This window comes from Bacillus inaquosorum KCTC 13429, assembly GCF_000332645.1.
Classification (GTDB): domain Bacteria; phylum Bacillota; class Bacilli; order Bacillales; family Bacillaceae; genus Bacillus; species Bacillus inaquosorum.
In genome coordinates this window covers 461,372-519,042 of sequence record NZ_AMXN01000003.1, presented here as the reverse complement: position 1 = coordinate 519,042, position 57,671 = coordinate 461,372, and the positions used below count along the sequence as shown (strand labels likewise).

Here is a 57,671-nt window from a genome sequence, read left to right as displayed (position 1 = left end):
TCAAACTGAACATAAGGCTCAACTGCCATTACATCACGCTTTAGGCGCCTTTGTTAAAACGGTTCATCAGGAGTATCCAAATTTTCACTATCAGATCATCAATGTCAATCATGCACAGGATATGGGTGTCGACAATTATTCAGAGATTGCGGATATTTACCGAAAAGAATGTGAAGGCGATCAAACTTCGCAATTCGAAGTGCGCTACGAAAATGGTAGCCGATTCACGAAACGTTATAAAAGCGCAAACATTGACGGGTTATCTCAGCCGCTTAAACGTAAGGGATGTTATCTGATTACAGGCGGATTAGGCGGGCTCGGCTATATTATTGCGAAATATTTGACGGAAAAATGGAAGGCTAACCTCATTTTGACCGGACGTTCTTCTTTAACTGCTGAGCAGTCTCGGAAGATTAATGATTTGAGAAGCTCAGGTTCTCACATCGAGTATATACAATCAGATATTTCAAAAAAAGATGAGACAGAGCGGGTATTTACTTTTGTAAAAGATCAATTTGGTCATTTAAACGGTGTTTTTCACATTGCCGGAGTGCTCCGCGATTCGTTTATTTTAAGAAAAACAAAAGAAGAAATCGATCAGGTAACAGCAGCGAAAGTTTACGGAACGGTATGGCTGGCGAATGAAATAAAAAAATTAAATCTTGATTTGTTTGTATTGTTTTCTTCAACATCATCTATTTTCGGTTCAATCGGCCAAGGTGATTATGCCTTTGCCAATGCTTTTCTAGATCAGTATGCAGCAGTTATTTCTGCAAAAGGATACGCCCAAAAAACAGTTTCCGTCAATTGGCCGCTGTGGGCAGCCGGCGGGATGAATATTGACTATGAAGGAATACAATTAATGAGAAGGGAACTCGGCCTTGAACCTTTAGATGAAAGTACTGGGCTGCGCGCCTTAGAAGATAGCTTGTGCCAGACATCTGAGCAGCTGATTGCAGTAAAAGGTCAAAAAGAAAAAATTGAAAACGCGTTGAACCGTGCTGATACAATCAATAGCCTTCTTGAACAGCGAGATGAAAAAAATGAACGCAACGATGAATTAAAACAAGAAATTATTCATTATTTGAAAAAACTGCTGTCTGAAGAATTAAAATTATCGGCTTCATTCATTGATGAAAAACAATATCTTGAGAAATACGGTATTGATTCAATTATGATTATGCGTCTAACCAAAAAGTTAGAGCAAAATATCGGCAAACTATCAAAAACCTTATTTTTCGAATATCACTCGATTACTGAATTGGCGGATTATTTTCTGAACCACCATAGTGAGCGTATGCTGAAACTGTTGAATCCTATTGCTGCAAAACCCCAACATGAATTGCGTCAGAAAAGAATAACATCAGTAAAAACCGATGCTCCAAACTCTATAAAAGAGAACGTACAAAAGAAAGTTTCGAGGCGCTCAATTTCTGCTGATATTGCCATTATTGGAGTAAGCGGCAGATATCCTGGCGCAGAAAGTATTAGGGATTTTCAAAATGTGCTGCTGAATGGACGGGATTGCATTAGTAAAATTCCCGATGATCGAAAGGAAATGTTGGAAGGGAGCTGTTATAACTGGGGGGGATTTCTTAAAAATGTAGATCGATTTGATCCTTTGTTTTTTCGGATATCACCGAAAGAAGCAGCTTATCTTGATCCCCAGGAACGGCTTTTCTTAGAAACAGTCTGGAACACTATAGAGGATGCGGGGTATACAAAGTCAGATTTGGCTCAGAAAAAAGTCGGGGTATTTGCAGGAGTCACATACGGGAGTTATCAATTTTTCGGCGTTGAAGAATCTATGAATGGAAATGAATTAGCCGTAGGTTCGCCTTTTTCTGCAATTGCAAACAGAGTCTCGTACTATTTCAATTTTACGGGACCTAGTATGGCGGTTGATACAATGTGTTCATCCTCTCTCAATGCTATTCATTTAGCCTGTGAAAGTATTCTGCGGGGAGAAAGCAGCATTGCTGTTGCAGGCGGTGTCAATCTTACGCTTCATCCAAATAAGTATACTTTATTGAAACAAAGTCGCTTTTTTGCGAGTGATGGGCGGTGCCGTACATTTGGTGCAGGCGGCGACGGTTATGTACCGGGCGAAGGAGTAGGCTCTGTTCTATTAAAGCCGGTCGCAGATGCAATAAATGACGGAGATCATATTTATGCGGTGATAAAAGCAACGGCAGTAAACCATGGAGGCAAAACAAACGGATTTACTGTTCCTAATCCTAATGCTCAATCTGAACTGATAGGAGCGGCACTGAAAAAAGCTGATATTGATCCTCGAACGATCAGCTATATTGAAGCACACGGAACAGGTACTTCTCTTGGAGATCCAATTGAAATAACCGGATTGACGAAAGCGTTCCGCCAATATACGGACCAGACTCAATATTGTTCGATCGGTTCTGTTAAATCGAATATCGGACATCTTGAGGCTGCTGCAGGTATTGCAGGTCTGACAAAGGTTCTAATACAAATGAAGCTTAAAAAGCTTTTCCCCTCTATTCATGCAGAGACATTAAATCCGAATATCGATTTTGGAGCATCGCCTTTTTATGTACAACGGTCACTGCAAGATTGGGAGAAACCAAATCTGAAAGAAAGCGGAAAAGAGGTTTCGGTTCCGAGAAGAGCGGGGATCAGTTCATTTGGGGCGGGAGGAACAAACGTTCATGTGATTCTTGAAGAATATGAAGAAGCTAACAAATCGGCAGAACAATTTGAAAAAGAGCCGCACGTCGTTCTGTTATCGGCAAAAAATAACGAAAGGCTTCTCGAGTATGCAGATAAAATGAAAGAGTATATCAAAAACTCTCTAAAACCCACAATGCGAAGCGGACAGCCGGATATGGTTGAAAAGGTGAATGAAATACTGAAACCATTTGTTTCAAAATTGATTCATGTCAATCCGAAAGAAATCGATCCGATAGAGAATCTGGCGGAATTTGGATTTGGGCCTGTAGAGTTAAGCAGTATCACAGGTTTTATTAACGAAACGTTTCAAATAGAGCTTTCTATGCATCATTTAACAGATTTTCGTTCAATACAATCTATAACGGAATACTTATTGAAAGAGTATACTGGGCAGGTTAGCAGACTCTTTCCGAAGGAAGGCTATGGAGAAGAACAAACGGACGAAATAGTTTTACGAGATCTGGCTTACACAACACAAGTCGGCAGGGAAGCCATGGAATCCAGATTAGCAATTGTCGGTTCAACACTGAAAGAGATACAGGATAAATTAAACGATGTTTGTCTAGAAGTTCAACGTATTCCTGGCGTATATTTAAATCAGCATGCTCTACAGCAAGTTGAACAAATGAAGGCATTGATAGAAGGTAAAGCAGGTGAGCAGTTTGTAAAAAGTGTGATTGAGTACGGTGAAATGGAAAAGCTCGCTCAATTGTGGGCATGGGGCGCGGATATCGACTGGAAAATAGTCCAAAAGTATTCGCAGCAAACAGGCAAACGTATTTCCATCCCTACATATCCGTTTGCAAAAGAATCCTATTGGGTTCCTGGTCTAATTGAGAAGAACTCAGAGGTGAAAGCTTCAGCTCCGAAAATCCATTTGCAAAAAAAATGGAGAGAGTTTAATATTGCAAAAAACTCAGAAAAACCGGTTTTGGGGCTAACAATAGCATTGGTGCATCATGATACCGAATTAATTGCTCGTTCTGTATGCTCAGAGATAGAGGAGAAAAATCTTATTATTATAAGACATAATTCTTCTTTTATAAGACAATCAGATTATTTGTATGAATGTTCTTTTTTAGATGAAAAACAAGCATACACCGCTGTCAATGAAATTTTGATGAGCCGGAAGCAGCAGATCGAGAACCTATTCGATTTTTCTGACATCAGCAATCTTAACGATAGTCAAAATCTTATACCGTATGGGAAAATTGTTATTATTCAAGAGCTTATTAAACGGAGCAAAAAGGAATCTCCGTTATCGGTTCTTCAATTGACAAATGGCCTTCAAATTTTTAAAACAGAGAAGCCGAGAATGAGAGGAGCAGAATTAGCCGGTCTTTTAAAAGCTGTTTCTTCAGAATACACTTATGTTAATGGTAAAACAATTGATACAGACAGTGTGCAGAATCCGTATGAGCTGAAGCAAATGATAGAAAATGAACAAGAAAATCATGCTGGAGAGGTTGAAGTATGCTATCGCCACGGTATCAGGTATATTCCGTTTTTTGAAGAAGATAGGGTTCAACCGAGTGAGTCTTTTTCATTTCGTTTAGATAAAACCATAGTAATAACTGGCGGAACAGGTGGCATTGGCAGGGAAATAATAGATGAACTGGTAAAACGGGGAGTAACAAAACTAGTGCTTACGGGCACGCGCCCATTACCTTTGCGAAGTGAATGGGCGGGTTTGTTGGAGGATGCAAGTATAGATCAGAAGATCATCGACAATATTAAACTATTTATGAATCTTGAAGAGAGAGGCATTAGCTATCAGTATTACAGCGGCTCTCTTACAGATAAAGAGAAACTGCGTTCGTTTTTTCTTGAAGCCAGAAAAGACCTCGGAGATATATGCGGAGTGATTCATTGTGCCGGCCAGCACAGCAACGGAAATCCAGCATTTATTCATAAAGGCATTGAAGATTTCAAAACAGTTTACGGACCAAAGATCGTCGGTCTGCAAAATCTGCATCAGATTTTTGAAGATGATCCGTTGGATTTCTTTATTCTATTTTCATCAATTGCAGCTCAAGTCCCGCAACTATCTAAAGGGATGTCTGATTATGCATCAGCCAATGCGTATATGGACTATTTTGCGGCTTATCATTTTCAAATGGGAAAATCCTATTTTACATCTATCAATTGGCCAAGCTGGAAAGAGGTGGGGATGGGAAGGGTAACGAGTCCTTCATATAATGATTTAGGATTGGGTTCACTATCGACGCAAGAAGGAATGGCAACTTTACGCAATGCACTAAGCAAAAAAACAGCTGCTATGATGCCTATTGTGAAAAATAGTGCAGTCTTTAAGGCAGACACGCTTCTGAAAGTTTATAAGAGTGATCTGAGTGCGGTTTCAAGCAGCAAAGCAGAGGTTTCAGATATTTCTAACAACCGTACTGATGCTCTTGTTGGAGAGCTGTCAGGCATTTTTGCCGAAGAATTAAGCATCCCGGTTGAAAAGCTAGACCCGTTTGTTGCCTTTCAAGAATATGGCGTAGATTCTATACTTCTTGTAAGTATTATCCATCGTATAGAAGCTATTATTCAGAAGAACTTAGATCCTACTATACTTTTCGAACACAACACTATTCATAAACTTGCAGAATATGTAAAGGGAACAGGGTTTCAATTGAAGGAACAAACGGCACAACTTGACTCTTTTTCTGTTCATAATGTCTTTGAAAAAGTACCCGAATCAAGAAAACACATGGAAAAACATGAAAAACTGCAAACGTCATCTGCGAAAATAGCCGTTATTGGAATCGGATGCAAATTTCCAGGCGCAGCGAATAAAGAAGAGTTTTGGCGCAACTTAAAAAAAGGAAGAAAGCATATAAAGGAAGTTCCAGAATCCCGCTGGAGCATTGAAAAATACTATTCCCCTGTAAAGAAAAAGGGAAAAAGCATTAGTAAATGGGGAGGCTTTATTGATGAGATTGGAAGTTTTGATCCAGTTTTTTTCCGGATGCATGAGGAAACAGCCGTCCAAACTGACCCATTAATCAGACACTTTTTAGAAACTAGTGTACAGGCTGTCAGGGATGCGGGTTATGAAGAAACAGAATTATCCGGAAAGAAAATCGGTGTGTTTGTCGGTTCAAGAATGGGGGGGTACGGTCATAAATTACGAGAAGAAAACACTCATAATATAGTTGGTCTCAGCCAGAACTTTATTGCCGCACATGTATCGCATTTCTTTAATTTTCACGGCCCAAGCATCGTATCGGATACAGCTTGCTCTTCTTCGTTAGTGAGTATTCATTTGGCTTGCCAAAGTTTAATAGAAGGTGATTCAGAGATGGCAATTGCAGGCGGGGCAGACCTGCTGCTGGATGAAGTTCCTTACTTGATGCTAAGCGAAGGCGGGGCCCTTTCTCCGGACGGTCAGTGTTTTACCTTTGACGAAAGGGCAAACGGTTTTGTACCTGGTGAGGGTTTTGGAGCTGTATTATTAAAGCCGCTGGAAAAAGCGAAATCTGACGGTGATCAGATATACGGTATAATTGATGCATCCGCTATTAATAATGACGGTGCAACGATGGGCATTACAACTCCTAACCCAAAACTGCAGGAGCAAGTGATTCAGGATGCCTTTGAAAAAGCAAAAATAGAGCCTGACTCAGTCAGCTACATTGAGACACATGGAACCGGTACTATGATTGGAGACCCGATTGAACTTCAGGCGTTAACAAAAGTATTTCAAAAAAATACAAGGCGAACTCAATATTGCGGAGTCGGCAGTGTGAAAACAAATGTGGGACACTTATTAAGCGCAGCCGGAGCGGCTAGTTTTATTAAAGTGATTTTGTCACTATGGCATAAAAAAATCCCGCCTACATTGAATTGCGAAACGCCAAACCCTCGCTTTGAATTCGGGCAGTCGCCTTTTTATCCAAATACAAGGCTGAAAGAATGGAAAGAAGAAAAAAGGAGAGCAGGCATCAGTGCTTTCGGTTTTGGCGGAACAAACGCCCACATTTTGGTCAGTGGGTATGATGAATTGCACAATATTGTTCGAAAACCGCTGACACCGGCCGTATTCAATAAAAGAGAGTTTTGGCCTAAAGCTTATTCGCATAAACAAAAGAAACATTATAAAAAGCAGTTTCTTGAGATTATTGATGAAACAGAGTGACACTCACTCTGTTTCTTTAAATTGCAAAAGAAGAAAGGTTGTCGAATTACATGAGGTTCAGCGTGTTAGTCAAAAATGACGATTATATAGTCACAGACCATGTCCTTCATCAAGTGCACACCGTTCCCGGCGTTACATATTTAGATTTAATTACAAGATTTTTATCTGCAAAAGGGATTAACACTAGAAGCTTTGAAATCAAACATGTATTATTTCAGGAACCGGTTGCAACTTCTGCCCAATTTGATAAAAAAGTTACCTTTCAGTTTACGGAACAAAAGAATGGATGGCTAGTTGAAACAGTTAGCAGAAAATGGATCGATAGAAATGTTGCAGATCATGAAGTGTCAGTCAATTTGCAGGCGGAAATCACCAGCGGAGCGCAACAGGGAAGCGAAAAAAAAATCCGGCCTGAGGATTTAAAGAAAGGGGCACTCCGAACAACAGATGCTGAAACCGCTTATAGTAATTTGCGGAAAGGCGGCTTAATCCATAAAGAGTTTATGAAACTAGAAGGGACAGTGTATGAAGGGAAAGATTATATCCTGGGAGAGGTCAGTTTAAGCGGACTTGCAAAAGAGTATATTGATGATTTTTATTTGCATCCCGCTTTTCTGGATGGCTCTTTAAGCCTTCTGGGAGTGCTTGCGTCTGCTGAATCCGATGCATTAAACGATGCGTTTATTCCGATTTATATTGAAACTTTTCGTTCTCTGAATAAAACGGGTGAGACTTGTTTTGTTTATATTGATAAAAATAATATCACGCAGCCGTCTTCTAAAGATATTTTATATGCGGATATACAAGTATACAACTCGGATGGTGAACTTTCTTTTTATTATGAACGGTTCGGTGTGAAAAGAGTTAGGAACGAGGAGTCAATACAAAGGCTGGAATACAAGGGAATAAAAGATGCAGAGGATAGAGACATTAAAATTGCGGATGATTCTCTCGACAAGAGTCTTATTAAACAGGTAGCGGCCATGATTCAAAAGCCCGAAGAATCTGTCAAAACTGATATCACATTTTATGAACTTGGATTAGACTCTAAACAGTTATTAAACTTGTCTAAAACATTAGAACAACTTTTGCAGACCAAGCTGTATCCAACATTATTATTTGATTACTCTACAATTGGAGAATTAACTGAATACCTGTGTGGGAAATATGGTGACAAAATCATGCCGCTTGCAGCATCTGTTACGAAAACAGATTTCAAAGAAACTTTATCCAATGAGTTGGCGTTTATTATTGGTGGTTTAACAAGGACCTCAGCATATGAAGTGAACCAATATCGGTCGTTTTATGAATTGGGTCTTGATTCAAGACAGCTATTGCAGATATCTAAAATGATAGAAGAAAAAATTGGTGCTTCGTTATACCCGACTTTATTATTTGATTATAACAATATTCATGATTTGGCAAGTTATTTAGAAGAAAAATATGAGATGGTAACACAAACGGAATCAGAAGAAGATAAAAAACAAAGCAAGGAAGCACCTGATGCAGGGCATTTGGAAAATATATATATGCAAAAAGAGTGGATCGAGTCGCCTTTATTATCTGAAGGTGTTCCTAAAGGTAATATCTTAATTTTAGATTTTGAACGATCTATGAGTGATGATATTCAAAAGTATGCAGGCAGTAAAACTGTTATTTATGCACAAGCCGATTCCGAGTATCTTAAAATAAGTGATAGGCATTACAAATTCCATCCTGAAAATCCTGAGCATTACATGAGAATATTAAATGATGTAAAGTTATCAGGACTATTTCCCGAGACAATTATTCACTTTTTGTCAAAAGAAACCCAGGATAACAGATTAGATCCGGATTTAACACACAGTTTTTATTCTGTTCTTTATGTAAGTAAAGCTTTACTGAGTCAAAAATTAACCAGCAGATTAAAATTTCTGTACATGTATACCAAATATCAATATACGAATCCGTCTTATGCGGCTGTCTCAGGCTTTTTTAAAACTTTGCAAGCAGAGCAGCCGAATATTGAATGCAAAACAATAGAGTTTACAACAAATCAAACCATCCAAATAGCACCTGTATTACTCGATGAAATAAATGGAGATTTTAATCAAACCGTTAAGTATGAAAACAATAGAAGATTTGTCTCAAAATATAGAGAAGTCCCGTCAGTAACAATGCATAAGACAGAAGCAACATTAATAAAAAACGGGGTCTACCTTGTAATTGGCGGATTAAGCGGCATTGGCTGGATATTTTCAAAATTTATTTATTCAGATATTCGCGCCAATGTTGTTATTGCTGGCCGGTCAGAACTGACTCCAAAGATGGAAGAAAAATTAGAAAAGATTCGTTCCCGCGGTATAAAAATCACCTATATTCAAGCTGACATGACAGTTAAAAAACAAGTAACCCAATTACTCGAAAAAGTCTATTCAGACTTTGCGAAAATTAATGGCGTTTTTTATAGTGCCGGTGTAATCAGAGATTCTTTTATTATGAATAAAACGGACGATGATGTACATTCGGTGCTTCAATCTAAAATAAGCGGAGTCATTCATTTGGACGAGGCACTCGCCGATATGCCTTTAGACTTTTTTGTTTTATTTTCCTCTATTTCCGCGGAAATAGGAAGCTTGGGGCAAGCAGATTACGCGTATGCCAATAGTTTTTTAGACAATTTTGCAGAATGGAGAGAATGTATAAGAAAGACAGCAGGAAGACAAGGTAAAACAATCTCTGTAAATTGGCCTTTTTGGAAAAACGGAGGTATGTCAATAGATAATGAAGTACAGAAAATTATGAAAACCCATCTCGGTCTGCACCCGCTAGAAACTTTTTACGGAATAGAAGCTATAAAAAGGTCGCTTGCTCAGACCGGCCATCAAATGATTGTGTTATATGGACAAAAAGAAAAAGTAATAACATACTTTCAACCGTTACCTTCCAGTTCAGGGGTAGTGCTTGTAAGAGACTCATCGATAGCAGCAGATATAGATGCTTCATCGTACATTCCCGAAAAAACAGGCTCTGCCGTTCAGTTACTGGGCACAGCAGACAACAGCGATCTTGATGATTATTTAAACTTTTGGAGCAGAATAAAAAAAGGTGTTCCTTCGCAAAATCATCATATAGATGCCGCTAAAAAACTGATCTCATTTTATCAGAACAGGAAAATGGAGACAGTTCATTTTCTGATAAACACTGCAAATGTGCGTAATATGGAAATAGTGATGAGCGGAAAAGGAGAAACAATTTTACTTATTTGCGGTTTTGCAACGACGGCTTATATGTGGAAAGAGCAAATAAAGGAGTGGGCGAATCATTTTAATGTAATCGTCATCCACACCCCAGGTTATGGATTGAGTAAAGGAAGTGATGATTTTACATTGAGTGGTTTAAGTAGTGCTTTTATTGAGGTGTTAGAAGATATAGGAGTAACATGGCCAATTCACATTGCAGCAGCTTCTTGGGGAGGAATGGTAGGGCAAAGAATAGCCTATGAATATCCTGAAAAAGTGAAAACACTGACTCTATCAGGCGGTTACACCACCTATAAAGAAGATCCTGACCATAGTGTGGAGGAAAAGCTTAAGGAGGATTTTGCAAACATCGGTAGATTGAATGAATATGAAATGTTATATAGCAATCAATTTTTAAATGCATCTATTGAGCACTTCATGGAGATTCATAATAGAGAAGGTTATTCTACTATAAGTTTTTTAAAGGAGATTAAAACAAGAACGCTTATACTTACAGGTGAGAATGAAGCGGTTGTTGACATAGAGGAGACAAACTTGCTTCAGAAATATCTTACAAATGCCGTTTCAAAGGAAATCGAAGGAGCGGGACATCTTCCTAATGTTACACATCCAAGAGAATTTAATAAGACTGTCATTGATTTTATAAAGAATTGAACATATTTATTTAGAAAGTCTAAAACGATAATTCTATAAGGGGAGAAACAACTGTGAAACATACATTGAGTAATCCAGCTTTTGATACCAAGCAAATTGACGCGCTTCGCCGTCACTATCAGACTATGATAGATGATGGAGACTTACAATGTGCAAGTTACATTATGTCAAGGGGCGGAGAAATCTTTGCAGCCGATTCGCTTGGAGAGTTTCTGGGTAAAGAGAATGAGACGAAAAAATTCAAACTTGATTCAATCAGAGAAATTGGTTCTCTAACAAAAGTCTTTACCGCAATTGCTGTTATGCAGCTGGTGGAAAAGGGACTGCTCGACTTAAAAATGCCTATTAAACTATTTCTCTCTGCATTTGATAAACCTGGATTTAACGAAATTAAAATACTTCATCTGCTTACTCATACGGCAGGATTGGCTTTTGATCTGGATCTTCAAAAGGCAAATGGCATTGACTTAACAAATGAGGATGAATGGGTCGCTTATCTGGTCAATACGCCTCTAGAGTACAAAGTTGATGAGGCCTGGAATTATTCCAGAACTGGATTTGTTATTTTAGGAATAATCATTTCAAAAGTAACCGGTATGTCTTACGAAGAGTATGTGACAAAGCATATTATTAAAGCGCTTGGTATGGATAGAACATTTTTTTATGTCCCTAATGCTTTAAAATCTGAAGTTTGTATTATCAATAATAACGAGAGTGAGCAGCTGGTTGAAGAACGACACCCCTACTTTCCGAATAAAGCGACTACAGGGCTGTATTCGACATTGAAAGACATTTGGAAGCTGGCAGAAATGTTTAGAAATAAAGGCCGGTTTGAAGAGAAGAAACTACTTGGTAAAAAAACAGTCGAGTCTATGTTGCGAAATCAAATAAAGGAGGGACTTCCCTTTTACTTCTTCGGAGCTCCGAGAGAAAAAGGGGATTTTGGTTTAGGAATCAATCTATGGCCTGCCGGGGAACATTATTTTATGAGTGAAGGAACCTTTTCGCATCTCGGAATGGGGTGGTGCGGTCTTTTTTCAGATCCGGCAGAAGAGTTTACGTATGTGTTTTTCACGCCGATTTCAGAGTTTAATCCTCATGCTGTTTTAACTCCGCTGAACATTGTGTGGGCTGGCATTGAATAAACGGATAACAGATTAAAATTAGTAAAAGTATTTTTGGGTTCCGCCTGCCAAGCAGGCGGAACCCAAAAATACCTCCTCTTTATTCACACTGCGTTTACTTCCCCGACACTTTACGGTTCGTAACAGCTCATTAAAAAACTTATTTTATTTTTTTCACTTTTTTAACTGTATTACAACATTCCGTTTTTATAATACAGTTTCGCATCTTTTATAGTACAGTTTTTTTCGTGCTCTCCCTATTTTCAAAGCGGTTTCAATTTTAGTTTATAAATAATTGACGGCTCTGTGGAATTGCTGTAAACTATGTTTGTTGATTATTGTACTAATAAAAAAGTTATTTTTATTAGTACAGTTTAAACGTCATTATCTTTGCTTATTTTTTGTGATTTTCTGAATGATTAATTTTAGAATTGCAGAGCATGATAAGACTGTTTTTAATACGGATTATGAACGGTATCAAACCCCGTTTAAACAAAAGAAGAGGTGGTTTAAAAGATGGCTGCAAAGACAAAAACTTCAATTGTTGATAGCAAAAAACAATTTGACGCTATTAATAAGCAGTTTGAAACGTTTCGAATTTTAAATGCTGAAGGAGAAGTCGTAAATAAAGAGGCAATGCCCGATCTTTCAGACGATCAACTAAAAGAATTAATGAGAAGAATGGTATACATCCGCATTTTAGACCAGCGTTCGATTTCTCTATCACGTCAAGGACGTTTAGGTTTCTACGCGCCTACAGCAGGTCAAGAGGCTTCTCAAATTGCATCACACTTTGCCCTTGAGCAGGATGACTTTATTCTTCCTGGTTATCGTGATGTCCCTCAGCTGATTTGGCACGGACTTCCTTTATACCAAGCGTTCCTATTCTCAAGAGGTCATTTTAAAGGCAACCAAATGCCTGAGGGAGTAAATGCGTTATCACCTCAAATTATCATCGGCGCACAAATCATTCAAACAGCAGGTGTAGCTTTAGGACTTAAAAAGCGAGGTAAAAAATCGGTAGCGATCACTTATACAGGAGACGGCGGAGCTTCACAAGGTGACTTTTATGAAGGGATGAACTTTGCCGGAGCATTTAAAGCGCCAGCGATTTTCGTCGTGCAAAACAACCGATATGCGATTTCAACGCCTGTAGAAAAGCAATCATCAGCACAGACAATTGCCCAAAAAGCAGTTGCAGCCGGTATTACAGGTGTTCAAGTTGATGGAATGGATGCCCTGGCTGTTTACGCTGCAACAGCAGAAGCACGCCAACGTGCAATTAACGGTGAAGGTCCGACCTTGATTGAAACTCTTACATTCCGTTACGGACCACATACAATGTCTGGAGACGATCCGACTAAGTACCGTACAAAAGAAATAGAAAACGAATGGGAACTTAAAGACCCGCTCGTACGCTTCCGCAAGTTCCTAGAGAATAAAGGGCTATGGTCTGAAGAAGAAGAGAATAAAGTCATCGAACAGGCTAAAGAAGAAATCAAACAGGCCATCAAAAAAGCTGACAGCGAACCAAAACCAAAAGTAACAGAGTTAATTGAGAATATGTTCGAAGAGCCGACATTTAACTTAAAAGAACAATTTGAAATTTACAAAGAGAAGGAGTCGAAATAAGCCATGGCGCAAATGACAATGATTCAAGCGATCACTGATGCGTTACGCACAGAACTGAAGAACAATGAAAACGTTCTGCTTTTTGGAGAGGATGTAGGCGTTGCAGGGGGCGTTTTCCGGGCAACTGAAGGCCTTCAAAAAGAATTCGGTGAGGATCGCGTATTTGATACGCCGCTTGCAGAGTCTGGAATTGGCGGGCTTGCTCTCGGCTTAGGTTTGCAGGATTACCGTCCTGTTATGGAAATCCAATTCTTTGGATTCGTTTATGAGGTAATGGATTCTATTTCTGGACAAATGGCCCGTCTTCGTTACCGTTCTGGCGGACGCTGGACTTCACCTGTAACAATTCGTTCTCCGTTCGGCGGCGGTGTTCATACTCCTGAGCTTCATGCTGATAGCTTAGAAGGTCTTATTGCACAGCAGCCTGGTATCAAAGTTGTCATTCCGTCAACTCCTTACGATGCCAAAGGACTTTTAATTTCTGCAATCAGAGACAATGATCCTGTTGTTTTCTTAGAGCACATGAAGCTTTACCGTTCTTTCCGTCAGGAAGTTCCTGAAGAAGAATACACAATTGAGCTTGGCAAAGCTGACGTGAAACGTGAAGGTACTGACCTTTCAATCATCACTTACGGCGCAATGGTTCATGAATCATTAAAAGCTGCTGAGGAGCTTGAGAAAGACGGCGTTTCTGCTGAGGTAATTGATCTTCGTACTGTCAGTCCACTTGATATCGATACAATCATCGCATCTGTAGAAAAAACAGGCCGCGCGATTGTAGTTCAAGAGGCGCAAAAACAGGCCGGTGTTGCTGCTAATGTGGTAGCAGAAATTAATGACCGTGCGATCTTGAGCTTGGAAGCACCTGTACTTCGAGTGGCTGCGCCTGATACAGTATTTCCTTTCTCCCAAGCAGAGAGCGTATGGCTTCCAAACTATAAAGACGTTCTTGAAACAGCAAGAAAAGTACTTGAATTTTAATCAAATTGCATAATTCAGAGGGAAGATGGACGTTTTCCCTCCATTGTATATCTGTTTTCAATGCTTACGATGTAAACTTTAAAATTGCTTAATCAAACTAGGAGGTCGAAAACTGTGGCATTTGAATTTAAACTTCCAGATATCGGGGAAGGTATCCACGAAGGCGAAATCGTAAAATGGTTTGTCAAGCCTAACGATGAGGTAGACGAAGATGATGTACTGGCGGAAGTCCAAAATGATAAAGCAGTAGTAGAAATTCCTTCACCTGTTAAAGGAAAAGTATTAGAATTAAAAGTTGAAGAGGGAACGGTTGCAACTGTTGGACAAACGATTATTACGTTTGATGCACCTGGGTACGAAGATCTTCAATTTAAAGGAAGCCATGATTCAGGGGAGGCAAAAACTGAGGCACAAGTTCAATCAACTGCCGAAGCGGGACAAGATATCTCTAAAGAAGAGCGTCCGAAAGAACCTGCAAAAGCAACTGGCGCAGGACAGCAGGATCAAGCTGAAGTTGACCCGAACAAACGCGTGATCGCTATGCCTTCTGTGCGTAAATATGCTCGTGAAAAAGGCGTAGACATCCGTAAAGTAACTGGTTCAGGCAACAACGGACGTGTTGTAAAAGAAGATATTGACAGCTTTGTAAACGGAGGAGCGCAGGATGCGCCGCAAGAAACAGCTGCACCGCAAGAAACAGCTGCTAAACCGGCTGCTGCACCAGCTCCAGAGGGCGAATTCCCAGAAACACGCGAAAAAATGAGCGGTATCCGTAAAGCAATTGCGAAAGCGATGGTTAACTCTAAACACACTGCTCCTCACGTAACGTTAATGGACGAAGTGGACGTAACAAACCTTGTTGCACATCGTAAACAGTTCAAACAGGTTGCTGCTGATCAAGGAATCAAGCTGACTTACTTGCCTTACGTTGTAAAAGCTCTTACATCTGCACTGAAAAAATTCCCTGTTTTAAACACGTCAATTGACGATAAAACAGATGAAGTAATCCAAAAACATTACTTCAACATCGGTATCGCTGCAGACACTGAAAAAGGTTTGCTTGTACCGGTTGTGAAAAATGCAGATCGTAAATCTGTCTTTGAAATTTCTGATGAGATCAATGGCCTTGCAACAAAAGCTCGTGAAGGCAAGCTTGCTCCAGCTGAAATGAAAGGCGCATCTTGCACAATTACAAACATCGGTTCTGCCGGCGGACAATGGTTCACTCCGGTTATCAACCATCCAGAAGTTGCGATTCTTGGTATCGGACGCATTGCAGAAAAAGCGATTGTTCGTGATGGCGAAATCGTAGCAGCTCCAGTCTTAGCTCTTTCTCTCAGCTTCGACCACCGTATGATCGACGGAGCAACTGCGCAAAATGCATTAAATCACATCAAGCGTTTACTGAACGATCCACAATTAATTTTAATGGAGGCGTAATGTTATGGTAGTAGGAGATTTCCCTATTGAAACAGATACTCTTGTGATTGGTGCGGGACCTGGCGGCTATGTAGCTGCCATCCGCGCTGCACAGCTTGGACAAAAAGTAACAGTCGTTGAAAAAGCAACTCTTGGAGGCGTTTGTCTGAACGTTGGATGTATCCCTTCAAAAGCGCTGATCAATGCAGGCCACCGTTATGAGAATGCAAAGCATTCTGACGACATGGGAATCACTGCTGAAAACGTATCAGTTGATTTCACAAAAGTTCAAGAATGGAAAGCTTCTGTTGTAAACAAGCTTACTGGCGGTGTAGCAGGTCTTCTTAAAGGCAACAAAGTAGATGTTGTAAAAGGTGAAGCTTACTTTGTAGACAGCAATTCAGTTCGTGTTATGGATGAGAACTCTGCTCAAACATACACGTTCAAAAACGCAATCATTGCAACTGGTTCTCGTCCTATCGAATTGCCAAACTTCAAATATACTGAGCGTGTCCTAAATTCAACAGGCGCTTTGGCTCTTAAAGAAATTCCTAAGAAGCTCGTTGTTATCGGCGGCGGCTACATCGGAACTGAGCTTGGAACTGCGTATGCTAACTTCGGAACTGAGCTTGTTATTCTTGAAGGCGGAGATGAAATTCTTCCTGGCTTCGAAAAACAAATGAGCTCTCTCGTTACACGCAGACTGAAGAAAAAAGGCAACGTTGAAATCCATACAAATGCGATGGCTAAAGGCGTTGAAGAAAGACCAGACGGCGTAACAGTTACTTTTGAAGTAAAAGGCGAAGAAAAAACTGTTGATGCTGATTACGTACTGATTACAGTAGGACGCCGTCCAAACACTGACGAGCTTGGTCTTGAGCAAGTCGGTATTGAAATGACGGACCGCGGTGTCGTGAAAACTGACAAACAGTGCCGCACAAACGTACCTAACATTTATGCAATCGGTGATATCATCGAAGGACCGCCGCTTGCTCACAAAGCATCTTACGAAGGTAAAATCGCAGCAGAAGCTATCGCTGGAGAGCCTGCAGAAATCGATTACCTTGGTATTCCTGCGGTTGTCTTCTCTGAGCCTGAACTTGCATCAGTTGGTTACACTGAAGCGCAGGCGAAAGAAGAAGGTCTTGATATCGTTGCTGCTAAATTCCCATTTGCAGCAAACGGCCGTGCGCTTTCTCTTAACGAAACAGACGGCTTCATGAAGCTGATCACTCGTAAAGAGGACGGTCTTGTGATCGGTGCGCAAATCGCCGGCGCAAGTGCTTCTGACATGATTTCTGAATTAAGCTTAGCGATCGAAGGCGGCATGACTGCTGAAGATATCGCGATGACAATTCACGCTCACCCAACATTGGGCGAAATCACAATGGAAGCAGCTGAAGTAGCAATCGGAAGTCCGATTCACATCGTAAAATAATGCTCATATCAAAAACAGCCCTCGCTCAAAGCGGGGCTGTTTTTTTATTTTGACAGCACATGCTGTAATGGTTTAATGATGTCTTCTTTCTTTTTCACACATCCCTCAATTTTCACCACGACATGGCGCTGATCCACAACCATAAGGGTAGGGACGGTTTCAATCTCATCTTCCCAGCCCTCTTTGTTATCATAGACCTTCATTTTATCTATTTGCTCAGGATAATCTTTTTCTAAATCAAGCAGTGCATCATAATATGGCGCTTCCTGGTCAATTTGGTTTTCATCAGAAAAAAACAGGATTTGTGTATGATGAATGTTGTCAATCCGGCTTTTTTTCATCGGATTGATGGTGGAAAGCGTACAGCCCGATAAAGCAAATACTATTATCAGTATGGGGAATACCGCGCGATATCGCATCTATCTTCTCCTCTGTATAAACAATAGTAAACTAGTTTTAGTTTATCATGAGAGGCGGCTTAAACTGCTTCTTGTTACCTAATTGTTATATAATTGAAACCGTTTTTAAAGTGACATTACATATCATATCAATCGTTTAAAATAGCGATCTGGGGGTATATAGGATTTATCGCTGTAGTTCTTCAATAAACGTTCAAGAAAACATGAAATTATAAATGTGTTTTGGCATATGTATCGATTAAAGCTGTTGCATGAAGAAGATATAGTGTGATGGAAGATGAAAAAATATGCTATATATAAGGATATAGAAATAAATGTGTTATACAATTTGTTGTTGACATTTTAAATGTGACATATTAATATAATAGCAACAAAAGAAATTAAGCGTTTTCAAATTTCAAAGAAATGGGGAATGAGAGATGGGTACGATTGTTTGCCAAGATTGCAACGAAGCCATTCATTACTTTGAAGATGAGAAAGTGACAACATTATACGGAACATGCTGCGGACAATGTCAATGTCCTGTTGATGAAGAGTAAAAAAAGCATGCGGCTCAAGCCGCATGCTTTTTATTTATTGAATCGCTTTTTGCTCTTTAATGACCCGGATCATGTTTAGCGTCGAGTCTTCAGGCCCTTGAACAGGGAGACCTGCGTCGAGGTTCTTGAAAATGTAGCTGATGTTTTCTTCTGTAATAATCTCACCTGGAATGAAGATTGGGATACCAGGCGGATATACCATGACAAATTCAGCGATAATCCGTCCGGATGCTTCTTTTAATGGAATGACTTCCGTATTTGCATAGAAAGCATCACGCGGTGTCATTGCCAATAAAGGAATTTCCGGAAGCAGAACCTCAGTTTGCTGATGTGTTACATCTTGTTCTGACATTTGATGTGCGATCTCCGTTAAAGCCTCTACAAGCCGGTCTGCATCATTTTGGCTGTCACCAGGGGTGAAAATACACAAAATATTGTACAGATCTGAAAGCTCAACTTCAATATTAAAGGATTCACGAAGCCATTTTTCAACGTCATGACCTGTAAGCCCAAGATTTTTGACAGAGATAATCAATTTTGTCGGGTCATAGCTGTAAGCTGCTTTCGAACCAAGAATCTCAGAACCGACACAATAAATGCCTTCAATCTGATTGAGGCGATCTCTCGTCTGGTTGGCAAGCTTCAGTGTCTCCTCAGCAAGCTGATGGCCTTCTGTTGCAAGGCGTTTTCTGGCAACATCCAGAGAGGCGAGAAGCAAGTAAGATGTTGACGTTGTTGTCAGCATGCTCAGGATAGATTGCACTCTGTCTTTAGATACAAGGCCTTCTCTCATGTTTAAAATAGAGCTTTGTGTTAGTGATCCGCCCAGTTTGTGGACACTTGTCGCTGCTATGTCTGCTCCTGCCTGCATAGCTGAAAGCGGCAATTCATCGTGAAAATGAATATGAACGCCGTGTGCTTCATCAACAAGCACCGGCACATCGAACGAATGAGCGAGTTCTACGATGCTTTTTAAGTCGGCTGCAACACCGAAATATGTCGGGTTGATGACGAGAAGCCCTTTTGCATCTGGGTGCTCGGTAAGCGCCCGTTTAGCAGATTCAAGTGTAATGCCGTGGGAGATGCCCAATTCATTGTCAATTTCAGGATGAATAAAGATTGGGATCGCTCCGGAAAATACAATAGCTGTCATAATTGATTTGTGCACATTTCTTGGAATAATAATTTTATCTCCAGGTCCGCAAACAGCCATCACCATTGTCATAATGGCGCCGCTTGTTCCTTGAACAGAAAAAAATGTGTGGTCCGCGCCAAATGCTTCAGCCGCCAGATCCTGTGCTTGTTTAATGATGCCTTTTGGCGCGTGCAGGTCATCTAATGGTTCAATATTGATTAAATCTATGCTTAACGCGTTTTCACCGATAAATTGTCTGAATTCTGGGTCCATTCCTGCCCCTTTTTTATGGCCGGGAATGTGGAATTGAACAGGCTGTCTGCTTGCATGCTTTTTCAGTCCTGTGTATAAGGGTGTTTCATGTTGCGACAATTGTTTTCCCACCTTTGTAATCATACCTATGCATAATAGTGTGTATTAAAATCAGTTTCTCAACCGTTTTTTAGACGTAAAACAAATGAATTATATTATGAACTTGAAAGAATGTAAAGAACAATTTATGATCAAATGAAGATGCTTTCTCTTAAGGGAAGCAAATCTATAAGGAGTGAAGAAAATGGAATACCAATATCCGATGAATGAAGATTGGACAACCGAAGAAGCAGTAGATGTGATTGCGTTTTTCCAGCAGGTTGAGCATGCATATGAAAAAGGCGCGGATCGTGAAGAACTGCTTAAAGCTTACCGCCGTTTCAAGGAGATTGTCCCGGGGAAGGCCGAGGAGAAAAAGCTATGCAGCGAGTTTGAAGAACAAAGTACATACTCTCCTTATCGTACGGTCAAACAAGCAAGAGAATCTGATCAGGCGAAGATTAAGATGTAAGAAAAAGAGCCGGGTGATATCCCGGCTCTTTTTTATGCTTGTGATACTTTTTGGGTGAAACGGTACAGAAAAGCAAGCTGCTGGAAGGCATCGTCGATACGCTGAAGGAATTCCTGATTATTCATATTCAGCACTTCTTCTTTTTGAAGCTGGATGCCGCATAACAGCTCGGCTTTCTTTATAGTCTGCAAACGCTCAAACAACGTCTTCAGCTGTTCCTTGTCCATTTCAGACTGCTTATGTACTCCCGGTTTTGTGTGATCTGCGGACCAAACGAAGCTGTCTGGAATATTCTTGGTAATCGTTTCCTGATTCGCTTCAAGCAATTTGCCGTATTCTTCTTTGATAGGGGATTCATAAATAATCGCGAACCACACAAATACGTGGCTTTCCCATAAACCAATCTGAAAATGCGGCAGTTTTTTATAGCCTCTTTTGCTGTTTGCGAACGCTACCCAGCTGTCAGCAGGGGGATTGACGGATCTTCTTGCGTGCTTTGCCACATGCGGAAACATTTCATCTCCGGTTAGAGCTGATAAAGTTGGGGCAAAATGTTCGCCTAGAGCTGTAAGCTTCGGACGGACCGTCTCTTTTAATACTTCCATGCGCGCGTCTAAGCCTTCTATTGTAAATGTGTTAAAGTCTTCCTCCGTAAAACGCATTTGTGTCATGATTTTCCTCCTTCATGCTAAGTATACATATTTTATCACAGTTAGGACGAGCGGCAAAAAGATTGAGCGCGTTTGAAGAAAGGGGAAATGTGGTAATAAACGAGTAGGTAAACACACAATTTTCAGAATCATGTTACGCGTAAATAGAACAATCATACGATATAAGAAGTAATCATTGTTGAATGGCAAAATGGGATGCTTTTTTACAAACAAATGATCTCTGGAAGGGGCGAAAGACAATGAGGCAAGTTGTGAAAGAGGGATTTAAGGAAGAGAAAAACAATCGTGTAGCTGTCTGGAGACTAGAGGTTGATTATGAATTGGCAACCCTATATGAAGCAATGCAAAAAGAAAATGAAGAACAGATTGAGCAAAGCAAAAACAAACTTGAGCGACTCAGAAAAGAATGGATTCGTCTTAACGGGTAAAAAAGCGATAGTGAAAACGAACCGCGTGAATGGTTCGTTTTTACATGAGAAGGGATATTTTTCATTTTCCTTGCTTTTTCACCGCCGTTATCAGTATCCTATAAAATAAAGGTCTACATAGAAGAGAGGTACGCACGAATGACAAATTGGACGGAAATTGATGAAATAGCAAAGAAATGGGTAAGAGAAGCAGGCGCGAGAATTAAACAATCCATGCATGAAAGCCTGACAATTGAAACGAAATCAAATCCGAATGATTTAGTCACCAATATTGACAAAGAAACGGAAAAGTTTTTCATTGACCGCATTCAAGAAACGTTTCCGGGACACCGCATACTCGGCGAAGAAGGGCAAGGGGACAAACTCCACTCACTGGAGGGAGTCGTCTGGATTATCGACCCGATTGACGGGACGATGAATTTTGTGCACCAGCAAAGAAATTTCGCAATTTCAATCGGAATTTTTGAAAACGGAGAAGGGAAAATCGGGTTAATTTATGATGTGGTGCATGATGAGCTGTATCACGCATTTAGCGGCAGAGGAGCTTATATGAATGAAACAAAGCTGGCTCCCTTAAAAGAAACCGTCATTGAAGAAGCGATTCTTGCCATTAATGCGACATGGGTGACGGAAAACAGAAGAATTGATCCAAGTGTGCTAGCGCCCCTTGTGAAAAGAGTCAGAGGCACTCGCTCCTACGGTTCTGCTGCTTTAGAGCTGGCAAATGTTGCGGCAGGAAGAATAGATGCTTACATCACGATGCGGCTTGCGCCATGGGATTATGCAGCCGGCTGTGTGCTGTTAAATGAAGTAGGAGGCTTTTATACGACCATTGAGGGAGAGCCGTTTACCTTTTTAGAAAATCACAGTGTGCTGGCCGGAAACCCATCTATACATAAAACGATATTTGAAGAGTATCTTCATGCTGGAAAGTAGGCCTTTTGAACAGGATGACCTCAGCTTGTTAGAGAAGCTCGCGGAGGCTCATCCTGTATGGAAAGAGGAGGAGTTTGGGGAGAAAGATGCAGAAAGCTATATAATCTCCTATTCCATGTACAACGGGTCATGGCTTGTATGGGAAAAAGACGGTCAGCCTGTTGCCGTCAGCTATCATCTCGAGTGGGCGCCTTCCAACGGAAAGCCGTGGCTTGGAACGGTGCTGGTAGACCCGGCTGAAGAAAAAAAGGGGCATGCGAGGATAATCATTGAGCGGATCAGCAAATCGCTTAGAGACAAACATAAAGCGATGTTTGCGGCAGTTCCCATTGACCGCAGTGAATGGATACTGTTTTTGAGCCAATGCGGCTTTGAACAGCTGAAAACGGAAAATGATGAGAAAGGCAAATCATTTTTGATCCTGGTAAAGCCTTTAGCGGAAGCTGCCGTATGATGACGGCAGCTTACTTTTTTTATGCCAGTACCTTAAAAAGCCTCCCAAAATTGAGAGGCATCTGTTAAAAAATTATTTTTTCACTGCATGAATATAATGAATCGCTTCAAACGCTGACAAATAGTCTGTTCGATTGCCAAAGAAAAGGCCATTAATGTCGTCTGGTGATAGATGTTCATAAATCAGCAAACCTGATGACTCTAACATTCTTTCAATTTCATCATAAGTAAAACAAGATTTCATCGGTTCTCCGCTTGCAGCAGCCATCTTCACCATATGTTCAACTCTATTTGATGTTCCTTTTGCTGTAAAGAGTGTTTCGTCCGCATAATCAAAAACGATAGAGCTCCCTGATGGGACATGAGAAAATAAATTGCTGATCAAGATTGCATTTTCTTCTCGTGTTAAATAATAAGACACTCCCAGAAGGCTAAAGAATGTTTTTGTGTTTTCAAATCCTTTATCTATAAGAGGCTGATACGAAAACGTTTTGGTAAAATCCATAGGAACAAAGTGAAGATGTTCAGGAACTGTCAGATTTGCATCTGTCAGTTTATTTTTTTTGAATTGCTGTGTAGCCGGATGATCAACCTCGAAAACTTGTAAGCTGTTTTCCAATTCAGGATGCCGAAAACAGAAAGTATCGAGCCCGGCCCCAAGAATGACATACTGTTTTGCTCCAAGCATTAATTCGTTGTGTAAGACTTTTTCGCTATACGAAGCACGTGCTAAGGGCGTGGGCGACAGCTGGACTTGCGTAACCCATTTTAATATTTCTTCGGGATCATTTTGCAGGCGTTCAGCAATCTCTTTATTGAAAAACGTGATTCCTTGAATCATATTCTCGCTGATGTCGGAAAACTCTTTTTCGTTAATAAGCTCTTTTGCAATAAAATCATCAAAAATGAGAGGCGTGTCATATCGGCTGTGATACGCACGGGCAAAAGCTGAAATCAAAGACGTTAAGCTGGACTCATTTTTCCTCATGAAATGATCCTCCCATAAAAAAATAAGATTCCCCTGGCCAGGAGAATCTTATTATACATATAAATATATTAATAGTAAATTATAGCATAAATAAAATTTTTTGTCAATGTTTTTGCTCTTTCTTCAGTCGTATGAACTTCCTTTATTTCATATGCTTACGTTCATTCTTTAGATAGCAGTTAAAAAAATCTTTTACAATGTTAAGAGTATGATGCTGGGTAAAACCGATATGTCCGGCCTCCTTTATTTTATACATAATGGCATCGTGGCCTGCTTTTTTTAGTGCGTGATAAAATTCAGCGCTTTGCTCATACGGAACGACGTCATCCTGATCACCATGCATAATAAGAATTGGCGGCGCCTTGCGATGTACATATTCAATAGGGCTGGCTTTTCTGGCTTTTTCCTTATGTTCCTGAATTGCCCCGCCAATAAGCTTTGATTCAGGAGAATGAGGGGAGTCATGGTCAAAAATAGACGGATATCGGCTCATTGTCAGTAAATCGGTCGGCCCAAACCAATCTGCAATGGCCTGCACTCGACTCGATACATGTGCATATTCCCGGTTTCCATCGAATTCTTTTAATCCTTCAGTTAATCCGAGCAGTAGAGCCAAGTGTCCGCCGGAAGAATCTCCCCAAACCCCAATGTTTTGCGGATCAATATTGTATGCTGAAGCGTTGGCTTTTAAAAAACGTACTGCTGTTTTTACATCCTGCAGCTGAGCGGGGAAGACTGCATCGCCGCTTCCTCTGTACTGCACACTTGCGACGGTGTACCCCTCTTTTGCAAATTCAGCAAGCTGAGGCAAAAAGGCGTATGTATCCTGTTTTGTCCAGCCCCAGCCGCATCCTTGTAAATAAATTATTAAAGGATAGGTTTCTTGGTTGCCTTTTTTGTCAAACAACGCATCCATTGGATCGCGGCGCACCAACAAATTTAATGTAAGAGTAGTATTTTCTACGGTTGAAAATTCAATATCAGGAATAAGTTGTACATATGAATTAACATTTTGCTCCCAATGAAGTTCTTTTATTTCTTTCATCTCATCAACTCCAGTATGAAATAGGGTTTATCTGTTGTAATAAACTTCATTACAACGGTTATAAAAAAAGTATGCTTACTGTGAAGCATTCCTTTTTTGAACGATTAATTCAGTCAGTTCTTTTACGCTTGTTTCCTTCAATATATTCTCCATGGCGTCTTGGGCTTTTAATAAAATGAGCTCGAGAACACGATGAATATTTGCTCCGACCCAGCAGTTTGGGTTGGGGTTTTCATGGGAATGAAAAAGCGCGCCTTCTTCAACAACTTCAGTGGCCTTATAGATGTCGTATAAAGTGATGGCGTCTGCATCTTTTAATAAATAAGCCCCACCCGAACCCCTTTTCACATCGATTAGACCTGCTTTTTTTAATAAGCGGCTGATTTGGCGGATAATGACTGGATTGGTATTTACGCTGTCAGCCATTTGTTCTGAGGTGAGGTGATCAGTCTGCACATTTAATAGAGACAACATATGTACGGCTATCGTGAAGCGGGTGCTGATTCTCATGGTATCATCCTTTCGTTGTAATGATTATAATTACAACAGAAACGAAAATCAATACATGTAACGAAAAAAAGCCTGAGAGATCTCAGGCTTTTTCTGATATTACAATCCAACAGCATTCCAGGCTGCTTCAACTTTAGCGGCATCAGTTGAGCCGTACAGATCACGGGCAGACTGAATAAGAGCTGCTTTTGCATCTTTGAACGTGGAAGAAGGCGTGAGGTACGTTGTTAACGCACGATAATAGATTTGCTGTGATTTAGATACACCAAGCTTTGTAATGGTATTGTAAGCGGCTTTGTTTGGAATTCCGCTGTTTATGTGTACGCCGCCATAATCGCCTTCATCTGTGTTTGGAAGGTTTTGATAATCGGCGTAGTTGTCAGGCTGATCGTATTTTGTCGGATTGGACAGGCTGCGGAGAGCAGGCTGGCTGACTGTAATGTCTTCACCAATGTCCCAGTCTTCTGTATCTGTAAAATAACCGAATACGTCAGAGAATGATTCGTTTAATGCCCCCGGCTGATTTTCATAAATCAAGTTGGCCGTTTCTTGAGTGACGCCATGTGTCATTTCATGTGCTGTCACATCTAATGAGCCGGAAAGCGGAGAGAAGAATGATCCGTCGCCGTCACCGTAAATCATTTGATCGCCTGTCCATGCAGCATTGTTATACCGAGTGCCGTAGTGAACGGAAGAAACGATTTTACTACCTTTGTTATCATAGCTGTTCCGTTTAAATGTCGAATAAAAATAATCGTACACTTTACCAAGGTTATAGTGGGCGTCAACGGCTGCCCGCTGAGATGAAGTTGTAAATGTATTAGTTGTGCTTGAGACAAGCGTTCCCGGAAGGCGGCTTTGTCTGTTTTGCAAGTCATATGTGATGATTTGAGTGCCTGTTGGTTTTGAAAGATCTCTTAGAACGTATTTTCCGCTCTCATAAGAGATGTTCAAAGGAACGGTTGCGCCCTTTAGAGTTGTTCCGCTTCCAGTGGCGGCAGCATGCTCTACTTTATTTTGCTGTTTTAATATGCTGCCTGTTTCGGCATCAACTAAGACTTCCCAGTTTGCAGGTTCAGGCTCGATATAGCGAATCGTCACATCGTAAGCAAGACGATAGCTGCCGTCCTTTGTTTCTACCGCTTTTAACTCGGCTTTATCACTGTTTTTGGCCGTTCCGTTAGAAACAGCGTCCGGTGATTTGCCGATGGCTTTGAAAGCGAGTGCCAGCGCTTTTTCAGAAGAGACTTTTTTGCTGTTTTCTGTTTTGCCAGCAGATTGATTGTGTAATTCGCCATTGATCGCATAGACATTATCGGATTTATCGACGTGAACGATCACTTGTGAATCTTTAATAGGCACTCCGTTAACCACAGGCGCATATCGAAAGTGCTTGTACCCAAGGTCATCAGTCGTGCTTTCAACTAGCTTCAGCCTTTTAGCAGGGTCACCTTTGAAAATGTTACTGTTCTTTTTCAAAAACTGTTTGACAGCCTTGTCATTTGGTGCAGATAGTTCTGATTGCGCAATTGCGTTTTTGGAGAGGAAATTTGTTTGATTCTCTTTAAGCTGATGACTTTCAGCAGCCTGAACACCAGGAAGGCTGATTGACAAACTCATAAACGAAGCAGCGACAGCAACAGACAATTTCTTACCTAAACCCACAATAAATCCCCCTTTTTGAAAATACTGAAAAATCTTTATATCGTTATATTAAACTAGCATTCTGGAATACTCAACAAAAACTAACATAACTAGACAAAATTGATAGAATTGTCCTGTGTTTATTTTTGCTGAATAATATCAAGATGAGTCATGTGTCATGTGATGGTGCATTGCAAGTGTTATGTCTTTTTACATATCAAGGAGAAGATGAGAGATTTTTTGTTTCTTATTGAAACTTTTTGACAAGCCGGCTGTCTAACCGACTGAGGCCTTAATAAGAAGTAAAGGATTGTTGTTCTTGTTGGAGTTATTCAGTCATTATGTATTACATTTCGAACGTTATTTTATATTAAGCAGACAAAGCACCTTGCTGATTCAATGGTCCATTGTTGTTCTTGCGGGCTTATATCTATTGGTGCATCATCCTAAAATAAACCGGTACCGCACAATGTTCTTGGTAGGTGTCTTATTGCGGATTGTTTTGCTGGCCGGGGTATCTGTTGAACTCATTCATCAGGTGCAAGTAACAAACTTTTCCAGCGCTTACTTGAGGGATGATGGAAATGAACTGCTGCCGCTGTTGCATTTTTTGTTATACGGATACGTGCTGCTGACGGCTTTTCACTATATGCTTGTGCTTCGTGATCATGGCGGAAAAGGCATGTTTTATACGTTTGATCTTGCCGTTGTCAGTTTGCCGATTGTACAAATGATATTCAGTTTCTTTTCGTTTTTGAAGGAATATCCTGATGGGGTCGAGCCGATTGATTTCGTGTTCCTGTTTTTAATCATCATTCTACCTATTGTGTTGAATGTACTGTTTTTCAAACTGTATTGGAGAACAAATAAGATTTTACTGGGTTTATTTTATACGCTGATTATCGGACTGCTTGTCCTGCTGCTTGCGCCATATCCTGAGCATATCTCGATTGACTATGGTGCAGTGATGCCATATACGATTTATTTAACAATGGCGGGATTTTTGATGAGCTATCATCTGTTCCAAAAGTCAGGAAAGGTTTATGTGCGTGTGAATAAGTGGCTGACGATGGCTGTCATTGTGTTTTTTATCTTGCTATTAAATCCGATATATAACGTAGGAACGGCTGCTTTCGCTGTATCAAAGCCAGCAAATGTCCACGATTCATTCAATTTTGTAGGAGAGCACATTTCATCAGAAAAAGCGGAACAGATACTAAAGTCATTTTTTCCTACGGATGAGACATTGTATTTGCATGATTCAAAGATGGATGTGCATTATTTCTACTCATTTGAAAGCATGAGCTATGAGGCTGAAGTGGATGAGGTGTCACAGCTGATTCTTAATTATCAGTACTTGAAAAAGCCGCGGGGGAAAACGCTGACTGATCAAGAGTACGTCCGGAAATCCGTTGCTTTCCTTGAACGGCATGGCCGTGTGTTAAACAAGGATCATGTCGAAACAGCGGTATCCAAAGAAGACGACCAGACAGTCGTACATATATTCTTGAAAAATCAATTTCATAAAAAAGATAACGATGATGAAGGCACAGTATTTTATTGGGAAAAGGAAACCTTAATGGGCTTTGGTGAAGATCCTTCTATTTATCAGCTTAATACTCTTCAGCATGTTCATATCACAGAACGAGACATACACGACAAAGTGAAGGAAATGTTTGCAGTTTTAAACATACCGAAACAGCCTTATCAGATCACAGATATTGAAAGCGACAGCCTGCTTGGAAGTTTAGTGCAAGTTGAAACAAAAGACGGAATTGTTTTGGACTTTGAAAGTGAATCCGGCAGTTTACAACGTCTTTCGCTTCCAACGAAAAAGAATATCTCATTGACAAACAGTCGGCTGCAACAGCAAATATTATCGGTCTTCGATGCTGATGTATCAGAAATGAAGAAAAAAAGCAGGCAGAGTGATGCGGTGGTGTATCATGACTCTTCTAAAACGTACGAGTTTTTTGAAGATCAAGGGATGCTTAACGTTGATGTTTACAGCGATACACGGCATAAATCATTTCCTTATACGTATCGTGATGGAAAATTGGCTTATGAAAAAGTAGCTGCTGCATATCGGGATGTCATTTATAAAAAGCGCATGCGTCCGATTATCATTCAAAGAGGAAATGAACGCCATTATGCATGGCTGATCATTATTCAGCCGTTCGGGTCAAACCGCCATGATGCTTACGTGGTGGATGGAGAAACACAAGAGGTGAAAAGTCTTTATGAATCATAAAGAAAAAGAGTCTGTTTTTTTAGATTTATACGACCTATATAAAGAGGGTGAGCTAGAGGATGAATCAATGGAATGGATGAAACAGCATGAGCCCTTATATCAAAAGAGCGCGGAAGGCTTAAAGAGTGAATCTTGTTTCAAGAGAAGCCCGGGTGCTGAAGAAGAGAACCAAATTAGACATATGAAAGTATACCTGTCTTCCATGTATATCTGTTTCATTTTATTGGCCATCTGGATGACGGTGTGGTTTTACTTTTAATGAAGCATAGGGATTCTATTGAGGACTTGTATCGACAGTATTACCAAGAAATTTTGAATTATTTATTCAGAAGGACTCATCACCTTGAAACAGCCAAGGACTTAGCGCAGGACACATTTGTGAAAGCTCTAAACGGTTTGTCTTCGTTTAGGGGGCATTCTTCCATCAGAACGTGGCTTTATACAATTGCACATCACACCTTTGTTAATTGGTATCGCAGGGATGTCAAATACCAATTTACTGATATCAGCAAAAATGAAGGGTTAACGCAGACAACTTATGAACAGCCTGAACAGTATCTGTCACGGATGGTAAAAAACGAAACACTTCGGCAGGAGCTCCTGCAGTTAAAGGATCAGCATCAATCCGTTTTGATTTTAAGAGAATTCCAAGAGCTTTCTTATGAAGAAATCGCGGAGATATTAGGATGGAGTCTTTCAAAGGTGAAAACCACACTTCACCGGGCCAGATTAGAGCTTAAAAAAAACATGGCGAAAAGAAGAGAGGAGGAGGGGATATGACCTGCTTTCTAGTAAGAGACTTGCTTCCTCTGTATCTTGAAGGTGATTGTAAAAGAGAAACGGAACACGTCATTGAAGAGCATTTAAAAACCTGCAGCAGCTGCAGAGAAATGTTTGACATGATGGCTGAGCCTTTTGAATTGGAAGGTGAACAGGCCGTTGAGGAGAATTTTCTGCCGGAAGAGGAAATACGGTTTAAACAGAGGTACTACGGTTTGCTGATCGTTAAAGCTGCCTGCTGGTTTGGAGCGGCGGTTGCCGTGATGCTGATCATCAAACTGCTGATATAAGGAAAAGCGCTTGCCGGAACACGGACAAGCGCTTTTTTAGATTAAACTTGGGGATGAATCATTTCGTAGATTGCGGCAAGCTGTTCTTGTGACAGAGCACCGAAGAGTTTTTCGTAAACGTCAGCTTGCAGAGGTGTCGCGCCTGCTTGTACCGCTGCATCTTTATCATAGCTGTATACACCGTCTTGTAATACAATGGCTGCTTGAAGAATGTGGATCTTTAGGGAAACAGCAGAGAAAAATTGTTCAAGTGCGAGTGCTTCTTTTTCTGTGAAGCCAAGTTCAATTGCTTTTTCTGTATCAAATTTGTAATTTCCATCTTCGACATACACACATTGTGAAACAACATTGAAAAACTCTGATGTCGACTCCCATAATGTTGCGATTACTTGAGCCTCTTCTTTTGTCATTCCTAGCTCGACAGCTTTTTCACTGTCAAAATAATACACACCGTCTTGTTCGTATATACATTGATTTAATACATCAATGAATGTATTGAGATCTTCGTTTGTGATTGTCTGATGCTGAACATGAACAACAGTGTTATCAGCCAATGTTTTTGCGCTGGCTGCATCAGGGCCGAACGTTAATAGAGCGGCTGAGGTCATTGCGGCAGTCGTTAGCATAGCTTTTTTTACAAATGTTTTCTTCATGTTTCTTCTCTCCCTTTTATGAATTGTGTTACAAATTCCATTATAGGGAGAGATTAGTATGAGAAAAATAGGCTCTATGGTATTTTATGTATGCCGTTGCCGAACTACTTTTGGCCGTCACATGTGTAATCGTTAGAACGATTGTCTATGTATGGATCCTGTTTTGCATCTTCCCGACTAAGAAACAGGGGAGATAAGACTTAATGAAATAAAAAACACCGCTTTCTTTGCGGTGTTTTTTGATTACAATGTCTCCAGTGGGGCAATGCTTTTAATCAAGCAAGCCCTGCTCGCGCATTTTCTTTTTTAATGTAAATCCGCCGCCCATAACGGCGCAAACAAGTACAATGCTGGCTGCAATGCCTATTGCGCTTTTTTCAGCGATAAAGACGCCGATCAGCATAATGCTGAAAACCGCTGCAAATGCAAATAATAATAAAAGCCAATTCATTTTTTTCATATTTTCCATCCCCTTTTACGTCTTATAATAAGTTTACAGAAAAACGTGACGCTTTTAAAGAGGATGTGTGGTATAATATGAAAGTTATCTAATTTTATTAGGAGATGAAAAAGTGAAACTTCGAAATGATCTTCGCAACATCGCGATTATTGCCCACGTTGACCATGGGAAAACGACTCTAGTCGATCAGCTTTTACATCAGGCTGGTACGTTCCGTGCCAACGAACAGGTTGCTGAACGCGCAATGGACTCTAATGATCTTGAACGCGAACGCGGCATTACAATTTTGGCGAAAAATACTGCGATTAACTATAAAGATACACGCATCAATATTTTGGATACCCCTGGACACGCAGACTTTGGGGGAGAAGTAGAACGGATTATGAAAATGGTTGACGGCGTAGTGCTTGTCGTTGACGCATATGAAGGCTGTATGCCTCAAACTCGTTTCGTTCTGAAAAAAGCTCTTGAGCAAAACCTGAACCCGGTTGTTGTTGTAAACAAAATTGACCGTGACTTTGCTCGTCCTGAGGAAGTTATCGATGAGGTTCTTGATCTGTTCATTGAGCTTGATGCTAATGAAGAGCAGCTCGAGTTCCCAGTAGTATACGCTTCCGCGATTAATGGAACAGCGAGTCTTGATCCGAAACAGCAGGATGAAAACATGGAAGCTTTATATGAAACGATTATTAAGCATGTTCCGGCACCTGTTGATAATGCAGAGGAGCCGCTTCAATTCCAAGTTGCCCTTCTTGACTACAACGACTATGTAGGCCGTATCGGTATCGGACGCGTTTTCCGCGGCACGATGAAAGTCGGCCAGCAGGTTTCTCTTATGAAGCTTGACGGAACGGCTAAATCATTCCGTGTAACAAAGATTTTCGGTTTCCAAGGCTTAAAGCGTGTGGAAATTGAAGAAGCAAAAGCGGGAGACCTCGTTGCGGTTTCCGGTATGGAAGATATCAACGTTGGTGAAACGGTCTGTCCTGTAGACCATCAAGATCCGCTTCCAGTGCTTCGCATTGATGAGCCGACACTTCAAATGACATTTGTCGTAAATAACAGTCCGTTTGCAGGCCGTGAAGGCAAATATGTAACGGCCCGCAAAATCGAAGAGCGTCTTCAGTCACAGCTTCAGACGGATGTGAGCTTGCGTGTCGAGCCTACAGCTTCTCCTGATGCTTGGGTTGTTTCCGGACGCGGTGAGCTGCACTTGTCAATTTTAATTGAAAATATGCGCCGGGAAGGCTATGAGCTTCAGGTGTCAAAACCTGAAGTTATCATCAAAGAAATCGACGGCGTACGCTGTGAGCCTGTTGAGCGTGTACAAATCGATGTTCCTGAAGAGCATACAGGTTCTGTCATGGAATCAATGGGTGCCCGCAAAGGCGAAATGGTTGATATGATTAATAACGGCAACGGCCAAGTCCGTCTCATCTTTACAGTTCCTTCCCGCGGATTGATCGGTTACTCTACAGAGTTCCTGTCATTAACACGCGGATTCGGTATCCTGAACCATACGTTTGACAGCTACCAGCCGATGCAGGCGGGCCAAGTCGGCGGACGCCGTCAAGGTGTGCTTGTGTCAATGGAAAACGGAAAAGCGACATCTTATGGTATTCAAGGAATTGAAGACCGCGGTGTCATCTTCGTTGAGCCTGGTACTGAAGTATACGAAGGAATGATCGTTGGAGAGCATAACCGTGACAACGATCTTGTTGTTAACGTCAGCAAAATGAAACAGCAGACGAACGTCCGCTCTGCGACAAAAGATCAGACAACTACAATCAAAAAAGCGCGTATCATGTCTCTTGAGGAGTCTCTAGAGTACTTAAACGAAGATGAATACTGTGAAGTAACGCCTGAATCCATCCGTTTAAGAAAGAAAATCCTCAATAAAAACGAACGTGAAAAAGCAGCTAAAAAGAAAAAAACAGCAGGATTGTCTTAATCTCTTGCAGAATTTGAAAAGATAGAACCCGCACGTTTGCAGGGGAGGGAATCTTTTTGAATGACGTAAATGAACGCCTGTCGTTCTTCGCCGCTCTATATCAAGTAGACCGGCAGCCTGCGGCAGGCATGTGGCTGCTGTACGGCACGATTTTTGTGTTGGCCGTTATTGTGTTTAAGCTTGGCTTTGCTAAACGGCTTCCGGTATTAAAATCAGCAGTGGTGTATGTATTTCTGGCTTTGGGCTGCACTGTTTTGACCTTTTTAGGAGTGTTTTTGCCCGTGGCAGAGGGATTGGTCGTCGCTGCGCTGATTTTAATCATTTACAAAATTCGGCTGTATCAGTCGAAAAAGGGACAGTCTGCAAAATCATAAAAAGACTCAGCTGAGAAGCTGAGTCTTTTTTGTTCTGTATGGTAAAGCGGTTGCTTTATTTTTTGACTTTTTCTTTCTTCTGCTGTCCCGGATGAAAAGTGAATTTTCCCGTTTTCAGCCGTTCTTCTGTTTTTTTGGTAATCCGGTCGTGGCATTCCTGACACATATATGTATGGATTGGGCGGTTTCGAAGCCGTTTCGCGATCAGGGTATCATCATCAATAGTTTCAATTTTATCGCAAATAGAACATTGGACCCTCATCATATCACCTCTTTCACTAACATGTATTATAGCACGGATCAGAAGCTGTCCAAAATAAGAAAAAGCTAAAGCGCGAGGCTATAGCTTAATCATTGGTATTCTTTTTCATATGATGATCAGATTGATCGTTTTGCTCCTGATCCATTTCCTGCTGCTGCTTTCTGTTTAATTGATCATTTTGCTGCTTTGTTTGCGGCTCGTCTTCATTATCAATCACATCGTTAGGCACTTCCGGAAGCACTCGGCCGACAATCGCAGCCAATTCATCTAATATGCCTGTCACAGGACGGCCTTCACTGATTTCTCTGCTCATTTCATTCAGGCGGCTGACCGTATCTGGGTCAGCAATGACAACCGCGTTGGCGCCGTATCGATCATTTTTTAGAGCTTGGGCTACAGAATATTTAATGGTTTCCACTTTGCTTCTGTCCAAAGTATCATCGACGTCAATCCCCACAACGGCATATCCTCCGAGCACAACGGCTGTTGCATCCTTGACATCAGGGATTTTTTCAGCAACGCTGACAAGATGCTTGGCAATATCCGTTCTTGTTCCATTGTCTTTTGTCTCCTGAGTTGTGTCCTTTACGTGAATCGGTTTGGTTTCCTGTTGTCTTGTTGATTCTTCTTCAACATTTTGATCCTGTCTTCCTTGCTGGTAGGCACATGCGGACAGGATAAACGTCAGCTGTATGATAATGAAAAGAATTCGCACTTGCGGGTTCCCTCCTTGAGATACATTCATTAATTTTATTGTTGAATTAACCTTCTATCTTTATGCACAAAAACATATATTTTAGCAGGCATTCACCTTTTTCATCGTAAGAGAAGCAGGAAGAACTTTGACCCTTATATCAGGAGGCTGAGACTTGAGTAAAATTTATGTGTTAGATACGAATGTGTTATTACAGGATCCTAACGCGATATTTTCTTTTGAAGAAAATGAGGTTGTCATCCCTGCTGTTGTATTAGAAGAGGTTGATTCAAAAAAACGGTATATGGACGAAGTTGGGAGGAATGCAAGGCACGTATCTAAGCTGATCGATGCGCTAAGGCAAAAGGGCAGGCTGCATGAGCAGGTCCCGCTCCATACTGGGGGCACACTGAGAATTGAACTGAATCATCGTTCGTTTCACCAGCTGCAAGAGATCTTTATTGAAAAAACGAACGATAATCGTATATTAGCTGTTGCGAAAAACTTAAGCCTTGAGGAAGAAACGAAGGAAGATGGCAGGGCGGTTATCCTTGTCAGCAAGGATGTATTGGTCAGAGTTAAAGCAGACGCAATCGGGCTGCATGCTGAAGATTTCTTAAATGACCGGGTTGTGGATAATGATGAAATGTACAGCGGCTATAAGGATTTATATATCAGCCAGCAACTGCTCAGCTCTTTTTATGGGAAAAATCAAATTTCAGTAAATGATTTAAAACAGCACGCATTTTATCCGAATCAATTCGCATTAATGAAGGATGAGCTGGGAGGATCATCCTCAGCTGTCGGAATTGCAGATAAAACAGGAAAGGTCTTAAAAAGGCTTGTATTTGATGATGAACATGTATGGGGAATCAGGCCGAAAAATGTACAGCAGACAATGGCATTAGAGCTTTTGCTGCGTGAAGATATTCCGCTCGTCACCCTGATCGGAAAAGCAGGAACCGGCAAAACGCTTTTAGCATTGGCGGCGGGGCTATTGCAGACAGAAGACTTGGGAATATATAAAAAGCTGGTCGTCGCAAGACCGATTGTTCCTGTTGGCAAAGACATCGGATACTTGCCTGGCGAAAAAGAGGAAAAGCTAAAGCCTTGGATGCAGCCGATTTTTGACAACTTAGAGTTTCTGTTTAATGCGAAAAAACCGGGGGAGCTTGAGGCCATTCTGTCGGGTATTGGCTCAATTCAGGTTGAGGCGCTGACTTATATCAGGGGGAGAAGTATTCCAGATCAATTTATTATTATTGATGAAGCACAAAATTTGACCAGGCATGAAGTGAAAACGCTGCTGACGAGAGTCGGTGAGGGCAGTAAAATTGTCTTAATGGGCGATCCTGAACAAATTGATCACCCATATTTAGACAGTTTGAACAATGGTTTGGCCTATGTGGTTGAGCGATTTAAAGGACAACCCATCTCAGGCAGCGTGAAGCTGTTAAAAGGTGAGAGATCAGGTCTCGCTCAGCTGGCCGCTGACTTGCTGTAATACTAAACGATTTCAATTTCTTTTATATGGGTGATCGGCTGTTCGTGATCAACTGGATCTTCAAAGTAAATATGTACGGGGCCGCTTTCTTGAATCGGCTTGCCTGCTTCACTGAAATGGACAATACTGTTCAGAGCGGTTTCAAGAGGAACGGCGGCCTTTCCCGAACTTGTGACGAATACGCATTGTGTCGCGGAGCTGAGCGGCTCGGCATTTTTCAGAACAGTTCCAAGTTTCATTGCGAAACTGCCGTTCATCAGTTTTTGCTTCTCGAATTGTTTTTCCGTCTTTAATGTTGGCGGCGCAATCCGGCCTTCTCTGATCACGCGTTCAGGATCAAGATCCGATTCATCCCCGGCTGATTGTAAATGTATGTCTTGACCGTCCCCTTTGCGGTCAAACGAAAATTTGCGATCATCAAAAATCCATACACTCGGATCAATGGTGATCGGATATGTAACATTGCCTTTTACTTGTATAACACTCATGATATAACCCCCTTCTCTCAAAATTATAAAAGTTTTCGCATGAATTGTCACTTTGTGTACAAATTATGTGTATTGAAATGCTCAGGGAGCGAGGGTGGTTGCATGGTATGCCGGCATAATGACGAGCTTGAAGCCTTAGTAAAAGAGGCAAAAAAGGTGACAGACAAGGGGGAAGTAGCCAGCTATATTCCCGCCTTGGCAAAAGCTGATAAACACGGTCTGTCAGTGGCGATTTATTATTCCAATAATGCTTGTCTGTCAGCGGGTGACGTAGAAAAAACATTTACGCTTCAAAGTATATCGAAAGTCCTCTCACTTGCATTGGTGTTAATGGAATACGGCAAAGATAAGGTCTTCAGTTATGTCGGACAGGAGCCGACCGGTGATCCGTTTAATTCAATTATCAAGCTGGAAACAGTGAATCCGAGCAAGCCGTTAAACCCTATGATCAATGCCGGGGCATTGGTCGTGACAAGCTTGATTAAAGGGAAGACGGTGAAAGAGAGACTTGATTATTTGCTTTCTTTTATCAGAAGGCTGACAAACAACCGAGAGATTACATACTGCCGGGAAGTGGCTGAATCCGAATACAGCACGTCAATGATTAATCGGGCAATGTGTTATTATATGAAGCAGTACGGCATTTTTGAAGATGATGTAGAAGCTGTAATGGATTTATACACGAAGCAATGTGCGATTGAGATGAACAGCCTGGACTTGGCGAAAATCGGATCTGTATTCGCGCTGAACGGCAGACACCCTGAGACTGGGGAGCAAGTCATCTCAAAAGATGTGGCGAGAATTTGCAAAACGTTTATGGTGACGTGCGGAATGTACAATGCAAGCGGGGAATTTGCAATTAAGGTCGGAATTCCTGCAAAAAGCGGCGTATCCGGAGGGATTATGGGCATTTCGCCTTACGATTTCGGGATCGGCATTTTCGGCCCGGCATTGGACGAAAAAGGGAACAGCATTGCGGGTGTAAAGCTTTTGAAAATAATGTCTGACATGTACAGGCTGAGTATTTTTTAATTTATGGCATCTGCTTAAATCCTCTTGCATTTTCTGCTCATACCCTTTATGATAAATAGAAGAATTAGGTACTCGCCTGGGGAACGGAGGGATACTTTTGGCTTCAGAGATGATAGTTGACCATCGGCAAAAAGCTTTTGAGCTCTTAAAAGTTGACGCTGAGAAGATTTTGAAGCTGATCCGAGTACAAATGGATAACTTAACGATGCCTCAATGTCCTCTATATGAAGAGGTTTTAGATACTCAAATGTTCGGGCTTTCGAGGGAAATCGATTTTGCTGTCCGCCTGGGATTGGTTGATGAAAAAGACGGTAAAGACCTTTTATACACATTGGAGCGCGAATTGTCGGCTTTACATGACGCGTTTACAGGTAAATAAATGATAAAACTCAAACTTATTAACAGTTTGGGTTTTTTTATAACCGCTAATTTTCTCTCATCTCCTTAAAGACGGTCTTTTTTTACACATTCCTACCGAATCGTATAGAGATTCTTCGTCTCGTTTGATAAATTGTAGTAAAATAAAAAAATAGAAATACATAAAAACCATAGATAATGGAAGTTAGAAGCAGGGAAGAGGATGTTATGTTAAAAAAAATGCTAAAATCTTATGATTACTCACTGATATTCGCAATTGTTTTATTATGCGGATTCGGTTTAGTGATGGTATACAGCTCAAGCATGATTACGGCTGTTTCTCGGTATGGAGTAAGCAGTAATTTTTTCTTCATGCGGCAGCTGTTTGCTTTAATTGCGGGGGGCGCTCTTTTTATTCTCATGGCTTTGTTTCCTTACAAAGCACTGGCTCACCAGAAGTTTCAGAAGGGGATGCTGCTTGTTTCTGTTCTGGCGCTTATCTCGCTGTTCGTATTCGGGCATGTTGCCGGAAACGCACAAAGCTGGTTTAAAATTGGCGGATTGAGTTTGCAGCCGGGCGAATTTGTCAAGCTGGTGGTCATATTATATCTTGCAGCCGTATACGCCAAAAAACAAAGCTATATTGATCATCTGTTAACGGGAGTGGCGCCTCCAGTGGTGATGACAATCATTCTTTGCGGATTGATTGCTATGCAGCCTGACATCGGTACAGCGTCGATTATCGCTTTAATTGCAACATGCATGATTTTGTGCTCGGGTTTCAGCGGAAAAACGTTGGTAAAGCTTATTTTGTTGGGCGGGATTGTTTTAATCCTGGTCAGCCCGATTATTTATTTAAATAAGGACAAGATCCTAACAGAAAAGCGTTTAGATCGTTTTGAGAGCCTTGAAGACCCGTTTAAATATGCGGATTCATCAGGTTTACAAGTGATCAATTCATATTATGCGATCGGCTCAGGCGGTATTTTCGGTCTGGGACTCGGTGAAAGTATTCAAAAATACGGATATCTGCCTGAATCACATACTGACTTTATCATGGCCGTGATTGCTGAAGAACTAGGTATTTTTGGGGTATTGTTTGTGATTTTCCTATTGGGTTTTATCGTAATAAAAGGCTTTTATATTGCCAGGAAATGCGAGGACCCGTTTGGAAGTCTTCTAGCGATCGGCATTTCGAGCATGATCGCCATACAATCGTTTATTAACCTTGGCGGTGTCAGCGGATTAATTCCGATTACGGGGGTTACGCTGCCATTTATCAGTTACGGGGGCTCTTCTTTAGTGCTGCTGCTGGCGAGTATGGGGATATTAGCGAATATCAGCATGTTTGTGAAATATTCAGAGAATAAGAAAAAGAGAGAGCCCTTGGCGCCGAAGGGAATGAAAAAGAAACAGCTCAAAAAAACTGTTTATCTGTAAAAAACAAGTGTGTACATGGGAAGGATATTTCGCTATGATAGATTATATTCCATTCGGGTAAGGGGGAGAAAAGTTTGTCTCAGCAAACGATACAAAAAGTATTAGTAGCAAACAGGGGAGAAATTGCAATCCGAATATTCCGGGCTTGTACCGAATTAAATATTCGTACTGTTGCGGTCTATTCAAAAGAAGATTCCGGTTCCTACCATCGGTACAAGGCGGATGAAGCATACCTGGTCGGTGAAGGGAAAAAACCGATTGATGCTTACCTGGATATCGAGGGTATCATTGATATTGCGAAAAGAAACAAAGTCGATGCGATTCATCCGGGATACGGTTTCTTATCTGAAAATATCCATTTCGCGAAACGATGTGAAGAAGAAGGCATCGTATTCATTGGTCCAAAATCCGGGCATCTAGATATGTTTGGTGACAAGGTAAAAGCGCGTGAGCAGGCAGAAAAAGCCGGAATCCCTGTGATTCCCGGAAGCGACGGCCCTGCAGAAACGCTTGAAGCAGTCGAACAATTTGGACAAACTAACGGTTATCCAATTATCATTAAAGCTTCGCTTGGCGGCGGCGGCCGCGGTATGCGGATTGTCAGATCTGAAAGTGAAGTCAAAGAAGCATATGAGCGTGCAAAATCAGAAGCGAAAGCAGCCTTTGGCAATGATGAAGTTTATGTAGAAAAATTGATTGAAAACCCGAAACATATTGAGGTTCAGGTGATTGGAGACAAGCAGGGCAATGTCGTCCACCTTTTTGAGAGGGACTGTTCTGTTCAAAGACGCCACCAAAAAGTCATTGAAGTGGCACCGAGTGTCTCGCTGTCACCTGAATTAAGAGATCAGATTTGTGAAGCGGCAGTTGCGCTTGCGAAAAATGTAAACTATATAAACGCAGGTACGGTTGAATTCCTTGTTGCAAACAACGAGTTCTACTTTATTGAAGTAAACCCTCGCGTACAAGTTGAACATACGATTACAGAAATGATTACAGGTGTCGACATTGTTCAAACACAGATCCTTGTTGCCCAAGGGCACAGCCTTCACAGCAAAAAAGTAAATATTCCTGAGCAAAAGGACATTTCTACAAACGGCTATGCCATTCAGTCACGGGTTACGACTGAGGATCCGCAAAATGATTTCATGCCTGATACAGGAAAAATCATGGCTTACCGCTCAGGCGGCGGTTTTGGTGTCCGTCTTGATACCGGAAACAGCTTCCAAGGAGCCGTAATTACGCCGTATTATGATTCACTTCTCGTTAAGCTTTCCACTTGGGCTTTAACGTTTGAACAGGCGGCGGCCAAAATGGTCCGAAACCTTCAGGAGTTTAGAATCAGAGGCATTAAAACAAACATTCCGTTTCTTGAGAACGTTGCAAAGCATGAGAAGTTCCTGACAGGGCAATATGATACATCTTTCATTGATACAACACCTGAATTATTTATTTTCCCTAAACAGAAAGACCGCGGAACGAAAATGCTCACTTACATCGGCAATGTGACAGTGAACGGGTTCCCTGGAATCGGTAAAAAAGAAAAACCGGCGTTTGACAAGCCGTTAAACGTAAAAGTAGACGCTGATCAGCAGCCTGCCAGAGGGACAAAGCAAATTCTCGATGAAAAAGGTGCTGAAGGGCTTGCGAAATGGGTTAAGGAGCAGAAATCTGTCCTTTTAACTGATACGACATTCAGGGATGCCCACCAATCGTTATTGGCGACGAGATTCAGATCTCATGATTTGAAAAAAATCGCGAATCCGACAGCAGCTTTATGGCCTGAGCTATTCAGCATGGAAATGTGGGGAGGCGCGACCTTCGATGTAGCCTACCGATTCCTGAAAGAAGATCCATGGAAGCGTTTGGAAGATCTTCGCAAGGAAGTCCCGAACACCTTATTCCAGATGCTTCTTCGTTCATCAAATGCGGTAGGCTATACGAATTATCCGGACAATGTGATTAAAGAATTTGTGAAGCAATCCGCTCAAGCCGGTATTGATGTGTTCCGTATTTTCGACAGTTTAAACTGGGTAAAAGGGATGACGTTAGCCATTGATGCTGTTCGGGATACCGGCAAAGTGGCAGAAGCAGCGATTTGTTACACGGGAGATATTCTTGACAAGAACCGCACGAAATATGATCTTGCTTACTATACGTCGATGGCGAAGGAGCTTGAGGCTGCCGGAGCCCATATTCTCGGAATTAAAGATATGGCGGGACTGTTAAAACCGCAGGCTGCATATGAACTCGTTTCTGCGTTGAAAGAGACAATCGACATTCCGGTTCACCTTCATACGCATGATACGAGCGGCAACGGTATTTTTATGTATGCGAAAGCTGTTGAAGCCGGCGTTGATATTATAGACGTGGCGGTCAGCTCAATGGCGGGATTAACGTCTCAGCCTAGCGCGAGCGGATTTTATCATGCGATGGAAGGCAACGCCCGCCGTCCGGAAATGAATGTTCAAGACGTTGAATTGCTGTCCCAGTATTGGGAGTCAGTGCGTAAATATTATAGTGAATTTGAAAGCGGAATGAAGTCTCCGCATACTGAAATTTATGAGCACGAAATGCCTGGAGGCCAATACAGCAACCTGCAACAGCAGGCGAAAGGAGTAGGCCTTGGCGACCGCTGGAATGAAGTTAAGGAAATGTACAGACGCGTCAACGATATGTTCGGTGACATCGTGAAGGTAACGCCTTCCTCTAAAGTAGTCGGAGATATGGCGCTCTACATGGTGCAAAATAATCTCACTGAAAAGGACGTTTACGAAAAAGGCGAATCATTAGATTTCCCTGATTCTGTAGTGGAGCTTTTCAAAGGAAATATTGGCCAACCTCATGGCGGATTCCCGGAAAAACTCCAAAAGCTGATCTTAAAAGGCCAGAAGCCGATTACGGTCAGACCGGGAGAGCTGTTAGAGCCGGTATCCTTTGAAGCAATCAAACAGGATTTTAAAGAGCAGCATAACTTGGAGATTTCAGATCAAGATGCTGTGGCGTATGCCCTTTATCCTAAAGTCTTCTCTGATTATGTGAAAACGGCAGAAAGCTATGGAGACATTTCGGTATTAGATACGCCGACATTCTTCTATGGCATGACCTTAGGTGAAGAAATAGAAGTGGAAATTGAGCGCGGAAAAACATTGATTGTCAAGCTGATTTCAATCGGTGAGCCTCAGCCTGATGCCACTCGCGTCGTTTATTTCGAACTGAACGGACAGCCGCGCGAGGTTGTCATTAAAGACGAAAGCATCAAGTCTTCCGTTCAGGAAAGGCTGAAAGCGGACCGGACAAACCCAAGTCACATCGCAGCTTCTATGCCTGGAACGGTTATTAAGGTATTGACTGAAGCAGGCACAAAAGTCAATAAAGGTGATCATTTGATGATCAATGAAGCGATGAAGATGGAAACAACGGTTCAAGCGCCTTTCTCAGGAACAATCAAGCAGGTTCATGTCAAAAATGGCGAGCCGATCCAAACGGGAGATCTTCTTCTCGAAATTGAAAAAGCATAATAAACCGGAGTGTATATCATTGGATATACACTCTTATTTTTTTAAAAAAGAGCGGAGTGAAACAGTTGAAAGTGTGTGTATGGTTTTAAGGCTTTGAAGACAATTCAGCACTGTCACAAGTCATTTTCTATTCAAAACAAAAAACAGAACTTATCTGCTGCCGATCCTACAGGTAGATCAGTACTTTATAAACGTGAAGTATGATATAAGCCATGAATATCTCTTTAAGACTCAATCTGTTTTTTAAAATGAGGCGCGGCAAAAGGCTTTACCTGCACATTTTTTATCATGAAGCGATACAGATGGACTCATATGAAATTGATGCGTTTTCTATAATCAGGATGATGCAGGTTACGGAGCGCACCGATCCGCTCATTGATTTTCAAGTTCAGCGGAGACTAGCGATGGAAGCGTATGAAGCGGCAAAAAAAAGACCAAAGCGTAGGGCTTTGGTCTAGAGTCGTTATGATTGTCTGGATTCATAACGGAAACGTGCAATTAATAATAAGAAATAGCATAGAACGCCAAACAGGCAGGCTATAAAGAACGAGTGGGCAAGTGCAAAACCCAGAGCCAGTTCAGTGTATACGATCATAATACCGGACAGCGCCTGTAATGTGATAAAAATAAGACATGAGATCCAGCCCCAAAAGATCTGTTTTTGATCTTTATAGGAAGTAATAGCATGAACAGCCGCAACAATAATCCATACAAACAACAGCAAGGCTGCTGCTCTGTGGCCCATTTGCACCCATTCATGGAATTGAGTCGGAAGTCCATTGTTCAGCGGACTGCACAGCGGTACATCAGGACATGCCAAGCTTGACTCGGTATGTCTTACATATGCACCAGTATACACAACGATATAGGAATATATTAAAATCCCTATCATGTGAAATTGCATTGTTTTGCCGATTTGAAGCGGCTTAACCAGTTTTCTAACTGATTTATCAGCTTCAAATATGAGCAATGTCAAAATGAGCACTGAAGCGAAAGAAATCAATGAGATGCCAAAGTGAAGCGCCATAATCAGCGCGTTTGAACCGAATACGACAGCCAATGCGCCAAGCAGTGCCTGTAGAAATAAAAAGATAATAGACATGATCGCGAGAAACGTTGTTTCACGGAAAATAGGCGTAATTTTTCTCCAAGACCAAAACGCAAGGCTTAACACAAGGATAATAGAAATCCCGCTTGCGAATCTGTGGCTCCATTCAATAATTGAAGCCGGATTCAGTTCAGGGAAAAAACGGCCGTGACACAGCGGCCACTGTCTGCCGCATCCTTGGCCGGAACCTGTTTTTGTAACGAGGGCACCCCCGATTAAAACAATAAGCATGACAAATGTTGTCAGAACACCGAGAGCTTTTAATGCTTTATTCATACAATATTCACCTTCTCAACATACTGCTGCAATTTTATATACGTTCCAAGTGTAAGCGAATATGTGTTTTGTGGCAATTCTTAGAGCCTTTTGTTCACAAAAATATAATAGAATGACGGCTTCCGGAAAATGTACACTTGATTATTCATGCCGGGTCTGATAGAAATAAGGTAAACGCACTGCCGATTTGGTGATTGCCTTCGTCTTTGGTAAAATTCATAAAAAGTTCACAAATAAATTCCTGTTTGTCGTTTAATATTTAATAGGATGTTTTTTTACAAGATGTTATCTTGTATGATAGAGTTGCAGGTTTTTTTATTCTCCTGCGTTAGGTTTGTAAGGGAGGTTTACGTTATGGCTAACTCCAGAATCTTAAATGATACAGCTATAGACGGACAAATTGAAGAAACAACGGCATGGAAAGATTTTCTGTCCCTTATTAAAATAGGGATCGTCAATTCTAATCTCATCACGACTTTTACTGGAATGTGGCTTGCTCTGCATATTTCCGGTTTGAGTTTTTTAGGCAATATAAACACCGTTCTTCTTACGTTAATCGGATCTTCTCTGATTATTGCGGGCTCATGCGCGATCAATAACTGGTATGATCGGGATATCGATCATCTTATGGAACGCACGAAAGTAAGACCGACGGTTACGGGTAAAATTCAGCCAAATCAGGCGTTATGGTCTGGAATTTTGCTGGTTGCTTTAGGATTGATCATGCTGCTGATGACAACTGTCATGGCTGCCGTTATCGGTTTTATCGGAGTCTTTACGTATGTTGTATTGTACACAATGTGGACGAAACGCCGTTATACGATTAACACAGTAGTAGGAAGTGTTTCCGGTGCAGTGCCGCCGCTTATTGGATGGACGGCAGTGGAAGGCAATATCGGTGTCGTGGCATGGGTATTATTCATGATTTTATTTATTTGGCAGATTCCTCATTTCTTAGCATTGGCTATTAAGAAAACTGAGGATTACAGAGCTGCAAATATTCCGATGCTTCCTGTCGTATACGGATTTGAAGTGACAAAAAGACAAATTATTGTCTGGGTTGCGTGTCTGATGCCGCTACCGTTTTTCCTTGGAAGCCTTGGCCTTCCGATTGTCATCCTCGGCTTGCTGTTAAATATCGGCTGGCTGATTCTCGGCTTGATGGGCTTCCGCTCCAAGAATATCATGAAGTGGGCAACGCAGATGTTCGTTTACTCGCTCAATTACATGACAATCTATTTCGTTGCCATGGTTGTCTTGACTCTTTTCTAAAAAAATAGATACATTGCTTGTTTTATCGCTTCAAAATAAACGATGACAACTAGTAAATGCCGCCTTGACCTTTTGTTTAATCAGGCGGCTTTACTTTTATACATAGATGGCATTTTGAGTAAAAACACTCATAATTTAAGAGAAGAGGAAATGTAAGTGCTTTATTGGTGATAGGCTGGATTGCGATGGATTTCGAATCTGCTTTCCGCCTTTGTATTGACCAGAAAAGGGGTTGGGTGAAATGGTAAAGCATTGGCGTCTTATTTTATTATTAGCCTTAGTGCCGCTTCTATTAAGCGGATGTGGAAAACCTTTTTTATCCACGCTCAAGCCTGCTGGCGAGGTGGCTGATAAACAGTATGACCTGACAGTGCTCAGCACATTGATTATGGTGGTTGTTGTTGCAGTAGTATCTGTTATCTTCTTTTATGTGATTGTGAGATTCAGAAGATCACGGGTCGGTGAGAACACGATACCGAAACAGGTAGAGGGGAACAAATTTTTAGAAATCACATGGACCGTGATCCCGATTTTGCTGCTCATCATTCTTGTGATCCCTGTCGTATTATATACGCTTGAGCTAGCAGATACATCACCAATGGATAAGAAAAGCCGCAAAGCTGAGGATGCGCTTGTAGTCAATGTCCGGGCAAATCTATATTGGTGGGAGTTTGAATATCCTGATTATGGCATTATCACAAGCCAGGAGCTGATTGTGCCGACAGACCAGCGGGTATATTTTAATTTAAAAGCTTCAGATGTCAAACATTCCTTCTGGATTCCCTCGGTTGGAGGAAAACTTGATACGAATACGGATAATGAAAATAAGTTTTTCCTGACATTTGATTCAAAACGAAGCAAAGAGGCAGGAGATATGTTTTTTGGGAAGTGTGCAGAGCTTTGCGGCCCTTCACACGCGTTGATGGATTTTAAGGTAAAGACGATGTCTGCAAAAGAATTCCAGGGCTGGACAAAAGAAATGAAAAACTATAAGTCTACAACAGAGAGTGATTTGGCTAAGCAGGGCGAAGAACTGTTTAAAGAGAAGAACTGTCTGAGCTGCCATGCGGTAGAGCCGAATGATAAACGTGCAGAAGCAGCAAGAACGGCACCTAACTTAGCGACCTTCGGTGAAAGGGCAAAAGTGGCAGGGGTGAAAGACGCCAACGAAGAAAATGTGAAGGCTTGGCTGAAGGATCCTGAGAGCATAAAACCGGGTAACAAAATGACAGGAACATATCCGAAGCTGTCAGACAGTGAAACAGATGCGCTTTATGAATACTTAAAAGGCTTAAAAACGGAAAGCAAGTAGGGAAGAAAGGGAGATATTGGGGGAGGTCACATATGTTGAATGCGCTTACAGAAAAACGGACGCGCGGATCTATACTTTGGGATTATTTGACGACGGTGGACCATAAAAAAATCGCAATTCTTTACTTAATCGCCGGGGGATTCTTCTTTCTTGTCGGGGGAATTGAAGCGATGTTTATCAGAATTCAGCTTGCAAAACCTGAAAATGCTTTTCTCAGTGCCCAAGCGTACAATGAAGTAATGACAATGCACGGGACGACAATGATCTTTCTGGCTGCGATGCCGCTTTTATTTGCCTTGATGAATGCGGTCGTGCCTTTGCAGATTGGGGCTCGCGACGTTTCGTTTCCATTTTTAAACTCGCTCGGTTTTTGGCTCTTCTTTTTCGGGGGCATTTTCTTAAATCTAAGCTGGTTTTTGGGCGGAGCACCAGACGCGGGCTGGACGTCATACGCCTCACTTTCGCTTCATTCTGAAGGGCACGGCATAGACTTTTTCGTCCTCGGACTGCAAATATCGGGGCTTGGGACGCTGATAGCCGGGATTAACTTTTTGGCCACGATTATCAACATGAGGGCTCCGGGCATGACATACATGAGGCTGCCTTTGTTTACATGGACGACATTTGTGGCTTCGGCATTGATTTTGTTTGCATTTCCGCCGCTTACGGTCGGATTGGCACTGATGATGCTGGATCGGCTGTTCGGCACCAATTTCTTTAATCCGGAGCTTGGCGGGAATACGGTCATTTGGGAGCATTTATTTTGGATCTTTGGCCATCCGGAGGTTTATATCTTAATTTTGCCTGCATTCGGTATTTTTTCAGAGGTCATCCCTGTGTTTGCCAGAAAGCGTTTGTTTGGGTACTCATCAATGGTTTTTGCCATCGTGCTCATTGGCTTTTTGGGCTTTATGGTTTGGGTGCATCACATGTTTACGACAGGTCTCGGCCCGATTGCAAATGCGATTTTTGCGGTTGCCACAATGGCTATCGCGATACCGACCGGGATTAAGATTTTTAACTGGCTTTTGACGATCTGGGGAGGAAATGTAAAGTATACGACAGCGATGCTGTATGCCGTCTCATTTATTCCGTCCTTCGTGCTCGGCGGTGTGACGGGAGTCATGCTGGCAGCAGCTGCTGCTGATTATCAGTTCCATGATACGTATTTTGTGGTGGCGCACTTCCACTATGTCATTATTGGCGGCGTGGTATTCGGCCTTTTAGCCGGTGTTCATTTCTGGTGGCCGAAAATGTTCGGTAAGATTCTGCATGAAACGATGGGGAAAATTTCATTTGTATTGTTTTTTATCGGCTTTCATCTCACGTTTTTCATTCAGCATTTTGTCGGTTTGATGGGGATGCCGCGCCGGGTTTATACGTTTTTGCCAGGCCAGGGTCTTGAAACCGGCAACTTGATCAGTACGATCGGGGCGTTCTTTATGGCGGCAGCTGTTATTCTTCTGCTGGTCAATGTCATTTGGACATCAGTAAAAGGGGAATATGTCGGAGCCGATCCTTGGCAGGACGGACGTACGCTTGAATGGACCGTTTCTTCACCGCCGCCGGAGTATAACTTTAAACAGCTTCCTTTTGTCAGAGGGCTTGATCCGTTTTGGATCGAGAAGCAGGCAGGACACAAATCAATGACACCGGCTGAACCGGTTGATGATATTCATATGCCGAACGGCTCAATCCTGCCGTTCATCATTTCCTTCGGTCTCTTTGTCGCAGCGTTCGGGCTGCTGTACAGAACCGATCACGCTTGGGGGTTGCCGGTGATCTTTATCGGGCTCGGCATCACATTCATTACGATGCTGCTTCGCTCAGTAATTGATGATCACGGCTATCATATTCATAAAGAGGAACTGCCGAACGATGATAAAGGGGTGAAGGCATAATGCAAATTGAAGAAAAATTCACCGCAGAAACCTTTCCAGCTTCTCCCGAAAAAGTAACACTGGAAGGGAAAAATAAATTTTTAGGTTTTTGGCTTTTTCTTGGGGGAGAGACAGTTTTGTTCGCGTCTCTCTTCGCAACGTTTCTTGCACTCCGGAATTCAAACGCCGGTGATCCGCCTACGACGGAAATGTTCGATGTAACACTTGTTTTTATCGCCACAATGCTATTGTTAACGAGCAGTTTAACGAGTGTGTACGCAATGTACCACATGAAGAACTTTTCCTTCGGCAAAATGCAGCTTTGGCTGGGAATTACGATCTTATTGGGGGCTGGCTTTTTAGCATTGGAGATTTATGAGTTTAAGCATTACACCCATGAGTTTGGATTTACCATCACAAGCTCTGCGCTCGGTTCCGCGTTTTACACGCTTGTCGGTACACACGGCGCCCACGTGGCATTTGGGCTTATGTGGATCAGCACGCTGATGATCCGTAATGCCAAGAGGGGTCTGAACCTGTATACGGCGCCTAAGTTTTATGTTGCCAGTCTTTATTGGCACTTTATTGATGTCGTGTGGGTCTTCATCTTTACCGTTGTATATTTAATGGGGATGGTGGGATAAACATGGTCGGTAAAAAAAGCAGAGGGCATATCAACAGCGACCTTGAATTTAAGAAAAAGAAGCATGCTCAGGAGATGAAATATCAGGTTCTGTCTTTTGGCTTAATGATCGGTCTTACGATTGTTGCATTTCTGACTGTGGCAACGGACGGTGTCGGCAGCTGGTTTACGATTCCTTTCATTATTCTGCTTGCTGCAGTTCAAGTCATCTTCCAGCTGTATTATTTCATGCATATGAATCAAAAAGGGCATGAGGCGCCGGCACTGTTTTTGTATTCAGGGGTGTTTGTCGCGTTCATCACTGTGCTTGCGTTTGTCACAATTATATGGTGGTAATTTGAACAGCCGCCGGAGGTGAAGAAATGAATCAGTTAGAGGTATTTGGGTTTCGCGCGATGTGGAGCCCTTATCTTTTTTGTATCCTGTTGGGCATTACGGTGCTTTATCTCTTTTTTTACAGGCGAATGTCTTCAAAGCCTGAACGGATAACAGGTAAAGAGATGATGTGCTTTCTGTCGGCGATGCTGTTTTTATATGCAGCCGAGGGAAGCCCGGTTGATCTGCTCGGACATATTATGTTCAGCGCGCATATGGTGCAGATGGCTGTGCTGTACTTGGTCGTCCCGCCGTTATTGATCGCGGGAGTTCCTGCATGGCTCTGGGAGAAAATCATTTTCAAGCCTGCCATTAAACCGGTTTTTTCATTTTTCTCGATGCCTTTAATTGCTTTGCTTTTATTTAACGGCATTTTTTCTTTATATCATGTTCCGTTTATATTTGATGCTGTCAAAACGGATCCGTTTTACCATACGTTAATGACTTGGCTTATCTTTGTGCTTGCGTTTTTGATGTGGTGGCCGCTTGTTCATAAGGTAGAGCCTCTTCGGCAGCTCAGCGGCTTGATGAAGCTGGGATATATTATGGCGGACGGTATACTGCTCACGCCTGCTTGCGCATTGATCATGTTCAGCGGTGCGCCGTTATACGCCACCTATACAGATCCGTCTGCGTGGGCTGAGGCAATGAAGCTTTGTGTGCCTGCAGATATGATGGGGCAGGTCCCATTAACAGGACCGGAGATATTCAATACACTGCCTTTGTTAGAAGATCAGCAGCTCGGAGCGGTTATGATGAAAATCATTCAGGAAATTGTGTACGGTACTTTTTTGGCGATTATTTTTTTCCAATGGGTGAAGAAAGAAAGGGAAAAGGACGGGCAAGAGGAGCCGCCGTATATTCAGCAAACGATATCATAAAAGGTACAGCAAAACATGCTGTACCTTTTCATTACATTTGAACTGTTTTTAACAAGTCGGAGATGTCCTGAATCAGTGCCTTGCTTTTTGTCACAACCTGTACGGGAAACTCTTCCGTTTCTCCATATTCTACTCCATGCGGGTAATAATGCTTGCCTAAGAGAGGGGACATTAATTGAATCACGGCGCGGCCGCTTCCAACATCGCCCTCTGCCGCAATGCCTTGTATCCGCAGATAAAACGTACCCTCGATCGTCGAAAACTTCCTGTCATAGGTGACTCTTTCGTAATCCCATTGACCCGCTCTGACGAGGCCTTTGCTTTCCATCAAGTCGTCCAGCCAGCTTAGCTCAGCCTTTACCCCTTCAAGTCCGCTTTCAGTAAACTTCAACACTGACCCCTCCTTATAAAAATTACCTTTCCTGACAATCATAGTATGAAAGCGTTAAACTTTCAATGAATCTTCTTCTTTTGAAAGTATGCAAAAATTAAATTTTGACGACAATAGCACTAGACTAAAGGAGGTTATACGGATGACAAAAATAAAAGATCTGATGACAGCCGACTTGCAATATTGCACGGTATTAGATAATGTATATGAAGCTGCGGTAAAGATGAAAGACGCGAATGTAGGTGCGATTCCGATAGTTGATGAGGATGGAGAAACACTGGTAGGCATCGTAACCGACCGTGATCTCGTGTTAAGAGGAATCGCCATAAAAAAACCAAACTCGCAAAAAATCACTGACGCGATGACCGAAAAACCTGTCAGTGTGGAGGAAGATGCTTCAGTCGATGAGGTTCTTCATTTGATGGCATCCCATCAGCTCAGAAGGATACCTGTTACAAAAAACAAAAAGCTGACTGGAATTGTCACGCTTGGTGATCTTTCTTTATCTGAACAAACCAATGAACGTGCCGGCAGTGCCTTATCGGATATTTCCGAGGGTGATAATAGAGAAGAAGGCTTTTTTCATTAACACATAAATCTTTGACATGTTAAATAGGCTGTATTGTAATGAGATGTAAGGCAAGACATTGTGATTCGCCACGGGGGTGATAGATTGAAAAATATATTGAGAGCACTGATTATCCTCTTGATTATCTGCGGAACTTATGTTCTGTTTATTCAATATGGATCTGTTCCTGAAAAAAAATCAAATGACAGCGAGCCTCAAGTGTCTAATGAGGAAGCGCAAAGCAGCAAGCGAATACATATGCCGACTTCAGGGTTATTGTCCTTTATGGGCAAGTCCGCCGATGATGTAACGAAAAAGCTGGGGGAACCTGAACGCATTGACCCTTCAGCTTATGATTACGATTGGTGGGTATACAATCAAGGAAAAGACCAATATATCCAAATCGGGGTATTAAACAATAAAGTGGTCACATTATATGCGGCTGGGAATGATATTAACGCAAAGCCTTTCAAAATTGGTGAATCGACCGGAGAAGTATTCAAGACGACCCAGGTGGCACCATTTGTGAATGTAGAGTATAAAGGAAATTCCTATCGATTTGAGTTTTCTGAAGAGGACATCAATACAAGACCGACTGTAAAAGTAGGAAAGATGTATGTCCAGCTGTATATGGACAAATTTGAGGGGAAGCTATCCAGTATCAGGGCATTTGATGCGCAAACCTTTGTTAAGCAAAGACCTTATGAGGTTGTGTACCGTGGTGAATTGATTGAACCGAAAGCTGTTTCAGATGATAAGTGGAAAAAGATCCAAACGACGAGCGAAAAGCAAATACTTGATTTGACGAATGTCATACGCGTCAAACATGGGCTTGCGAAGCTTGAGTGGGATCAGCCGACGGCGGAAGTGGCTTTTGGACATAGCGAGGATATGAAGGACAATAACTATTTCTCCCATGTCTCTAAAAAATACGGCTCGCTGAAAGACCGCTTAGAAGAAGGGGATGTTGACTTTCAGCAAGCGGGAGAAAATATCGCATACAATTATGTGGACGGTCCGGCCGCTGTAGAAGGCTGGCTGAATAGTGAAGGCCATCGAAAGGCGCTTCTGAATTCAGATTATACGCATCTTGGTGTCGGAGTAGACCGAAAATATTACACCCAAAATTTTATTAAACGATGGTAATGAAAAGCCGCGGACAAATGGTTCCGCGGCTTTTCCTATTCCGCAAAAGCTGATGGCTCGAGTGCAAGTGCTGATGGTAACAGAGGAGGCAGATTCCCATTCCTTCTAAGGCTACGGCTTTTTTGTGTATGGAGGCAAGGTTAAAAATTGATTCCTGAATGAATATAGGCGAACACAATGCCTCACAAAACGATACATTGTAGTAGGTATCGATTTTCGGAGGGGGTGAGGATTGTGGCGAATCAACATGGCAATCATTCAATCAATGACTTTAAACAATTCGTCAAAAAGCATCCCAAGCTGATAAAAGAAGTGCGTAAAGAACAAAGAAGCTGGCAGGACGTATATGAAAATTGGGTTCTCTTTGGGGAGAGCGACCCGATTTGGGATCCATATCGGGAACCGGAAGAAGCTGCGGAAGATGTGCCTGAAACACCGCAAAAAAATGATTTTGTCTCTAAGATGGTGACAGCGGTGAAAAAGATGGATGTCAATCAAATGAACGAACAAATCAATAAAATGAGCCAGTCGATCTCATCGTTGCAAAGTCTTCTTCATACATTTTCCGGAAACGGCCAGAAGCAATCTCAGCCAGGCTCTGGACAGCATCCTTTTTCTTTTCGAAAGGATTAAAAAAGGGGAGCTCATATGCGCAAAGAGGTTCAGGAATTTATTTTAGCAAACGAAGAACGGAAACGATTCATCAGAGAACAGCCGATATGGTACCGCAGGCTTTCGAGAAAACCGGATGATCTGTCCTCCTTTCAGCTTGAGATGATGAACTTTTATGAAAAAACCATACCGCACCGGGTGAACCAGTTTTCGAACGGGGTTCAAATGGCGCAAATGATGATGCAAATGTTTCAAGCGATGCGGACAAAAGATTAAAAGGCCCGAAAGAGGGTCTTTTTTCGTGAGATTGTTTTCGGGCTGCGGTTAAGCATTTTCCAATTGGCTGGTTTCATGGTAAACTAACAACTGGAGGTGCGTGTTATGTATGCGACGATGGAATCCGTGCGGCTTCAAAGTGAAGCTCAGCAGCTTGCCGAGATGATTCTGCAGTCGGAGACGGCTGAGAACTACCGCAATTGTTACAAGCGTCTCCAGGAAGATGAAGAGGCAGGGCGGATTATTCGTTCTTTTATCAAAATAAAAGAGCAGTATGAGGATGTACAGCGTTTTGGTAAATATCATCCTGACTATAGAGAAATATCCCGGAAAATGAGGGAGATCAAGCGGGAGCTGGACCTGAACGATAAGGTGGCTGACTTCAAGAGAGCTGAAAATGAGCTCCAGTCTATTCTTGACGAGGTTAGCGTCGAGATTGGGACTGCTGTTTCAGAGCATGTTAAAGTTCCGACTGGGAACCCTTATTTTGACGGTTTGTCTTCATGCGGAGGCGGCTGCGGTTCAGGCGGAAGCTGCGGATGCAAAGTATCCTGACGAGACTGGCCGTCTCGTCTTTTACATAAAAGAGAAATCAGGCAGGTGATTGTATTGGAGAATAGGCGCCAGGGCATGGTTGTGTATCTGCATTCCCTTAAGCAAAGCAAAATGCTGAGGAAGTTCGGAAATGTGCACTATGTATCAAAACGTTTAAAATATGTCGTGCTGTATTGCGATATGGACCAAATTGAAAAAACAATGGACAAGATCGCATCGTACTCGTTTGTGAAAAAAGTGGAGCCTTCTTATAAACCGTTTTTAAAATTGGAATTCGAGTCAAAGCTTGATAAAGCAAAAGAATACGATTATAAAATCGGAATATAGCTGTATAAAAAAATCCCCGCAGGCTTCTGCGGGGTCCTTCTATTCCTTAACATGTTAAGGAGAAGGCAAAGGGAGAGGAGAAACCGGAGGAAGAACTTATGGGGAAACGTAAGTCTTCTCCGCGGTTGGCAACAACATCCTCTAGATGCTGTTGCTTATAGTATGGACAAGGATCATTCTGCCTATACACCTGTTTATCAAGATTAGCGTTCATTGTTTGAAAGAATGCTTTATGTTAAGATAGGGATGATTTTTTTCTATGTACATAGCGGCGTCTGGCCGAACAAAGAAACAAAATAGCTTTTAGAAAAAGTGGTGTGGAACATGAGAGTAATTTCTGGATCAAAAAAAGGCCGTTCATTAAAGGCTGTGCCGGGAACATCAACAAGACCGACAACCGATAAAGTGAAGGAATCCATTTTCAATATGATCGGCCCTTATTTTGACGGGGGCAGGGGACTTGACTTATTCGCGGGGAGCGGAGGCCTAGGAATCGAAGCGCTTTCACGCGGATTTGAGCATTGTATATTTGTTGACCGTGATTTTAAAGCAATTCAAACGGTAAAATCAAATTTGAAAACGCTGGAGCTTACAAAACATGCACAGGTATACCGCAATGATGCGGAACGGGCTTTGCATGCTGCTGCCAAAAGAGAAACAGGCTTTCGCGGAATTTTTCTTGATCCGCCGTATAAGGAACAAAAGCTGAAAGCACTCTTAACGATGATTGACGAATATCAAATGCTGAAAGAAGACGGCTTTATCGTTGCTGAGCATGACAGAGAGGTCGAGCTTCCCGAAACCGTAGGAGATCTTGTGATGACAAGAAAAGAAACCTACGGGCTTACAGGGGTGGCGATTTATAAAAAGAGGGGGTAGTGATGTGGCGAGTATAGCTGTCTGTCCCGGCAGTTTTGATCCGGTGACCTACGGGCATTTGGACATCATCAGACGCGGGGCGCATATTTTTGAACAAGTGTATGTATGTGTGCTGAATAATTCTTCAAAAAAGCCCTTGTTCAGTGTGGAAGAACGGTGTGAGCTTCTGAGAGAAGTGACAAAAGACATTCCAAACATAACAGTTGAAACGTCGCAAGGGCTGTTAATTGATTATGCAAAAAGAAAAAATGCGAAAGCGATTTTAAGAGGCTTGAGAGCGGTATCTGATTTTGAATATGAGATGCAGGGGACATCCGTAAACCGTGTGCTGGATGAATCCATTGAGACGTTTTTTATGATGACAAACAATCAATATTCGTTTTTAAGTTCAAGCATCGTAAAAGAAGTGGCAAGATACAATGGCTCGGTATCAGAGTTTGTGCCGCCGGAAGTAGAGCTGGCGCTTCAGCAAAAATTCAGACAAGGATGAGGGTTTTGACTCATCCTTTTTTTGTTCCGTTTGTCAGTCTGTAAGAAAAAATGATAATGTACGTAAACAGCGTGCATAATGTGACAGCAGGTCCAATCTGCACAAGCAGATTCCATCCGTTTATAAATGCAGTTGGCATTTCGCCGCTATTAAGAGGTTTGAATACATGCTGATATGGATCATGCCATGCTATGTAAAGAGGTTTCCATAAAAGCATGACGAACACGGCCGCATAAACGCCCTGCAGCAAACGTGCGATAAAGAATGGTTTAAATCTGATATCGGTTTCCGATAAAATACCTGCCACCTGAGCTTGAACGGAAAAGCCGCTAAACCCGAGAATAAAGCTGACGATAATGGCTTTTTGCAGAAGAGAAACATCTGTCTCGCTGACAAGCTTGCTTCCTAACGTGATTTCAAACATCCCTGATAAAAGGGGAATGTCCAATTGAGCCGGAAGCTGAAACAAGGTCAGCGCGCCTTTTGTGAAAACAGACAGAATATCAGTCAGCTGAATGACAGACAACAGCCGGTTAAAGACAGAAAATAAAATAATAAAGCCGCCTACCATAAGAAGCGTTTGAACTGAAGACGTCACAGCGTCGCCTAAAATTTTGCCCAGAGGCCGTTTTTCCGCAAGTCTGGCAGTGTGAAGAGCGTGTAAAGCATCTTTGATCGAAGGAAAAGGTATCGTTTTCCTCCTTCTGAGATGCTGCTCTTCCTTGCGTCCGTAGGAACGCATCGTTAAACCGACAGCCAGATTCCCCAAATAGTGTGCAGAAGCCAATAAAATGCCCAATGACGCGTTTTGAAAGAAACCGACGGCAACAGCGCCGAAAATAAAGAGCGGGTTTGAAGAATTGGTAAACGACGCAAGCCGTTCTGCTTCTACTCTTGAAATCTGTTTTTCCTGCCGCAGACGGGCAGTGAGTTTTGCTCCCGCTGGGTTTCCTGATGCCATTCCCATAGCAAGTACGAAGCCGCCGACACCCGGCACACGAAAGATCGGCCGCATAAAAGGCTCAAGCAAAACACCGACAAACCGCACAATGCCAAAACCGATTAAGAGTTCAGACAGAATAAAAAATGGCAGCAATGACGGAAACACAACCTCCCACCACATAGAAAGCCCGGTTTTAGAGGCTTCGAATGAAGCCTGCGGATGTGAGATGACAGTCGCTGTTAAAAAAAGAAAAAACGAAGCAATCAAAAGTGTATTAATCTTCGACAAGTTCATTCTTACCTCCCCGATGCTAAAAATGCCCAATGACATGTATATCATGATAAAATAATGTATGACACGAAACGGCCAAGCAGTACCTGTCCTCTTGATTCTTTGTACTAATATACGAGCATAGGGGTTCAGTTTAGACCATAGAATTCGGTATACAGGGAATTCAGGCAGGAGGTTAACGCGTTGGCCAAACCTAAAATCGGGTTAGCGTTAGGATCGGGAGGGGCCAGAGGGCTCGCTCATCTCGGTGTGCTTTCCAGTTTACATAAGCATCAAATTGAAGTGGATATGATTGCGGGGAGCAGCATGGGCGCTTTGGTGGGCAGTTTCTATGCCGCCGGCCATGACGTGGCAACGATGAAAAAAGTCGCCAAAGCCTTTAAACGGCGGTTTTATGCTGATTATACGGTGCCCAGACTCGGGTTTTTAAAAGGTGACCGCGTCAGGCAGCTTGTGCATGC

At 41.9% G+C, this 57,671-nt stretch carries 53 protein-coding genes (2 of these 53 running past the window's edge); 38 read left to right on the top strand and 15 right to left on the bottom strand.

What is annotated here, in order from left to right:
- The 7 genes from BSI_RS10760 to lpdA all read left to right on the top strand — a co-directional run.
- Positions 1 to 6,847, top strand: partial view of an SDR family NAD(P)-dependent oxidoreductase gene (locus BSI_RS10760; protein WP_003238814.1) — the 3' portion only. The gene continues 548 nt to the left of window position 1, outside the view; the window shows 6,847 of its 7,395 coding nt (coding positions 549–7,395); its start codon lies off the left edge, out of view; its stop codon occupies positions 6,845 to 6,847.
- Positions 6,848 to 6,897: 50 nt separating this feature from the next.
- The gene (locus BSI_RS10765; protein WP_032732068.1) at positions 6,898 to 10,743 is read left to right on the top strand and encodes an alpha/beta fold hydrolase; all 3,846 of its coding nucleotides are present in this window, start codon (positions 6,898 to 6,900) and stop codon (positions 10,741 to 10,743) included.
- Positions 10,744 to 10,796: 53 nt separating this feature from the next.
- Complete coding sequence (locus BSI_RS10770; RefSeq protein WP_032732067.1) at positions 10,797 to 11,888, top strand: serine hydrolase domain-containing protein; 1,092 nt, start codon at positions 10,797 to 10,799, stop codon at positions 11,886 to 11,888.
- Between the two features lie 495 nt (positions 11,889 to 12,383).
- Positions 12,384 to 13,499, top strand: coding sequence for a pyruvate dehydrogenase (acetyl-transferring) E1 component subunit alpha (gene pdhA / locus BSI_RS10775; RefSeq protein WP_003238806.1), 1,116 nt, complete (start codon positions 12,384 to 12,386; stop codon positions 13,497 to 13,499).
- Between the two features lie 3 nt (positions 13,500 to 13,502).
- Positions 13,503 to 14,480, top strand: a complete 978-nt coding sequence (pdhB, locus tag BSI_RS10780) for a pyruvate dehydrogenase complex E1 component subunit beta (protein WP_003238805.1) — start codon at positions 13,503 to 13,505, stop codon at positions 14,478 to 14,480.
- Positions 14,481 to 14,594: 114 nt separating this feature from the next.
- Positions 14,595 to 15,920, top strand: coding sequence for a pyruvate dehydrogenase complex dihydrolipoyllysine-residue acetyltransferase (pdhC, locus tag BSI_RS10785; protein WP_003238803.1), 1,326 nt, complete (start codon positions 14,595 to 14,597; stop codon positions 15,918 to 15,920).
- Between the two features lie 4 nt (positions 15,921 to 15,924).
- Positions 15,925 to 17,337 (top strand): dihydrolipoyl dehydrogenase, encoded by a 1,413-nt coding sequence (gene lpdA / locus BSI_RS10790; RefSeq protein WP_003222288.1) that lies wholly within the window; start codon positions 15,925 to 15,927, stop codon positions 17,335 to 17,337.
- Positions 17,338 to 17,381: 44 nt separating this feature from the next.
- Here the strand turns inward: lpdA and slp are convergent, their stop codons facing one another.
- Positions 17,382 to 17,756: a peptidoglycan-associated lipoprotein Slp gene (gene slp, locus BSI_RS10795; protein WP_003238801.1), complete on the bottom strand. Its 375-nt coding sequence runs from the start codon at positions 17,754 to 17,756 to the stop codon at positions 17,382 to 17,384.
- Between the two features lie 419 nt (positions 17,757 to 18,175).
- Here slp and BSI_RS22135 point away from each other — a divergent pair, with 419 nt between their 5' ends.
- Complete coding sequence (locus BSI_RS22135) at positions 18,176 to 18,295, top strand: GapA-binding peptide SR1P (protein WP_003232305.1); 120 nt, start codon at positions 18,176 to 18,178, stop codon at positions 18,293 to 18,295.
- A 34-nt stretch (positions 18,296 to 18,329) separates the two neighbouring features.
- On the opposite strand, the gene speA is transcribed toward BSI_RS22135, so the two are convergent.
- On the bottom strand, positions 18,330 to 19,802 hold the full coding sequence (gene speA, locus BSI_RS10800; protein WP_003238799.1) for an arginine decarboxylase: 1,473 nt from the start codon (positions 19,800 to 19,802) through the stop codon (positions 18,330 to 18,332).
- A gap of 184 nt (positions 19,803 to 19,986) precedes the next feature.
- Between speA and BSI_RS10805 the strand changes: the two genes are divergently transcribed.
- A complete protein-coding gene (locus BSI_RS10805; protein WP_003238797.1) occupies positions 19,987 to 20,253 on the top strand; it encodes a UPF0223 family protein in 267 nt (88 codons plus the stop codon).
- Positions 20,254 to 20,285: 32 nt separating this feature from the next.
- Here the strand turns inward: BSI_RS10805 and BSI_RS10810 are convergent, their stop codons facing one another.
- Positions 20,286 to 20,924: a YktB family protein gene (locus tag BSI_RS10810; protein WP_003238795.1), complete on the bottom strand. Its 639-nt coding sequence runs from the start codon at positions 20,922 to 20,924 to the stop codon at positions 20,286 to 20,288.
- Positions 20,925 to 21,163: 239 nt separating this feature from the next.
- Here BSI_RS10810 and BSI_RS10815 point away from each other — a divergent pair, with 239 nt between their 5' ends.
- From BSI_RS10815 to BSI_RS10825, 3 genes are all read left to right on the top strand, one after another.
- A complete protein-coding gene (locus BSI_RS10815) occupies positions 21,164 to 21,352 on the top strand; it encodes a YkzI domain-containing protein (protein ID WP_009967148.1) in 189 nt (62 codons plus the stop codon).
- A 138-nt stretch (positions 21,353 to 21,490) separates the two neighbouring features.
- Positions 21,491 to 22,288: an inositol-1-monophosphatase gene (gene suhB / locus BSI_RS10820; RefSeq protein WP_003238790.1), complete on the top strand. Its 798-nt coding sequence runs from the start codon at positions 21,491 to 21,493 to the stop codon at positions 22,286 to 22,288.
- Between the two features lie 25 nt (positions 22,289 to 22,313).
- The gene (locus BSI_RS10825; protein WP_003238787.1) at positions 22,314 to 22,742 is read left to right on the top strand and encodes a GNAT family N-acetyltransferase; all 429 of its coding nucleotides are present in this window, start codon (positions 22,314 to 22,316) and stop codon (positions 22,740 to 22,742) included.
- A 72-nt stretch (positions 22,743 to 22,814) separates the two neighbouring features.
- Here BSI_RS10825 and BSI_RS10830 read toward each other — a convergent pair whose 3' ends face one another.
- The 4 genes from BSI_RS10830 to nprE all read right to left on the bottom strand — a co-directional run bounded on the left by BSI_RS10830 (position 22,815) and on the right by nprE (position 26,949).
- A complete protein-coding gene (locus tag BSI_RS10830) occupies positions 22,815 to 23,729 on the bottom strand; it encodes a class I SAM-dependent methyltransferase (protein WP_003238785.1) in 915 nt (304 codons plus the stop codon).
- 142 nt (positions 23,730 to 23,871) lie between these two features.
- Positions 23,872 to 24,774 (bottom strand): prolyl oligopeptidase family serine peptidase, encoded by a 903-nt coding sequence (locus BSI_RS10835; RefSeq protein ID WP_003238783.1) that lies wholly within the window; start codon positions 24,772 to 24,774, stop codon positions 23,872 to 23,874.
- A 75-nt stretch (positions 24,775 to 24,849) separates the two neighbouring features.
- Entirely contained in the window at positions 24,850 to 25,284 is a 435-nt protein-coding gene (locus BSI_RS10840) for an Rrf2 family transcriptional regulator (RefSeq protein ID WP_003238782.1), read from the bottom strand.
- 99 nt (positions 25,285 to 25,383) lie between these two features.
- Entirely contained in the window at positions 25,384 to 26,949 is a 1,566-nt protein-coding gene (gene nprE, locus BSI_RS10845; RefSeq protein WP_003238780.1) for a neutral metalloprotease NprE, read from the bottom strand.
- A gap of 289 nt (positions 26,950 to 27,238) precedes the next feature.
- Here nprE and BSI_RS10850 point away from each other — a divergent pair, with 289 nt between their 5' ends.
- The 4 genes from BSI_RS10850 to BSI_RS10865 are packed head-to-tail and all read left to right on the top strand — an operon-like array spanning position 27,239 to position 30,249.
- Positions 27,239 to 29,179: a hypothetical protein gene (locus BSI_RS10850; protein ID WP_080030828.1), complete on the top strand. Its 1,941-nt coding sequence runs from the start codon at positions 27,239 to 27,241 to the stop codon at positions 29,177 to 29,179.
- A complete protein-coding gene (locus BSI_RS10855) occupies positions 29,169 to 29,438 on the top strand; it encodes a hypothetical protein (RefSeq protein ID WP_003238776.1) in 270 nt (89 codons plus the stop codon). Before BSI_RS10850 ends, BSI_RS10855 begins: the two co-directional genes overlap by 11 nt.
- The gene (locus BSI_RS10860) at positions 29,438 to 29,959 is read left to right on the top strand and encodes a sigma-70 family RNA polymerase sigma factor (protein ID WP_032732083.1); all 522 of its coding nucleotides are present in this window, start codon (positions 29,438 to 29,440) and stop codon (positions 29,957 to 29,959) included. The genes BSI_RS10855 and BSI_RS10860 overlap by 1 nt, the downstream gene beginning before the upstream one ends.
- On the top strand, positions 29,956 to 30,249 hold the full coding sequence (locus BSI_RS10865) for an anti-sigma factor family protein (RefSeq protein ID WP_003238772.1): 294 nt from the start codon (positions 29,956 to 29,958) through the stop codon (positions 30,247 to 30,249). Before BSI_RS10860 ends, BSI_RS10865 begins: the two co-directional genes overlap by 4 nt.
- A gap of 41 nt (positions 30,250 to 30,290) precedes the next feature.
- Here BSI_RS10865 and BSI_RS10870 read toward each other — a convergent pair whose 3' ends face one another.
- Both BSI_RS10870 and BSI_RS10875 read right to left on the bottom strand, forming a co-directional pair.
- Positions 30,291 to 30,902, bottom strand: a complete 612-nt coding sequence (locus BSI_RS10870) for a hypothetical protein (protein WP_003238770.1) — start codon at positions 30,900 to 30,902, stop codon at positions 30,291 to 30,293.
- Positions 30,903 to 31,173: 271 nt separating this feature from the next.
- Positions 31,174 to 31,362: a YlaF family protein gene (locus tag BSI_RS10875; RefSeq protein ID WP_003238768.1), complete on the bottom strand. Its 189-nt coding sequence runs from the start codon at positions 31,360 to 31,362 to the stop codon at positions 31,174 to 31,176.
- A gap of 112 nt (positions 31,363 to 31,474) precedes the next feature.
- Here BSI_RS10875 and typA point away from each other — a divergent pair, with 112 nt between their 5' ends.
- Both typA and BSI_RS10885 read left to right on the top strand, forming a co-directional pair.
- Positions 31,475 to 33,313, top strand: a complete 1,839-nt coding sequence (typA, locus tag BSI_RS10880) for a translational GTPase TypA (protein WP_003232278.1) — start codon at positions 31,475 to 31,477, stop codon at positions 33,311 to 33,313.
- Between the two features lie 56 nt (positions 33,314 to 33,369).
- The gene (locus tag BSI_RS10885) at positions 33,370 to 33,687 is read left to right on the top strand and encodes a YlaH-like family protein (protein WP_003238765.1); all 318 of its coding nucleotides are present in this window, start codon (positions 33,370 to 33,372) and stop codon (positions 33,685 to 33,687) included.
- Between the two features lie 55 nt (positions 33,688 to 33,742).
- Here the strand turns inward: BSI_RS10885 and BSI_RS10890 are convergent, their stop codons facing one another.
- A complete protein-coding gene (locus BSI_RS10890) occupies positions 33,743 to 33,952 on the bottom strand; it encodes a YlaI family protein (RefSeq protein WP_003238763.1) in 210 nt (69 codons plus the stop codon).
- Positions 33,953 to 34,034: 82 nt separating this feature from the next.
- Positions 34,035 to 34,664, bottom strand: coding sequence for a YhcN/YlaJ family sporulation lipoprotein (locus BSI_RS10895; protein WP_003238761.1), 630 nt, complete (start codon positions 34,662 to 34,664; stop codon positions 34,035 to 34,037).
- 154 nt (positions 34,665 to 34,818) lie between these two features.
- On the opposite strand from BSI_RS10895, the gene BSI_RS10900 reads away from it, so the two are divergent.
- Positions 34,819 to 36,147: a PhoH family protein gene (locus tag BSI_RS10900; RefSeq protein WP_003238759.1), complete on the top strand. Its 1,329-nt coding sequence runs from the start codon at positions 34,819 to 34,821 to the stop codon at positions 36,145 to 36,147.
- A gap of 2 nt (positions 36,148 to 36,149) precedes the next feature.
- Here the strand turns inward: BSI_RS10900 and BSI_RS10905 are convergent, their stop codons facing one another.
- The gene (locus BSI_RS10905) at positions 36,150 to 36,635 is read right to left on the bottom strand and encodes a hypothetical protein (RefSeq protein WP_003238758.1); all 486 of its coding nucleotides are present in this window, start codon (positions 36,633 to 36,635) and stop codon (positions 36,150 to 36,152) included.
- A gap of 102 nt (positions 36,636 to 36,737) precedes the next feature.
- Between BSI_RS10905 and glsA the strand changes: the two genes are divergently transcribed.
- The 4 genes from glsA (at position 36,738) to pyc (ending at position 42,985) form a co-directional block, all read left to right on the top strand.
- Positions 36,738 to 37,667 carry a glutaminase A gene (gene glsA, locus BSI_RS10910; RefSeq protein ID WP_003238757.1) on the top strand — a complete coding sequence of 310 codons (930 nt, stop codon included), beginning with the start codon at positions 36,738 to 36,740 and terminating at the stop codon, positions 37,665 to 37,667.
- A gap of 97 nt (positions 37,668 to 37,764) precedes the next feature.
- Positions 37,765 to 38,046: an Fpa/YlaN family protein gene (locus BSI_RS0121175; RefSeq protein ID WP_003221339.1), complete on the top strand. Its 282-nt coding sequence runs from the start codon at positions 37,765 to 37,767 to the stop codon at positions 38,044 to 38,046.
- A gap of 206 nt (positions 38,047 to 38,252) precedes the next feature.
- On the top strand, positions 38,253 to 39,464 hold the full coding sequence (gene ftsW, locus BSI_RS10915; protein ID WP_003238755.1) for a cell division protein FtsW: 1,212 nt from the start codon (positions 38,253 to 38,255) through the stop codon (positions 39,462 to 39,464).
- 74 nt (positions 39,465 to 39,538) lie between these two features.
- Complete coding sequence (gene pyc, locus BSI_RS10920) at positions 39,539 to 42,985, top strand: pyruvate carboxylase (RefSeq protein ID WP_003238754.1); 3,447 nt, start codon at positions 39,539 to 39,541, stop codon at positions 42,983 to 42,985.
- 463 nt (positions 42,986 to 43,448) lie between these two features.
- Here pyc and ctaA read toward each other — a convergent pair whose 3' ends face one another.
- Positions 43,449 to 44,369 (bottom strand): heme A synthase CtaA, encoded by a 921-nt coding sequence (gene ctaA / locus BSI_RS10925; RefSeq protein WP_003238753.1) that lies wholly within the window; start codon positions 44,367 to 44,369, stop codon positions 43,449 to 43,451.
- Between the two features lie 354 nt (positions 44,370 to 44,723).
- Here ctaA and cyoE point away from each other — a divergent pair, with 354 nt between their 5' ends.
- The 6 genes from cyoE (at position 44,724) to ctaG (ending at position 50,732) form a co-directional block, all read left to right on the top strand.
- On the top strand, positions 44,724 to 45,641 hold the full coding sequence (gene cyoE / locus BSI_RS10930; RefSeq protein ID WP_003238752.1) for a heme o synthase: 918 nt from the start codon (positions 44,724 to 44,726) through the stop codon (positions 45,639 to 45,641).
- A 241-nt stretch (positions 45,642 to 45,882) separates the two neighbouring features.
- Positions 45,883 to 46,953 (top strand): cytochrome c oxidase subunit II, encoded by a 1,071-nt coding sequence (gene coxB, locus BSI_RS10935; RefSeq protein WP_003238749.1) that lies wholly within the window; start codon positions 45,883 to 45,885, stop codon positions 46,951 to 46,953.
- 32 nt (positions 46,954 to 46,985) lie between these two features.
- A complete protein-coding gene (gene ctaD / locus BSI_RS10940) occupies positions 46,986 to 48,854 on the top strand; it encodes a cytochrome c oxidase subunit I (protein WP_003238747.1) in 1,869 nt (622 codons plus the stop codon).
- Positions 48,854 to 49,477, top strand: coding sequence for a cytochrome c oxidase subunit III (gene ctaE / locus BSI_RS10945; protein ID WP_003238746.1), 624 nt, complete (start codon positions 48,854 to 48,856; stop codon positions 49,475 to 49,477). Before ctaD ends, ctaE begins: the two co-directional genes overlap by 1 nt.
- Positions 49,478 to 49,479: 2 nt before the next feature.
- Positions 49,480 to 49,812, top strand: a complete 333-nt coding sequence (gene ctaF, locus BSI_RS10950; protein ID WP_003238744.1) for a cytochrome c oxidase subunit IVB — start codon at positions 49,480 to 49,482, stop codon at positions 49,810 to 49,812.
- Between the two features lie 26 nt (positions 49,813 to 49,838).
- Positions 49,839 to 50,732 carry a cytochrome c oxidase assembly factor CtaG gene (gene ctaG, locus BSI_RS10955; protein ID WP_003238742.1) on the top strand — a complete coding sequence of 298 codons (894 nt, stop codon included), beginning with the start codon at positions 49,839 to 49,841 and terminating at the stop codon, positions 50,730 to 50,732.
- 31 nt (positions 50,733 to 50,763) lie between these two features.
- On the opposite strand, the gene BSI_RS10960 is transcribed toward ctaG, so the two are convergent.
- On the bottom strand, positions 50,764 to 51,126 hold the full coding sequence (locus BSI_RS10960; RefSeq protein ID WP_003238740.1) for a YugN family protein: 363 nt from the start codon (positions 51,124 to 51,126) through the stop codon (positions 50,764 to 50,766).
- Positions 51,127 to 51,265: 139 nt separating this feature from the next.
- On the opposite strand from BSI_RS10960, the gene BSI_RS10965 reads away from it, so the two are divergent.
- The 8 genes from BSI_RS10965 (at position 51,266) to coaD (ending at position 55,976) form a co-directional block, all read left to right on the top strand.
- Positions 51,266 to 51,712 (top strand): CBS domain-containing protein, encoded by a 447-nt coding sequence (locus BSI_RS10965; RefSeq protein WP_003238738.1) that lies wholly within the window; start codon positions 51,266 to 51,268, stop codon positions 51,710 to 51,712.
- Positions 51,713 to 51,796: 84 nt separating this feature from the next.
- Positions 51,797 to 52,837 carry a CAP domain-containing protein gene (locus BSI_RS10970; protein ID WP_003238736.1) on the top strand — a complete coding sequence of 347 codons (1,041 nt, stop codon included), beginning with the start codon at positions 51,797 to 51,799 and terminating at the stop codon, positions 52,835 to 52,837.
- A gap of 234 nt (positions 52,838 to 53,071) precedes the next feature.
- Positions 53,072 to 53,470: a YlbD family protein gene (locus BSI_RS10975; RefSeq protein ID WP_003238734.1), complete on the top strand. Its 399-nt coding sequence runs from the start codon at positions 53,072 to 53,074 to the stop codon at positions 53,468 to 53,470.
- 15 nt (positions 53,471 to 53,485) lie between these two features.
- The gene (locus BSI_RS10980) at positions 53,486 to 53,725 is read left to right on the top strand and encodes a YlbE-like family protein (RefSeq protein WP_003238732.1); all 240 of its coding nucleotides are present in this window, start codon (positions 53,486 to 53,488) and stop codon (positions 53,723 to 53,725) included.
- A gap of 105 nt (positions 53,726 to 53,830) precedes the next feature.
- Positions 53,831 to 54,280 carry a regulatory iron-sulfur-containing complex subunit RicF gene (ricF, locus tag BSI_RS10985; RefSeq protein WP_003221370.1) on the top strand — a complete coding sequence of 150 codons (450 nt, stop codon included), beginning with the start codon at positions 53,831 to 53,833 and terminating at the stop codon, positions 54,278 to 54,280.
- 54 nt (positions 54,281 to 54,334) lie between these two features.
- A complete protein-coding gene (locus BSI_RS0121165; RefSeq protein ID WP_009967171.1) occupies positions 54,335 to 54,607 on the top strand; it encodes a YlbG family protein in 273 nt (90 codons plus the stop codon).
- Between the two features lie 324 nt (positions 54,608 to 54,931).
- Positions 54,932 to 55,486, top strand: coding sequence for a 16S rRNA (guanine(966)-N(2))-methyltransferase RsmD (gene rsmD / locus BSI_RS10990; RefSeq protein WP_003238728.1), 555 nt, complete (start codon positions 54,932 to 54,934; stop codon positions 55,484 to 55,486).
- A gap of 4 nt (positions 55,487 to 55,490) precedes the next feature.
- The gene (gene coaD / locus BSI_RS10995; protein ID WP_003238727.1) at positions 55,491 to 55,976 is read left to right on the top strand and encodes a pantetheine-phosphate adenylyltransferase; all 486 of its coding nucleotides are present in this window, start codon (positions 55,491 to 55,493) and stop codon (positions 55,974 to 55,976) included.
- 10 nt (positions 55,977 to 55,986) lie between these two features.
- Here coaD and spoVV read toward each other — a convergent pair whose 3' ends face one another.
- Positions 55,987 to 57,213 (bottom strand): dipicolinic acid transporter SpoVV, encoded by a 1,227-nt coding sequence (spoVV, locus tag BSI_RS11000; protein ID WP_003238725.1) that lies wholly within the window; start codon positions 57,211 to 57,213, stop codon positions 55,987 to 55,989.
- Positions 57,214 to 57,393: 180 nt separating this feature from the next.
- Between spoVV and BSI_RS11005 the strand changes: the two genes are divergently transcribed.
- Positions 57,394 to 57,671, top strand: partial view of a patatin family protein gene (locus BSI_RS11005; protein ID WP_003238724.1) — the start only. The gene runs 505 nt beyond the window's last position; 278 of the gene's 783 nt are visible here — the first part of the coding sequence; the start codon lies at positions 57,394 to 57,396; its stop codon lies beyond the right edge, outside the window.

What these genes read in the sequence shown, in the direction of transcription:
- BSI_RS10765 (WP_032732068.1), top strand. Translation starts at nt 6,898, where the DNA reads ATGAGGTTCAGCGTGTTAGTCAAAAATGACGATTATATAGTCACAGAC.
- pdhA (WP_003238806.1), top strand. Translation starts at nt 12,384, where the DNA reads ATGGCTGCAAAGACAAAAACTTCAATTGTTGATAGCAAAAAACAATTT.
- pdhB (WP_003238805.1), top strand. Translation starts at nt 13,503, where the DNA reads ATGGCGCAAATGACAATGATTCAAGCGATCACTGATGCGTTACGCACA.
- lpdA (WP_003222288.1), top strand. Translation starts at nt 15,925, where the DNA reads ATGGTAGTAGGAGATTTCCCTATTGAAACAGATACTCTTGTGATTGGT.
- slp (WP_003238801.1), bottom strand. Translation starts at nt 17,756, where the DNA reads ATGCGATATCGCGCGGTATTCCCCATACTGATAATAGTATTTGCTTTA.
- BSI_RS22135 (WP_003232305.1), top strand. Translation starts at nt 18,176, where the DNA reads ATGGGTACGATTGTTTGCCAAGATTGCAACGAAGCCATTCATTACTTT.
- BSI_RS10805 (WP_003238797.1), top strand. Translation starts at nt 19,987, where the DNA reads ATGGAATACCAATATCCGATGAATGAAGATTGGACAACCGAAGAAGCA.
- BSI_RS10810 (WP_003238795.1), bottom strand. Translation starts at nt 20,924, where the DNA reads ATGACACAAATGCGTTTTACGGAGGAAGACTTTAACACATTTACAATA.
- BSI_RS10815 (WP_009967148.1), top strand. Translation starts at nt 21,164, where the DNA reads ATGAGGCAAGTTGTGAAAGAGGGATTTAAGGAAGAGAAAAACAATCGT.
- suhB (WP_003238790.1), top strand. Translation starts at nt 21,491, where the DNA reads ATGACAAATTGGACGGAAATTGATGAAATAGCAAAGAAATGGGTAAGA.
- BSI_RS10830 (WP_003238785.1), bottom strand. Translation starts at nt 23,729, where the DNA reads ATGAGGAAAAATGAGTCCAGCTTAACGTCTTTGATTTCAGCTTTTGCC.
- BSI_RS10835 (WP_003238783.1), bottom strand. Translation starts at nt 24,774, where the DNA reads ATGAAAGAAATAAAAGAACTTCATTGGGAGCAAAATGTTAATTCATAT.
- BSI_RS10840 (WP_003238782.1), bottom strand. Translation starts at nt 25,284, where the DNA reads ATGAGAATCAGCACCCGCTTCACGATAGCCGTACATATGTTGTCTCTA.
- BSI_RS10855 (WP_003238776.1), top strand. Translation starts at nt 29,169, where the DNA reads ATGAATCATAAAGAAAAAGAGTCTGTTTTTTTAGATTTATACGACCTA.
- BSI_RS10860 (WP_032732083.1), top strand. Translation starts at nt 29,438, where the DNA reads ATGAAGCATAGGGATTCTATTGAGGACTTGTATCGACAGTATTACCAA.
- BSI_RS10865 (WP_003238772.1), top strand. Translation starts at nt 29,956, where the DNA reads ATGACCTGCTTTCTAGTAAGAGACTTGCTTCCTCTGTATCTTGAAGGT.
- BSI_RS10870 (WP_003238770.1), bottom strand. Translation starts at nt 30,902, where the DNA reads ATGAAGAAAACATTTGTAAAAAAAGCTATGCTAACGACTGCCGCAATG.
- BSI_RS10875 (WP_003238768.1), bottom strand. Translation starts at nt 31,362, where the DNA reads ATGAAAAAAATGAATTGGCTTTTATTATTATTTGCATTTGCAGCGGTT.
- BSI_RS10890 (WP_003238763.1), bottom strand. Translation starts at nt 33,952, where the DNA reads ATGATGAGGGTCCAATGTTCTATTTGCGATAAAATTGAAACTATTGAT.
- BSI_RS10905 (WP_003238758.1), bottom strand. Translation starts at nt 36,635, where the DNA reads ATGAGTGTTATACAAGTAAAAGGCAATGTTACATATCCGATCACCATT.
- glsA (WP_003238757.1), top strand. Translation starts at nt 36,738, where the DNA reads ATGGTATGCCGGCATAATGACGAGCTTGAAGCCTTAGTAAAAGAGGCA.
- ftsW (WP_003238755.1), top strand. Translation starts at nt 38,253, where the DNA reads ATGTTAAAAAAAATGCTAAAATCTTATGATTACTCACTGATATTCGCA.
- ctaA (WP_003238753.1), bottom strand. Translation starts at nt 44,369, where the DNA reads ATGAATAAAGCATTAAAAGCTCTCGGTGTTCTGACAACATTTGTCATG.
- cyoE (WP_003238752.1), top strand. Translation starts at nt 44,724, where the DNA reads ATGGCTAACTCCAGAATCTTAAATGATACAGCTATAGACGGACAAATT.
- coxB (WP_003238749.1), top strand. Translation starts at nt 45,883, where the DNA reads ATGGTAAAGCATTGGCGTCTTATTTTATTATTAGCCTTAGTGCCGCTT.
- ctaD (WP_003238747.1), top strand. Translation starts at nt 46,986, where the DNA reads ATGTTGAATGCGCTTACAGAAAAACGGACGCGCGGATCTATACTTTGG.
- ctaE (WP_003238746.1), top strand. Translation starts at nt 48,854, where the DNA reads ATGCAAATTGAAGAAAAATTCACCGCAGAAACCTTTCCAGCTTCTCCC.
- ctaF (WP_003238744.1), top strand. Translation starts at nt 49,480, where the DNA reads ATGGTCGGTAAAAAAAGCAGAGGGCATATCAACAGCGACCTTGAATTT.
- ctaG (WP_003238742.1), top strand. Translation starts at nt 49,839, where the DNA reads ATGAATCAGTTAGAGGTATTTGGGTTTCGCGCGATGTGGAGCCCTTAT.
- BSI_RS10965 (WP_003238738.1), top strand. Translation starts at nt 51,266, where the DNA reads ATGACAAAAATAAAAGATCTGATGACAGCCGACTTGCAATATTGCACG.
- BSI_RS10980 (WP_003238732.1), top strand. Translation starts at nt 53,486, where the DNA reads ATGCGCAAAGAGGTTCAGGAATTTATTTTAGCAAACGAAGAACGGAAA.
- ricF (WP_003221370.1), top strand. Translation starts at nt 53,831, where the DNA reads ATGTATGCGACGATGGAATCCGTGCGGCTTCAAAGTGAAGCTCAGCAG.
- rsmD (WP_003238728.1), top strand. Translation starts at nt 54,932, where the DNA reads ATGAGAGTAATTTCTGGATCAAAAAAAGGCCGTTCATTAAAGGCTGTG.
- spoVV (WP_003238725.1), bottom strand. Translation starts at nt 57,213, where the DNA reads ATGAACTTGTCGAAGATTAATACACTTTTGATTGCTTCGTTTTTTCTT.